Raw genomic sequence first — 53,922 nt, 5'->3', positions numbered from 1 at the left:
GCTGTGGCTGCTCGGACAGGTCGCCGTACTGGGCCCCGCCCTGCGCGCGGCAAACGTGCCGCCGGTGGTGGCGACGCGGTCGGTGTGAGAACCATGCTATCTGGCACGGGATGACTGGACCCGTGGCAGGCACAATCGTGATTCATAACTCGGGAGGGTTTGTTTGATGAAAACGTTGCCATTGCTTATCTGTGCGAGCCTGCTGGGCTCAGTGACCGTTGTCTCATCCGTGCACGCGGTGCCGGCCGCAGAAGCCGCCCAGACGGATGTGGCATCCCGTGTAAAGGCACTCAATGCATTGCTGGCCGAGCAGTGGCAACACACGCTGCAGAGCCAGCCGGAGTTCGCGACGACGATCGGCGATCTGCGTTACAACGATCGCTGGAGCGATGCTTCGCTGGCTCATGTGGCGGCTGAGCACAAGGTGGCCGAGGATTTTCTCAAGCGCTTCGAGGCGATTGACACCAGTGGCTTTTCCGACAATGACAAGCTCAACCAGCAGCTGATGGTGCGCCAGTTGAAGGAAGGCCTGCGCTCCGATGACCTCAAGCTTTACGAGATGCCGCTGGATCAGATGAGCGGCGTGCACCTGGCGCTGGCCGGATTTGTCAGTTCGATTCCGTTCGACAACACCAAGGAATACGAAGACTATCTCGCGCGCCTGAAGGCGGTGCCGAAGCTGTTCGACCAGGTGACCGCAGTGGCACAGCAGGGCATGCAGGACAAGATGATGCCGCCGAAGTATCTGCTGGAGAAGGTGGTCACGCAGATCGACAACATCGACAAGTCGGCCGGCATGGACAGCGTGTTTGCCGAGCCGCTGAAGCATTTCCCGAAGTCGGTCTCGGCTGCTGACCAGAAGCGACTGCATGATGCGATCCTTGCGGCGATCGAAGATGACGTGCGCCCGGCTTACCGCAAGCTCGGCGAGTTCGTGGCCAAGGATTACGCACCGCACGGGCGCGCCGAACCGGGTATCTGGAATCTGCCGAACGGCGATGAGATCTACCGTTTCGACATCAAGCTGATGACGACCACCGACGAGACACCGGACGAAATCCATGCGCTGGGTCTGTCCGAGGTCAAGCGGATCGAGGGCTTGATGACGCAGATCGCCAAGTCGCAGGGCTTTGCCGATCTGGCCAGCTTCCGCGCTTCGCTGAAAACCAATCCGAAAACGCACGCCACCTCGCGCGAGGATATCCTCAACCGCTATCGAGGCTATCTCGCGCAGATGCAGCCGGAGCTGCCGAAGTTCTTTGGCTTGCTGCCGAAGACCAAGGTGGTGGTGGTGCCCGTCGAGGCGTTCCGCGAGAAGGAAGCGCCGGCGGCCGAATACCACCAGGGCACACCGGACGGTTCACGGCCCGGGCAGATCTTCGTCAATACCGGCGATTTCGCCAATCGCAGCGTGCTGACCATCGAGACGACGGCCTACCACGAAGGCATTCCGGGCCATCACCTGCAGATTTCGATCGCGCAGACGCTGCCGGCGTTGCCACCGTTCCGCCAGCAGGGCGGCTACACCGCCTACATCGAGGGCTGGGCACTGTACGCCGAACAGTTGGGCAAGGAGCTCGGCTTCTACAAGGATCCGCTGTCCTACTACGGTCACCTCAGCGACGAGCTGCTGCGTGCGGACCGCCTGGTGCTCGACACCGGCGTGCATGACAAGCACTGGACGCGCCAGCAGATGGTGGATTTCTTCCACGCTCATTCCAGCGAGGACGAGCCGGATGTGCAGGCCGAGACGGACCGCTACATCACCTGGCCAGGCCAGGCACTGGCCTACAAGACGGGCGAGCTGAAGATCCTCGAACTGCGTACGCGGGCGAAACAGGCACTGGGCGACCAGTTCGACATTCGCGCATTCCACGACGAGATCCTCAATGGTGGCGCGCTGCCGCTGGACGTGCTGGAAAGCCGTGTCAACGACTGGATCGCCGCGGTAAAGGCCGGCAAGGCGCCGGCACACCCTGTGGCGGAGTAGATCAAGCACGCTCTCCGGGATCGTCCCGGAGAGCGTGTTCGCTAGATGCGACGATGCTTTCGAAGGGTTTAGTTGCTATCAGCTGTTGAATATCCCAATAGTCATGGCAACCTTTGTGACTGGAGCTGCATCTATGCCCGCATGTGTAGAAGAAAAATGCGAACAGTCCTGATCATTGACGACAACCCCGCGGTGGGCGAGGCGCTGTCGCTGGCGTTGTCCCTGCACGAAATCCGTCCCCTCACCGCGTTGACGCAGAATGAGGGCCTCGCCCTGCTGGAGCGAGAAGCGGTCGACGTGGTGATCCAGGACATGAACTTCACCGCCGACACCACCTCGGGCGAGGAAGGCGTGGCACTGTTCCGCGCGATCCGTGAACGCCATCCGGACTTGCCCGTCATCCTGCTTACGGCGTGGACGCATCTGGAAACCGCGGTGGAGTTGGTCAAGGCCGGCGCGTCTGATTACCTGGCCAAGCCGTGGGATGACAACAAGCTGCTGACCACGGTGGAGAACCTGCTGGAGCTGTCCGAGTCGACCCGCGAGATGAGCCGCAGCCGGCGCGAACGTCGCCAGCGAAGGGAGCAGCTGCAAAACAAGTACGACCTGGACGGTCTGGTGTTCGCTTCCGAGGCGATGGCTCGCACGCTGGACCTGGCCTGCCAGATCGCCCGCTCGGACGTGCCAGTGCTGATCACCGGCCCCAACGGCACCGGCAAGGAGCGCATCGCGGCGATCGTGCATGCGAACTCGGCGGTGAAGCGTGGTGCATTCATTGCGGTGAACTGCGGTGCGTTGCCCGGTGAGCTGATCGAGGCCGAGCTGTTCGGCGCCGATGCCGGCGCTTACACCGGTGCGAACAAGGCGCGCGAGGGTCGTTTCGAACTGGCCGATGGCGGCACACTGTTCCTGGACGAGATCGGCAACCTGCCGCTGCCCGGCCAGATGAAACTGCTGCGCGTGCTGGAAACCGGCCAGTTCGAGCGCCTCGGTTCCGGTCGCACGCGCCAGGTCAAGGTGCGCGTGCTGTCGGCGACCAATGCCGACCTAAAGGCGATGATCCGCGCAGGCACGTTCCGCGAGGATCTGTACTACCGGCTCAACGTGATCGAAGTGAACCTGCCACCGCTGTCCGAGCGCAACGACGACATCCTGCCATTGGCAGAATTCTTCCTGGATGGTCGTGCCGAACTCGGCGATGCCGCACGCGAGGCACTGCTGGGCTATCCGTGGCCAGGCAACGTGCGTGAATTGAAAAACGCGATCGAACGCGCTGCGTTGTTGACCGGCAGCAATCCGATCACGCCCGAGCTGCTCAACCTGCCGCAGCATGTGGCAGGGGTGCAGCGCAATCTCGACGAACCAAGCCGCGAGGCGGTGGAAGCGGCCCTGCACAAGACCGACGGTGTGGTCAGCCGTGCCGCGCAGAACCTCGGCCTGTCGCGACAGGCGTTGTATCGGCGGATGGAACGCTACGGTCTGGTGGCGTCTGCTTGAGCCGGATCGGGCTGCGATGCTTGCCCTTGCCCCACTGGCGTAGAAAGATGGCCGCATCCATAGACACCAACGGACATCAGGTGCCATTGAGGCGAGTTTCCCCCAGCGTGGAGTGCGGCCGATGTGGCGTCGTATGAATTCCCTGCAGGGGCGGTTGACCGTGTTGCTGACCGTCGCCGCCCTGGCCGGCGCGCTGGTCTATGCCGGCATCACCCAGTGGCCACTGCCGCAATTGCTGGTGTGGATGCACACGGATCTCGCGCTGGCGATACGCGCGCCGATGCAGCTAGGCATCTACGGTGGCCTGCTGGCCAGCGTGATCGTGCTGCTGCCGCTGGCATTCTGGCTGGCTGGTCTGGTGATGGCGCCGGTAAGCCGCCTGCTGCGCGCGCTGGAAGGTGCGGTGGCCAGTTATCGCGACGGTGATTTCAGTTTCTCTATCGCGATCAACCGGCGGGACGAACTGGGTGAATTGATCCGCATGCACAACGCGCTTGGCCAGACCCTGCGTGAGCAGCGCCAGCACCTGGTGCAGCGCGAGCTGCTGCTGGACACGGTGGTGCAGAACACACCAGTGGCGTTAGTGCTGACTGACGCGAATGGCCGGGTGGCGTACGCCAACATTGCCTCGCGGCATCTGTTCAACGAGGGGCGCAGTTTGCATGGACTGGATTTCGCCGCGCTGCTGGCTGACGCGCCGGAGGCGCTGCGCCGTGCGGTGGAAAGTGGCGAGGATGCCTTGCTCAGCGTGGAGATGGATGGCAGCGAGGAAACCTTCCACCTGTCGCAGCGTGCGTTCCGACTGCAGGGCAAGCCGCACCGGCTGCAGTTGTTCCGGCGCATGACGCGTGAGCTGTCACGGCAGGAAGTGGCGACCTGGAAGCGGGTGATCCGGGTGATCAGCCACGAGCTCAACAATTCGTTGGCGCCGATTTCCTCGCTGGCGCATTCCGGCGCGGAGCTGGCCCGGCGCGGCAGCATCGAGCGGCTGCCCGGCGTGTTCGCCACCATCGGCGAACGTGCGCTGCACCTGCACAGTTTCATCGCCGGTTACGCCAGCTTCGCCAAGCTGCCCACGCCACAGCTGGTGGCGGTGCCATGGGCGCCGTTCCTGGATGGGCTGGCGCTGCATTGCCGTTATCAGCTGACGACACCGGTGCCGACCCATGCCGGTCATTTCGATGCGGCGCAGATCGAGCAGGTGCTGATCAACCTGATCAAGAACGCGCACGAGTCCGGTGGTGCGGATGACGAAGTCTCACTGTCCATCCTGGAAACCGGCCGCGAGCTGCGCATCGAGGTGGCCGACCGTGGCCCCGGCATGAGCGAGACCGTGCTTGCGCAGGCGCTGCTGCCGTTCTATTCGACCAAGCGTTCAGGCACCGGGCTGGGTCTGGCGCTGGCGCGCGAGATCACCGAGGCACATGGTGGCCGGATCCTGCTGGCCAATCGCGAGGGTGGCGGCCTGCGGGTGAGCCTGCTGTTGCCGCAGACAACGCCGAGATAACTGCCAGCTCGCCTATACTTCTGGCTTCTTCAGGGATTTGGAGTGAGTCATGGGACAGCTTGTTGCGTTGGTCATCGTATTCCTCGTGGTCGTTGTGCTGGTGAAGCTGGTACGCATCGTGCCGCAGGGTTTCGAGTGGACGGTGGAGACGTTCGGCAAGTACACCCGCACGCTCAGTCCCGGGCTGCATTTCCTGATTCCGATGTATCAGGCGGTCGGGCGCAAGATCAACATGATGGAGCAGGTGCTCGACGTACCTTCGCAGGACGTGATCACCAAGGACAACGCGGTGGTGCGTGTCGACGGCGTGGTGTTCTACCAGGTGCTTGATGCATCGAAGGCCGCCTACGAGGTATCCAACCTCGAACAGGCCTCGCTGGCGTTGATCATGACCAATATCCGTACCGTGCTTGGCTCGATGGATCTGGACGAATCGCTGAGCCAGCGCGATGCGATCAACGCCAAGCTGTTGCGTGTGGTGGATGAGGCGACCCATCCGTGGGGTGTCAAGGTCAACCGCATCGAGATCAAGGACATTGCGCCGCCGCGCGACCTGATCGACGCGATGGCGCGGCAGATGAAGGCCGAGCGCGAGAAGCGCGCCAACATCCTCGATGCCGAGGGCTTCCGCCAGGCAGCGATCCTCAAGGCCGAGGGCGAGAAGCAGTCGGTGATCCTGGCTGCCGAAGGCGAGAAGGAAGCCGCATTCCGCGCCGCCGAGGCGCGCGAGCGTTCCGCTGAAGCCGAGGCCAAGGCGACCACGATGGTCTCCAACGCGATCGCCGGTGGCAACGTCAATGCGCTGAATTACTTTGTCGCCAATAATTACGTCGAGGCGCTGAAGGAAATGGCCAAGTCGCCTAACCAGAAGATGCTGCTGCTGCCAATCGAGGCCACCGGTATCCTGGGTTCGCTGGCCGGTATTGCCGAGTTGGCCAAGGAGTCGTTGAGCCAGCAGCAGAAGGCGGTGGCGATCCAGCCGCCGCTGCGCTGAGGTGGCCACCATGTGGGAGCTTTCCGCGCACTATCTGTGGTGGATCCTCGCCTTGCTGCTGATTGCCGGCGAAGTCCTGTTGCCGGGTTATTTCATGCTGTGGGTCGGCGTGGCCGCCGCGGCGATGGGTGTGCTGCTGTGGCTGGTGCCGTCGCTGGGGCTGCTGACGCAAGCCGTCCTGTTTGCACTGCTGGCCTTCGGTGCCTGCGCGCTCTATGCCCGCCTGCTGCGGCCAAAGCTGGAACGGCGTGATCCGGGCAGCGAACAGTTGAACCGCCGTGGTGAGCAGATGATCGGCCAGCGCTATGAGTTGATCGAGCCGATCGTCAACGGTCGCGGCAAGGCCCGCGTGGGCGACGGCCAGTGGCTGGTCAGCGGGCCGGATCTGCCGTTGGGCAGCACGGTGGAAGTGGTTGCCGTCGACGGCACCACGCTGAAGGTACGTGCTGCGCTATGAGCGCAGGTGATCCGATCAACGGGCAGCAGTTCGCCACCACGGCGCTGAATACCCGCATTGCGTTCCTGCTGGAGCTAGCGCGCCGACTGCACCAGTACGGCACCTCGGCGCCTCGACTCGAAATGGCGATCGCGCGCGCCGCGAAGCGCATGGGGCTGGTCGCGGATGTGTGGTCCAGTCCCACCGCGATCATCATTTCCTTTGCCGACCTGGGCCAGGGCGAGGAGGGTGTGGCGCAGAGCACCCAGGTGATGCGACTGGCGCCAGGTGACGTGAACCTGGCGAGGTTGTGCGAGGCTGATGAAATCGCCGATCGTGCGATAGCTGGCGAGCTGGACCTGCGCGAGGGGTTCCATCGGCTGCGTGCGCTCGGTCTGCCTGATACGCGCCGCGACAAGATCGGCCTGATCGCGAGCTATGGATTGTCCGCTGGCAGCATTGCGGCGCTGTTCCTGCACAGCTCGTGGGTGGATGTGCTGGTCGCCGGCATGATCGGCGTGATCATCGGCGGGATTACCGTGCTGGCGGGTAGCCGGCCGCGGCTGGCAGTGGCCAGCGACGCGATCTGCGCCATGGTGGCCACGGCGGTGACGATCGTGGTGAGCGCGTTCGTGGTGCCCTTGGCGATCAAGTCAGTGGTGCTGGCCAGCCTGATCGTGCTGATTCCGGGCATGTCGCTGACCACCGCAGTGCGCGAAATCTCCAGCCAGCACCTGGTGTCCGGCATGGCGCGCATGGGTGGCGCCATGGCGACCCTGCTCAAGCTCACCTTCGGCACGATCGCAGCCACGCAGTTGTGCGCGGCGTTCGGCATCCATGCACGTGATTTCGCGTTGCCGCCACTGCCGGCGTGGACCGACTATCCGGCCCTGTTGGTGGCGGCGATCGCGTTCGCGATCCTGTTCCGTGCAGCTCGGCGCGACTGGCCGGTGGTGATCGTAGCGGTGATCGTGGGTTATCTGGCCACGCGCTGGGGTGGCGAAATTTCCGGTTCGTTGCCGGCGGCGCCGTTTGGCGTGTTCCTCGGCGGCTTACTGCTTAGCGCGTTCGCCAACACCTATGCGCGATTTGCGCATCGGCCGGGTGCGGTGATTCGCGAGCCGGGTATTCTGCTACTGGTGCCGGGCAGCGTCGGTTTTCGCAGCATGTCCTTTCTGCTCGAACGCGATACGTCCTTGGGTATGGATACCGGAATGCTGCTGCTGACCCTGCTGGTGTCGCTGGTGGCCGGATTGATGTTCGGTGACCTGCTGGTTTCCCCGCGGCGATCCTTATAAACGAGCCCGCAAGCGAAATTCGCGACTCCCGGTTGCGCAGATTATCAAGATAGCGAAACCGCGCGGTGCATTTGCCCCCCTGGGGAAGGGGACGCCACATCGCCTCAAACCAAAAAAGCGCCGGCACTAGGCCGGCGCTTTTTATTGAAGCGGTAGAGGGAACGGCAATCAGATCGCCAAGTCCTTTTCCTTCTTGCCAGCCTTCAGCGCGTCGCTGAACCAGTGCGGACGCTTGCCACGGCCGGACCAGGTCTGTGCAGGATTGGCCGGATTGCGGTATTTCGGCGCGACCGTACCGGTGCTGCGTTTGGCCTTGCCGCGAGTGGTGCCGAAAATGTCCTCGAAGGTATAACCCTCGGCCTTGATCAGCGCGTGTACTTTCTCACGCAGCTTGACGACCTTTTCCTTGCGCAATTCATTCTGGCGAACCTGCGCCTTGCTGATCAGGTCATTGAGCTGGGTATGATTGAGATTCTTGATATCGACGGCCATGATTGACTCCCGGGGTGAGTGTCGGTAATTGAATTGAGTGGTCTGACCAAGGTCTGGCTATTATTGGGGAATTGAGCCTGACGCCGTGTTGTGGCGCCGATTCTCGCCTTTTTTCGGAATATTTGCAAAGCGCCGATCACCAAGCGAAGTGGTTTTTGTATTAAATGAAATTAATAATTGTCCGGTAATGTTAATAACATTGTCATGGATTACATCGTGCAAGGTTGTCGAATACTGAAACGGCCGCTCCAGGCGGCCGTTTCAGTGAGTAAACCGGATGCGTCAGCTATTCAACCGAGCAGCGCAAACAGTTCGTCCTGACTGACCGCCCGATTTTCGCTTTCGCCGCGGGCGCGATATTCCAGCGTGCCGGCAGCCACGCTGCGCTCACTCACCACCACGCGATGCGGAATGCCGATCAGCTCCATGTCGGCAAACATGCCACCCGGACGCAGGCCGCGATCATCCAGTACGGTCTCGATGCCGTGCTGGTTGAGTCGCTGGTACAACGCCTCGGCAGCCGCGCTCACCTCCGGCACGTTCCGCTGGTTGATTACGCACACGACCACGCGCCAGGGCGCCATCGCCTCGGGCCAGATGATGCCGGCCTCGTCATGGCGCTGCTCGATCGCGGCGGCGACGATGCGACTGACGCCGATGCCGTAGCAGCCCATGGTCATCAGCTGTGCCTTGCCTTGGTCGTCGATCACCGTTGCGCCGAGCGCTTCGGCATATTTCCGGCCAAGCTGGAACACATGACCCACCTCGATGCCGCGTGCGATGCGCAGCGCGCCGTGGCCATCGGGTGACAGATCACCTTCGACCACGTTGCGCAGGTCGGCAACCCGGGTGACCCGTGCATCACGATCCCAGTTCGCACCGCTGTAATGGCTGCCATCGGCATTGCCACCGCAGACAAAGTCGGCGAGTACGGCGGCATCGCGATCGACGATCACCGGGATGGAGTCCGGCATGCCAACCGGCCCGATGAAACCGGGACGGGTACCGGTAGCGGCGAGGATTTCCTCTTCGCTAGCCAGTACCGATTCGTCCGGCAGTTCGGCCAGCTTGCCGGCCTTCACCTCATTGATCTCGTGATCGCCGCGCAGGCACAGCGCGACCAGTCCGTCGCGGCCGCGTACCAGCAGGGTTTTCACGCATTGCTGTGGCGATACCTTGAGGAAACCGGCGACTTCGCCGATGGTTTTCTGGGTGGGTGTATCAACCCGCTGCAGCGATGCGGCGGGAGCAGGGCGCGCCACGGTCGGTGCCAGTGCCTCGGCTTTCTCGATATTCGCGGCGTATTCGGAGCCATCGGAAAAAATGATGGCGTCCTCGCCCGAATCGGCGAGCACCTGGAACTCGTGGCTGGCATTGCCGCCGATCGCACCGGTATCGGCCTGCACCGCGCGGAAGGTCAGCCCGAGCCGGGTGAAAATGCGCGTGTAGGCCTGATACATCGCCGCGTAGGTTTCCGCCAGCGATGCATCGGTGAGATGGAAGGAGTACGCATCCTTCATCAGGAATTCGCGCGCGCGCATCACGCCGAAACGCGGGCGGATCTCATCACGGAACTTGGTCTGGATCTGGTAAAAATTGACCGGCAGCTGTTTGTAGCTTTTCAGCTCGTTGCGGGCGAAGTCGGTAATGACTTCCTCATGGGTCGGGCCGTAGCAGAACTCCTGCTGCTTGCGATCCTTGATCTTCAGCAACTGGCCACCGAATTTCTGCCAGCGGCCGGTTTCCTCCCACAATTCCTTCGGCTGGATCGACGGCATCAGCATTTCGATCGCGCCGGCGTGGTTCATTTCCTCGCGCACGATGGCTTCCACCTTGCGCAGTACGCGCAGGCCCAGCGGCGACCAGGTGTACAGGCCGGAGGCAAGCTTGCGGATCATGCCGGCGCGCAGCATCAGCCGATGGCTGGCGATTTCGGCGTCGGCAGGGACTTCCTTGACGGTGGCCAAGTGGAATTGGCTGAGGCGCATGCGGGCAGTTCCGGCGTGGTAAAGACGCCCATTGTAGCGGGCTGTCGAGACCGTGGCTGGATAAGCTCATTGGGTACCAGCACCGCGCAGCGGTGCTGGTACCCAATGAGCTTGCTGACACCGTGAAGCAGATGGTTATTGACTTTGGCAATACTGGTTGTATTGCGTCTGCGCCGTACTGGCCTGCTGCTTGCGCTGATCGTCGTCGAGCGCGGTGGTTTTGCCGTCCTGCTGCATGACCACTGGGCCGCTGCCCTGCAGTGCGGTGAGATTGGCTTTCAGCGTCACGCAGTATTTGCTGCTGTTCACCGTCGCACCAGCCGCCGCGGAGGTGGCGGCGCTGGCTGGCTGGCTGGCGCTGGCAGTATTTGACGCGGTTGCTGACGAAGCTGGCGCCGCCACCGTACCGGTGGTGGTCACCTGCTTGTATTTCGTACCCTGGGGCGGCGCATCCTGCGAGTAGTGCACGGTGCCGCTGGCATCCGTCCATTTATAGACCTGGGCAATGGCCAGTGGGGCCAGCAACAGCAGCGCCAAGGCGATCAGCAAACGGTGCATGGTGTTCTCCATATCAGAGTTAGTGCCTGCCGGCGGTTCCAAGTGTGTCTTGTTATCACTCCGGCTGCCCGGACTCAAGCAGCCGATGGTTTACACTGCGCGCATCCTGTCACGGATTGATACATGAGCGAGCCCATCCCAGTGCCCCCCCCCCGTCATCGGGGTATTTACCTGCTGCCAAACCTGTTTACCACCGGTGCGATGTTCGCGGGTTTCTACGCGATTATCGCCAGTATCGGAGGGCGTTACAGCGAGGCAGCGGTGGCGGTGTTCTTTGCCGCGATCCTGGATGGCATGGATGGCCGGGTAGCGCGGATGACGGGCACCCAGACCGAATTTGGCGTGCAGTATGACTCGTTGTCCGATCTGGTCAGTTTCGGCTTGGCACCGGCGCTGGTGATGTACACATGGTCGTTGTCGTCGCTGCGGGACTTCGGCCCGTTGTGGGGCAAGCTGGGCTGGGCCGCGGCCTTCGTCTATGCCGCCTGCGCGGCACTGAGGCTCGCGCGCTTCAACACCCAGGTCGGCGTGGCCGACAAGCGCTATTTCCAGGGGCTGGCCAGCCCGGCCGCGGCGGCCGTGTGCATGTCGTTCGTGTGGAGCGTGGAGAAATCGGGCCTTTCCGGCAGTGAGCTTTGCTTTGTCACGCCGGTGATCGCCGTGACCGTCGGCCTGCTGATGGTCAGCCGGTTCCGATATTTCAGCTTCAAATCACTGCCGATGGGCGATCGCCAGCGCGTGCCCTTCGTCTGGATGGTCGGCGCAGTGTTGCTGCTGGCTTTGCTGGTCCTGGATACGGCACGAGTGCTGTTCGTCGGCTTCACGATCTATCTTTTGTCCGGGCCGGTATGGACGATCTGGGGGCTGGCCACCCATCGACGCCGTGCACGGCGCAACGTCGAATGAATCGGTCCATGCGCCAGCCGGTCAAGGCTAGTCATCGCGCTCGTGTTCTGCGAGCGCTGGGCATGACGCCATGGGTGCGGCGTGTGATGCCAGCGGTGGCGGCCGGTACCGTCGGGCCGATGACGATCACCAATGCTGCGACCAATAAGGCCGCAGGAGTTGTCTGCGTGGTGGTGTTGCCCGAGGGCTGCAGCACGCGTGAGCTCGATCTGTTGGGGCGCGCACTCAGCGCGTGCGGGGCAACATGGGCGCGTGCTGCCCGAGTCACCGTGAGCGGCGGACAGCTTGCGGCGAATGTGCCTGAGGCGAGGGCTTACCTGGTGCTCGGCGAGGCACAGGCACATGCGCTGGGCCGCACCTTGCCTGCCGCGGTGATGCAGGCCGCACAGATTGTGCTGGCCGATGAACCTGCGTTGGTGCTGACCAGCGCCGGTGCCAAGCGACGGTTGTGGAGCGCACTGCGCAGTTTGCGCCGTGCGCTGGCCACAGCGGGCGGCTAACCGCGATGGCCGCGGTCGTCAAACCGGTTATCCAGGTACGCGGCATGCGTATCGAGGATGTGGCCACGGTCAGTACGCTGGAAAATGCCTCCTACGAATTCCCATGGTCGGCCGGCATCTTCAGCGACTGCGTGAAGGCAGGACATCCGTGCTGGGTACTGTCCGTGGATTCGGTGATCGCCGGCTACGGCATCCTGTCGATGGGCGCGGGCGAGGCGCACTTGCTGAATATCTGCGTCGATTCGGCGTATCGCGGGCAGGGGCTAGGTCGGCACCTGCTAGGCCGCTTGCTGGATATCGCCCGCTGGAATGGTGCCGAGCGGCTGTTCCTTGAGGTACGGCCGTCGAATCCGCTGGCGAAGGCACTGTACGAGTCAGTGGGGTTCACTGAGATCGGTCGACGGCCACGTTATTACCCCGCGCGCAACGGGCGTGAGGATGCGATCGTGATGGCGCTGGATTTGTTGCCTGCGTAGCGCATTGCGCTACGCAGTATGAGTACATGTTCTTCGCATTCGCCTCCTCTCCCCTGCGGGCAGTAGTCTCCTTTTGGGGAGAGGGGATTGAGGTGAGGGGCGGGTGCTCGCGGTGGAGCGTTTTGTTTTAGGGGGGTGGCAAAAAGCTTTCACCCTCTTGCGGAGGGCGAGTCACTTTTCTCTTGCGTGGCCAAGAGAAAAGTAACCAAAAGAGAAGGCCACCCCGCTTGGCGCTCTCCGGGCATCCTGCCCTGCGAGTCCGTGAGTGTCGGCCGGGTTTTTCGACAGGACTCCTGTCCTGGCGAAAAATGATTGGCATCCCTGCCAATCACCCTACGGGCCTGTCGACCGCTACTCACCGCCGCATAGGGCCCCCGGTAGAGCGGCGCACTTCCTGTGCTCACTATTCAGAAGAGCGGCAAGCAAAGGCCCGAGCGAAAAGACTGACTACCAGCTCAACCCAGCTTCTGCGCCTGCTCACGCAATGCAGTCAGGGTGGTGTTCCAGTCAGTGATGCGTTGGCGTTCCTGGGTGACGACTTCGGCGGGTGCATTGGCGACGAAGTTGGCGTTGCCGAGTTTGCCCTCGCACTTCTTGATCTCGACTTCGATGCGGGTGATTTCCTTGGCCAGGCGCGCCTTCTCAGCGCCGAGGTCGATCAGGCCGGCGAGCGGGATCATCACGCGCAGCGTGCCGACCACGGCCGCGGCGGCAGCTGGTTCGTCGGCTCCACTATTGATCCACTGCGGTGCTTCAGTGCGGCCAAGGAAGGCGATTTGTGCAGCGAACTTCGCCACGCGGGCGCGATCACTGGCGTCGCCGTCGGCGAGCAACAGCGGGATCGCCTTGGCGGGGGAGATGTTCATTTCCGAGCGTATCCGGCGGATGCCGCTCAGCACGTTCTTGAACCATTCGATCTCGGCGGTTGCCGCGTCGTCCGCGACGATCTCGTCGGCGCGTGGCCACGGGCGCTGCATCAGGCTTCCTTCACTGAGACCGAGCTTCAGTGCGACCGACTGCCAGATTTCCTCGGTGATGAATGGAATGATCGGGTGCAGGGCGCGCAACACACTTTCCAGCACCACCAGCAGGGTATGGCGAGTCGAGGCGGCAGCGATGGCATCATCGCCATTCAGTGCTGGCTTGGACAGTTCAAGGAACCAGTCGCACAACTCGTTCCAGGTGAACTCGTACAATGCCTGTGCGAGGTGATCGAAGCGGTACGTGACGAAATGTTGTTCGACTTCGCCCAAGGTTTGCTTGAGACGAGTGATGATCCAGCGCTCAGCCTCGGTCACCGGTGAACCTGCCGGCGCAGCGATCTCGCCTTCCGGCAGGTTCATCAATACAAACCGCGCCGCATTCCACAGCTTGTTGCAGAATGCCTTGTAGCCTTCGGCGCGCTTGATGTCGAAGTTGATAGTGCGGCTGTAACTGGCCAGCGCGGCGAAGGTGAAGCGCAGCGCGTCGGTGCCGATCGCCGGGATGCCGTCGGGGTAATCCTTGCGGACACGCTTCTCGACCTTCTCGCGTACCTGCGGTATCAGCAAGGATTTGGTGGACTTCGCCACCAGCGGCTCCAGCTCGATGCCGTCGATCAGGTCCAGCGGGTCCAGCGTGTTGCCCTTGGACTTGGACATCTTCTGGCCTTCCGCATCACGCACGATGGCGTTGATGTAGACCTCGCGGAACGGCACCTGGCCGGTGAAGTACTTGGTCGCCATCACCATGCGCGCGACCCAGAAGAAGATGATGTCGAAGCCGGTGACCAGCACCGCGCTGGGCAGGAAAATCTTGTCCTGCTCCCAGTTCGCGACGACTTCACCGCGCTCGTTCTTCACCGGTCCGTTCGCCGGCCAGCCCAGGGTGGAGAACGGCCACAGCGCCGAGCTGAACCAGGTATCGAGTACGTCGTCGTCCTGACGCAATGCGCCGACTGGCGCGATGGTGGCGGACTTGCGTGCATCCGCCTCGTCCTCGCCCACGAAGATATTGCCGGCCTCGTCGTACCACGCCGGGATGCGATGGCCCCACCACAGCTGGCGGCTGATGCACCAGTCCTGGATGTTGTCCAGCCACTGCGTATACGTGGTCGTCCAGTTCTCCGGCACGAACTTGATCTCGCCCGAACGCACCGTATCCAGCGCCGGCTGGGTGATCGCCTGGCGACCGCCCGGACGTCCATCGGCCAGCATGTCGGAGGTGAGGTCGACGAACCACTGGTCGGTCAGCATTGGTTCGATCACCGCGTCCGAGCGATCACTCACCGGCACCTGCAACTTGTGCGGCTTGGTTTCGACTAGCCGGTCGAGCTCTTTCAGGTCAGCCAAAACGATTTTGCGTGCGTCGTAGCGGTCCAGACCCTGATATTTTGCGGGAATGCCAATGTCGGTGGCTGTGTCGAAATACTTGCTCCGAACTCTTCCGGAACCACCGGGTTTAGAAGCATTAACAGCCCAATCCTTGTCGCTGACTATCTTCGCGTCCAGAGTGAAAATGTTGTACTGCGCCAGACCGTGACGTTGTCCCATCGCATAGTCATTGAAATCGTGTGCTGGCGTGATCTTCACGCAGCCGGTGCCGAAATCCTTGTCGACATAGTCATCTTCAATCACAGGGATGGAGCGACCAGTCAGCGGCAGACGCAGTTGCTTGCCGACGAGCTTTTTGTAGCGCTCATCCTCTGGATGCACTGCCACAGCGGCGTCACCTAGCATCGTCTCTGGCCGGGTAGTGGCAACGACCAGATGGTCGAGTTCTCCTGGTTGCGGATCGACCACGTCATAGCGGATCGACCACATGTGGCCGTCGCGCTCGACGTTGTTCACTTCCAGATCGGACACCGCGGTGCCCAGCACCGGGTCCCAATTCACCAGCCGGTTGCCACGGTAGATCAGGCCCGCGCGATACCAGTCGATGAAGACCTTTTGCACCGCGGCGGACAGGCCCGGATCCATGGTGAAGCGCTCGCGTGACCAGTCCGCGGCGGCGCCGATGCGGCGCATCTGGTTGGTGATGGTGGAGCCGGACTCCTCCTTCCACTTCCACACCCGCTCGACGAACGCATCGCGGCCCAGGTCATGCCGCGTCTTGTCCTCGACCGCCAGCTGGTTCTCCACGATCTTCTGCGTGGCGATACCCGCATGGTCGGTGCCCACCTGCCACAGCGTGTTCATGCCGCGCATGCGCTGGTAGCGCACCAGCATGTCCATCACCGTCTGCTGGAACGCATGGCCCATGTGCAGCGTGCCGGTGACATTCGGCGGCGGCAGCAGGATGCAATACGGATCGCCCTTGCCCGAAGGCTTGAACGCACCACTGGCTTCCCATCGTGCATACCACGTCGACTCGATCTGGGCGGGCTCGAAACTCTTTTCCATCGGGATTGGGCTCGGTGGCGCGCGACGGCGCGCTTTGTCGTGGGGATAGCGGGCCATTGTACGGGGAGGGGGCTGGGCTGCCAAAAACGGGCGGTCACAGCTGTTGCCTGTCATCCCGGCGAAGGCCGGGATCGCTTTTCAACGGTGACGCTGCTCATCCAGCCCTTTTATGCCGTTTGGGCAGCATCGAAACCTCTGCTCGCTGCCGGTTTTTCGACAAAACCTCCGTCCAGACCAAACGCCATGCCGGTTCTCTCGCAAGCAGCAGTTCAGGCGCACTCCGGAGCGCGGCCATGCGCTCACTGGGAAGGTATCGGACGTATTGCCTGATCTAACGGCCGCCGTTCCTTCTTAATTGCTTAATTGTGCTTCGGCAAGACTGCTGCGCGCCTGTCCATTCAAGTCCGGCTGATGACGTGTGATTGGGATAGCGGCAGGTAGAAAGAGGATTCGTGGCAACCGCCAGATCAGCTTGTCACGACGGAAGGCAACTTCGCCATGATGTTCAGTGGAGGCGGAGTCGCAGCGCGCTCATGCTGCTCGATCTGCATGCGCGTGAGGCGAATGACCACAACAAGGAAGCAGAGCCTCGCAATAATTTCAAGGGCCTGGCCGAGCATCAGTGTGGATTCGCTGCTGATCATCTCCGGAACGGTGTGGTGCGAGCCAAAGGTACGCATGACGAACGCCCCGTGAAAGCACATGACCAGCCAGGATCCCCACCAGAGACGCAACAGCAATGGCGCTGCCAGCTTCTGCCAGCCCAATGGCGACTGGCTAGCCAGCCATATCTGCTCCATTGCCCGGAATGGTCGTTGCAGGTTCATGAAGGGAATGGCGTACCAGCCGACGGCCCAGCCCGGAGTATCGTCAAGTCCCCTGGCGCCGAACGCACGGACATTGCAGGCGACCCGGTAAATCCACATGCCGCTGGCGACATAGGTGGCGACAATAAGAAGCAGCTGCAAGCCGGAAAGCGCAGCCTGCATCCGTCCGCGGCTGGTCAATACGCTGCGAATTGCCTGTGCTGACTCGAACTGGTGACTCTCGAATTGTTGCAGGGACTGCTGCAGCAAGGCCATGGTGACGATTGTGAGGACTGACACGACCGACATGACAACCAGCAGGGAGATCACCGCGGTACGCAGTGCCTGCGGCGAACGGAACTCCTGGCGCTGTTCGGTCGTACGCACATCTACCAGCGCACTCAGCGGTGCGCTGTATGGATTCTCTGAACTCATCGACTCATGCCCCCTGTTGGCCCAGTCAAGCCGGAATACATTCCGGTCAGCCGATCATGCGGGACATGCAGAAGCCCGGCAAGTAGCCGGAGAACGCGTCAGCGGCTTGTCGTGCGCAGCTTGCGCCCATAAGCGTGCACTTCGTCCACCAATACCTTTACATGCTCGGGTTCGACTTCCGGCGTGATGCCGTGGCCGAGATTGAACACGTGCCCGGGGTGGTTGCCGTAGCTGTCGAGCACGGCGCGGGCTTCGCGGCGGATCACATCGGGGCTGGCGCGCAGGATCGCGGGGTCGAGGTTGCCTTGCAGGGCGACTTTGCCGGCGACGGCGCGTCGTGCGTCAGCCAGATCCATGGTCCAGTCGACGCCCAGCGCGGCACAGCCGGTGTCGGCCATTTCGGCGAGGTGCTGGCCGGCGCCCTTGGAGAACAGGATCACCGACAGCTCGCGGGCGTGCGGGTCAGCCTTCAGCGTGGCGACGATCTGCGTCATGTAGCGCAGCGAGAATTCGCGGAACGGCGCGGGGCCGAGCAGGCCACCCCAGGTGTCGAAGATCATCAGCGCCTGCGCGCCAGCGGCGGCCTGGGCGATCAGATAGTGCGCGACGGCTTGTGCCAGCGTGTCGAGCAGCTGGTGGGCGAGCTTGGGTTCGTTCCAGCACATCGCTTTGAGCGTGGCGAAATCCTTCGAACCGTGGCCCTCGACCATATAGCAGGCCAGCGTCCACGGGCTGCCGGAGAAGCCGATCAGCGGCACGCGGCCGTGCAGCTCCTGACGGATCAGTCGCACCGCATCCATCACGTAACGCAGTTCACCGTCCATGTCGGGCACGGCGAGTTTCGCGATATCGGCCGTCGTACGTACCGGGTGCGCGAATTGCGGGCCTTCGCCCTGCGCGAACGACAGGCCCAGGCCCATCGCGTCGGGGATGGTGAGGATGTCGGAAAACAGGATCGCGGCGTCGAGCTCGAAGCGCTCCAGCGGCTGCAGGGTGACTGCGCAGGCGAATTCGGGGTTCTGCGCCAGGCCCATGAAGCTGCCAGCGCGCTCGCGGGTGGCGCGATACTCGGGCAGGTAACGGCCGGCCTGGCGCATCACCCAGATCGGGGTCGTGTCGGTGGGTTCCCGGCGCAGGGCGCGCAGGAAGCGGTCGTTCTTCAGCGGGGTATTCATCAAATCAACGTCCGTACGGGCCTTCCAGCCCCTGGGCAAACATCAGGCGGAAGCCACGCTTGAGCTGGGCGTCACGGGCTTTCTCGAACGCGCTGACCGCCTCGTCGCGTTCCAGGTACTGCTCGCGCTTCATGGTCGCGCGGCCGCCCTGGGTACCGGATTCGCGATACAGCGTCCAGCCGCCCAGCAGATCCTGCTCCAGCGTGATCTGGACGTAGCGAGGTGCGTCGGAGCTACCGGGCACGGTTTGCAGATAGAGGCGCATGGGTTCCGGATGGACTGTGCGGCACGCCGCAAACGTGAGCATTCTAGAAGGCTGGCGGCCGGGTAGCGAGCGCGCCGGTGACGCAGGTGATCGGTTATGCCGGTATGGCAGCCTGCAACACGGCCAGTACATCGGCTTCGGCGACGCCCGCGACGATCTCGGCGCGGCCAATGCCGCGCCACAGGATCAGCCGCAACACGCCGGCGGTGTTCTTCTTGTCCAGCCGCATCAGCGCCAGCAGTTGCTGCGCTTCCATGCCGGGAGGGATCGCCGTGGGCAGGCCAAGCTTTTCCAGCAATTGCCTTAACTGCGAGGTATCGCTGGGGGTGCTCATGCCCAGGCGCTCGGACAGCTGCGCCGCCAGCAGCATGCCGATCGCCACACCTTCGCCGTGCAACAGGGTGGTGTAGTGGCCGGCAGTTTCCAGCGCGTGACCGAAGGTATGGCCGAGGTTGAGCAGGGCGCGTTCGCCCTGTTCGGTTTCGTCGCGGGCGACCACCCCGGCCTTGTAGCGCACCTTGCGTGCAATCGCATCCATCACGGTGGCGGGATCGCGTGCTGCCAGCGCGTCGGCATGCTGTTCCAGCCAGGTGAAGAACGGCTCGTCACCGATCGCCGCGCCCTTGACCACTTCGGCGAGTCCGGCGCGGTATTCGCGCACGGGCAGGGTGGCCAGCGTGTCGATGTCGGCGATCACTGCGCGCGGCTGGTGGAACGCGCCGGCGAGGTTCTTGCCGACCGGCAGGTTGACGCCGGTCTTGCCGCCGACCGAGGAGTCGACCATCGCCAACAGGGTGGTCGGCATCTGGATGAAGTCGATGCCGCGCATCCAGCACGCGGCGCTGAAGCCGGCCAGATCGCCGACCACGCCGCCGCCCAGCGCGATCACGCAGGCATCGCGGGTGGCGCCGAGCTGGCCCAGCGCTTCCAGGGCGCGGCCGACATTGGCGAAGCTCTTGTGCGCCTCGCCGTCGTCGAGCAGGAACGACGACCAGTGCAGGCCTTCCAGCCCTTGGGCGATGCGATCGAGATACAGCGGTGCCACCGTGCTATTGCTGATCACCAGCGCATGCCGGCCGCGCAGCATGGTGCGCCAGCGGGCGTGGTCGGTGAGCAGGCCGGCGCCGATCCATACCGGATAGCTGCGCTGGCCGAGGGCGACGGTGATGGTCTGGATTGCCGGCTGGTTCATGCGCTCTGTTGCTGCCATGGATGGGGTGGACGCTGCCAATGATGATCGATCAGCGCAATGCAACGGTCAGTGGCAGCGGCGACGCTGCCGTGTTCGCCGGGGACGGCCAGGTCGGCCAGCTCGCGGTACAGCGGCTCGCGGATCTGCGCCATCGCCTGCAGCCGCTCGCGCCGGTTCGGCACGGCCAAGAGCGGACGGCGATGGTCGCGTTCCAGCCGTTCCAGCTGCTGCTCGATGCTGGTTTGCAGCCACACCACGTAGCCGCGTTCGCGCAGCAGATCGCGATTGTGTTCGGCCAGCACGACGCCGGCACCGGTGGCGAGCAGCACGCCGCCGCGCTGGCTGCATTCGTCCAGCAACGTGCTTTCGCGCTGGCGGAAACCGGTTTCGCCCTCGATCTCGAAAACGGTGTTCACGTCAACGCCGCAGTGCTGTTCGATCTCCTGGTCGAGATCGACGAACGGCAGGCCATAATGCGTGGCGAGTCGCCGTCCGATCGAGGTCTTGCCGGCGCCGGTCGGGCCGATGATGAAAAGGTTGTGCGACGGATTCATGCGCAGATGCTAACAGGGCGGATTCAAGGGCCGTGGTGAACGAACAGGTATTGCTGGCTGGCTGTGGCGACCTGGGCATGCGCGTGGCGCAGGGTTTGCGGGCGCGCGGCGACGAGGTGTGGGCGTTGCGGCGCGAGCCACCGCTGCCTGACGACAGCGGTATCCGTTGGCTGCGCGGCGACCTGACCCGGCCGGAAACCCTGCGCGAACTGCCTGTCGGCATCACCCGGGTGGTCTATCTGCCGACGCCGGATCGGCGTGACCCAGCAGCCTATCGCAGCACGTTTGTGGACGGCTTGCGGCACCTGCATGGCGCCCTCGATCACGCGCACTTGCAACGCATGCTGCTGGTTTCCTCGAGCGCGGTGTATGGCGAGCACGCTGGCGGCTGGGTCGATGAAGGCACACCGCCGGCGCCGCCGGGATTCAATGGCAGCGTGCTGCTGGAGGCGGAGCAGTGGCTAGCCACGCAGCCGGTGCCTTCGATCGTGTTGCGGCTGGCTGGCTTGTACGGGCCGGGCCGATTGCAGTTGATCGAACGCCTGCGCGCCGGCCAGCTCAAGGTGCCGCGCGCGCAGGCGCATTGGGCCAACCGGATCCATGCTGACGATGCCGCTGCGGCGATCGTGCATCTGCTGCAATTGGCCGATCCGTTGCCGCTTTATGTTGGCGTGGATAGCACTCCGCTGCTGCTCGATGTGCTGTACGACCATCTGTCTGCATTGATCGGCGCGCCGCTGGCCGAAGATGGTCCGGCCCCGGTCGGTATCGGTAGCAAGCGGCTTAGCAATGCGCGGTTGCGAGCCAGCGGCTTTATGCCGCGCTGGCCGGATTCGCGTGACGGTTATACGGCGCTGCTCAACCGTGGCTGAGCCCGGTCACATGCCGCTCGTCATCGTATTCCACGCAGCTGTCGGCCAGTGCCGGCAGGGTGGCGAGCGCGTGTCGGCTCAGGCGTTCGAAGTGCGCCAGGAACTGCTTCATCGCTGCGGCATCCATGGCCAAGGGGGCATGGCGCGCCAACAGCTCCTGCTCCTGTTCGCCGCGCCAGTCGCGCACGATCTCCCAACTCGGTGCCTGCAGCACGATCAGCGCGTCGAACTTGCGCCATAGCGGCTGGTAGCCACGCAACTGCTTGTTGACCCAATGCCGCCAGCTGCCGTCGGCATCTTCCGTGCGCTCCAGCTCATTGACCGGGACGTCCAGGGTGGCCTGCAGCTGCGGTCGGATACCCAAGGCCCAGCCTTCCACGATTACCAGCTTCGGTGGCCGCGTGACGCGCGGCCACCGCGACGGTGGAATGCGCGTGTCGCGGCCCTTGTCGAAACGCGGATGTGTTACCGGCAGTTTGTCCGAGGCTTGCGGCAGCGCGGCCAGCACCGACAGCAGCAGCTCGATCTCATGGGTGCCCGGCACGCCGCGCGAGCGCAGCAACGGGTGTATCTGGTGCGCTAGCGCTTCACGGTCACTGCGGGAGTAATAGAAATCATCCAGCGAGAGTACTTCGGTGGCCCATCCGCGTGCTTCGGCCTGCAGCTTCATCACGCGTGCCAGGGTGCTCTTGCCGCTACCCTGCAGGCCGGACAGGCCGATGATGTACGGCCGCCGTGAACGGGCAATCCGCCCGGCATACTGGTCGAGCAGGTGGCCGGCAAGGGCCTCGTTCTGCATGCTGGCGTGAGACTTCATCCGCAACATACCAAGGTGCACCAATGCCATTCTACGGCCGGCAAGCGTTGATGGCAGGGCTTCCCGCCAGCAGATCCGTCGCCGGTACATGCCATGGCAGGAAATCGGCCTGACACCCGATTCGTCATGGATGTACTGGATGACTGAGGCGTTGCACTATCATCGGTCATGTTCATTCGCGCCATGATGGCGCGTGTCGGCCACGATGCAAAAGGAAAGTTTCAGACGCCATGCTCAACCCCGAGATTCTGGATACCTTCACTCGGCTGCTGGACGAAGCCAAAGCCAGTGGTGAGCGCGAGCCGACCGCGATGAACCTGGCCACCGTCGACGGCTCCGGCCGGGTGTCTTCACGCATTGTGCTGCTCAAGGGCGTCGACGAGCGCGGCTTCCGCTTCCACACGAATTACCAGAGCGACAAGGGCAGCCAGCTCGAGACGCATCCGCAGCTCGCGCTGTGCTTCCACTGGAAGCAGTTGCGCGATGGTGTGCAGGTCCGCGTGGAAGGTGCCGCGCGCAAGCTGCAGGATGAGGAATCGGATGCCTACTTCGCCAGTCGCTCGCGCGGCAGCCAGATCGGCGCCTGGGCCTCCCTGCAGTCGCAGACGTTGCCGGATCGCGACACGTTCGAGCAGCGGGTGGCGCGCTACGAGCATGAGTTCGACGGACGCGATGTGACGCGACCACCGCATTGGGGCGGCTATCTGGTGGAGCCGGATATGCTGGAGTTCTGGTACGGCGCCGAATTTCGCCTGCACGAACGGGTGCGCTGGAGCCGCCATGGCCAGACCTGGACGAGCCGGCTGCTGTACCCGTAATGGTTGACGCGTATCCGCAGCGCATTGTCTGCCTTACCGAAGAGCCGACTGAAGTGCTCTACGCACTCGGCGAACAGGATCGCATCGTCGGTATCTCCGGCTTCACCGTGCGGCCGCCACGGGCGCGCAAGGAAAAGCCCAAGATCTCGGCGTTCACCAGCGCGAAGATTGGCGAAATCCTGAAGCTCGAACCCGATCTCGCAATCGGCTTCTCCGATATCCAGGCCGATATTGCGCGCGAGCTGATCAAGTGCGGCGTCGAGGTGTGGATCAGCAACCATCGCAGCGTGGACGGCATCCTGGCCTATATCCGCCGGCTTGGCGCGATGGTCGGTGCGCACGAAAAGGCTGAAGCCTACGCGCAGGAGGCCGAGCGACATATCGCCGAAATTCGGGCCTCTGCAGCGCAGCTGCCGCGCCGGCCCAAGGTGTATTTCGAGGAATGGGACGAGCCGATCATCACCGGCATCCGTTGGGTCGCCGAGATCATTGGCATTGCAGGCGGCGACGACTGCTTTCCCGAACTTGCCCGCGAGCCGCTGGCGAAGCAGCGGATCCTTCCGAATGGCGAGGAAGTGGTGCGGCGCGCGCCGGACATTATCCTCGGCTCGTGGTGCGGCAAGCGCTTCCGGCCGGAGAAAGTGGCGGCACGGCCGGGTTGGGAAACCATTTCGGCGGTGCGCAACGGCGACCTTTACGAAATCAAGTCACCGATCATCCTGCAGCCGGGACCGGCGGCGTTGTTCGATGGACTGGATGCGATCCATCGCATCATCGTCGAGTGGGCGCGCCACTGATTTTTGGCGTGGCTCAGCCGCCAAAGGCCAGTCCAGTGCCAAGGTCCATCAGGGGCTTGGCTACCAGCAGACGCATAAGCAACAGCACGATCATCACCACCATCGGCGCGAAGTCGATAGTGCCGGCGATAAGCTTGCCCTGCAGTGGCCGTAGCAGCGGGGCGACGATGGTGCCGGCCAGGCGCAGCAGCGGCTGCCGGCGATCCACCGCGAACATGCTCAGCAGCGACCACCCAAACAGAAGCACGATGTAGAACAGCAGGGTGAAGTCGAGCAGCTCCGCGAGCGCCAACAGCAGCAGGCCGGCTACATGCGGCATGATGCCGATCAACGCAAACAGCAGCAGACGCTTCAACACCATCGCCAGCCACGCCAACACTAGCGCGGCCAGGTTGATCCGGCGCCAGTTCGGCAGCACGCGACGGATCGGTGCCAGTACTGGGTTGGTGTAGCGGTAGATGAACTGGCTCAACGGGTTGTTGAAGTCCGCGCGGCAGGCCTCGGCAGCCACCCGCAGCAGCAGCAGCGTGACGGCGGCCTCGAAGGCCAGCTCGATCAGTATGGACAGGGCATTCAGCAGGTAGCTCACGACAGTTTGTCCAGTTGGGCAGCCAGTTCCACGCCACGCCGGGTGGCAGCGGCGACGGCGTGGGCGACGATACGCGGCAGGCCATCGGCAGCGAAGCTTTCCAGCGCAGCCTGGGTGGTGCCGTTCGGCGAGGTGACACGCTGGCGCAGCAGGGCGGGGTCCTCGCCACCCTCGACCAGCATGCGGCCGGCGCCGAGGCAGGTCTGTGCGGCCAGCGCACGGGCAGTGTCGCGTGGCAGGCCCTGCGCCACGGCAGCGGCTTCCAGCGCTTCGACCAGGGCGAAGAAATACGCGGGACCGGAACCGGACAGCGCGGTGACGGTGTCCATCAGCGCCTCGTCGTCGATCCAGCGGGTTATCCCGGCGGTATCGAGGATGTGTTGTGCCTGCGCCTTCTGCGCTGGGCTGACCCGGCTGTTTGCGCACAGGCCGGTGGCACCGGCGCCAATCAGCGCTGGCGTGTTCGGCATGCAGCGCACGATGGGCAGGCCGGTGCCAAACCAGCGTTCAAGCTGGTCTAGGCGCACGCCGGCGGCGATCGAGATCAGCAGTGGCCGATTGCGTTGCAGGGTGTCGCGCAGTTCGGTATGTATCGCCGGCATGATCTGCGGCTTGACCGCCAGCAGGATGACCTCGGCCTGTGCCGCAGCCAGCCGGTTCTCGGCATAGCAGGGAACCCCGAATTCGCGACCAAGCGCCTGGCGCGCTTCGGCCAGGGGTTCGGCCACGCTGATGGTGGCGGCGGCCACGCCGGTCTTCAGCAGGCCGCCAATCAGGCTGCGGGCCATGTTGCCGCCACCGATGAAGGCAAGTTGGGTCATGCAGGGGTTCCTCACTCATCCAGACCGCGTACCTTACCGGAGCGGGTGCGCTCGCGATGCAGTTTTGTAGATGTGCGCGCTGTGGGTCAGGCCTGTCCGCAGTTTGGGGCGGTACTTGGACGACCGCTTTTCCGGCGACTGTGCAAACCAGATCGACAGTTTGCGCATCCACGACGGGAAAGACTGGCCGCACAGGCGGTTGCACGAGTAGTATCGACGCGGCTGCAAGGGGAATCGGTGTTTGGTTCGGATGGCTTGGTGGCGGTTGCGCCATGCGCTGCGACGCAGCATGCCTGCGAACTGCATACGTCCCCTGATGCGGCATCCAATTCATGCCATCCAGACGATCGGTTGAGGGGAACGACAGATGGACATTGCCGAACTGCTTGCCTTCTCGGTGAAGAACAAGGCCTCGGACTTGCACCTGTCCGCCGGGCTGCCACCGATGATCCGCGTTGACGGCGACGTACGCCGCATCAACATTCCTGCGCTTGAGCACAAGCAGGTGCATTCGCTGATCTACGACATCATGTCGGACAAGCAGCGGCGCGATTACGAGGAATTCTACGAGACCGATTTCTCCTTCGAGATTCCCGGCCTGGCGCGCTTCCGCGTCAACGCGTTCAACCAGAACCGCGGCGCCGGTGCGGTGTTCCGCACCATTCCGTCCGAGGTGCTGACGCTTGAGGATCTCGGTGCGCCGCGCATCTTCAAGGAGCTGATCGAGCAGCCGCAAGGTCTGATCCTGGTGACCGGTCCGACCGGCTCGGGCAAGTCGACCACGCTGGCGGCGATGGTCGACCACGTCAACAAGAACGAATACGGCCACATGCTCACGATCGAGGACCCGATCGAGTTCGTGCATACCTCGCAGAAGTGCCTGGTTAACCAGCGCGAGGTCCATCGCGACACATTGGGCTTCAACGAGGCGCTGCGCTCGGCGCTGCGCGAGGATCCGGATTACATCCTTGTTGGCGAGTTGCGCGATCTGGAAACCATCCGCCTCGCACTCACTGCAGCGGAAACCGGCCACTTGGTGTTCGCCACCGTGCATACCAGTTCGGCGGCCAAGACGATCGACCGCATCATCGACGTGTTCCCCGCCGGCGAGAAGCCGATGGTGCGCTCGATGTTGTCCGAGTCGTTGCGCGCGGTGGTCTCGCAGTCGCTGCTGAAGAAGGTCGGAGGTGGGCGTATTGCCGCGCATGAAATCATGGTCGGCATCCCGGCGATTCGCAACCTGATCCGCGAGGACAAGGTAGCGCAGATGTATTCGTCGATCCAGACCGGCACGCAGTTCGGCATGCAGACACTGGACCAGTGCCTGCAGGATCTGGTCAAGCGCGGCTTGGTGACGCGCCAGCAGGCTGCCAGCTACGCCAAGAACAAGGAAAGCTTCAAGTAATCGTGAAACGGGAATCGGTCTGAGGCACTGTCGAGCAATCATGCAGCACTGCCTCATCACCAAAAATCGACCGACAGGCCACGTGATGGCATCGGCATCCGGTCAGGCAGATTTTCGATTCCCCGGTTTTCGTATCTCATTTTCGGGAGTTAAGCCATGAGCGATTTCGATTTCACCTCGTTCCTGAAACTGATGGTGCACAAGAAGGCATCGGATCTGTTCATTACGGCCGGCGTGGCGCCTTCGATGAAAGTGCAGGGCCGGATCGTGCCGATCACCCAGAGTCCGCTCAGCGTGCAGCAGTCGCGCGACATGGTGCTCAACGTGATGACGCCGGGACAGCGCGAGGAGTTCGAGAAAACCCACGAGTGCCAGTTTGCGATTTCCGCGCAGGGCGTCGGCCGCTTCCGCGTGTCGTGCTTCTACCAGCGCAACTGCGTCGGCATGGTGCTGCGCCGGATCGAGTCGAAGATTCCGACCCCGGAGGAGCTGAATCTGCCGCCGGTGATCAAGCAGCTGGCCATGACTAAGCGCGGCATCATCGTTTTCGTTGGCGCCACCGGCTCGGGTAAATCGACTTCGCTGGCGGCGATGGTTGGCTATCGCAACTTGAATTCGACCGGCCACATCATCACGATCGAGGATCCGATCGAGTACGTGCACAAGCACGAGGGCTGCATCATTACCCAGCGCGAAGTTGGCATCGACACCGATAGCTGGGAAAACGCGCTGAAGAACACGCTGCGCCAGGCGCCTGACGTGATCATGATCGGCGAGGTGCGTACTCGCGAGGGCATGGATCATGCGATCGCCTTCGCCGAAACCGGCCACCTGGTGTTGTGCACACTGCATGCGAACAACGCGAACCAGGCGATGGATCGCATCCTGCACTTTTTCACCGAGGATCGTCGCCAGCAACTGCTGATGGACCTGTCGCTGAACCTGAAGGGCATCGTGGCGCAGATGCTGATCCCTACGCCCGACGGCAAGGCGCGCCGTGTCGCGGTGGAAGTGCTGTTGGGTACGCCGCTGGCGCAGGATTACATCCGCCAGGGCGAGATCCACAAACTCAAGGAATTAATGAAGGAATCCACCCTGCTCGGCATGAAGACGTTCGATCAGAGCCTGGTCGAGCTGTACCACGCTGGCGAAATCTCCTACGAGGATGCGCTTCGCTACGCCGATAGTTCCAACGAGGTGCGCCTGCGTATCAAGCTGGCGCAGGGCGGCGACGCGCATACGCTGTCACAGGGTCTGGACGGCGTGGAGCTGGAGGAAACGCGCGATTCGCAGAACTTCAGCGGCGGCAACAGTCTGCTGAATCGCTGAAGGCGGCGACGCGAATGGGATATCGATCCTGACAATGACAAGGAGCGGGGATGCAGTCGTTCAATCCGTATGCGCCACCCAAGGCTGAGCTTGATGCAACAGGTACGGAAGGTGGGTGCTGGCGTGATGGCAAGGTATTGGTGGTCAGCAGCAGTGGGCGTCTGCCGTATCGCTGCGTGAAATGTAACGGTGCGGCCATGGCGCCGATGAAGGAGCGCAAGTTCTACTGGCATCACCCCGGGCTGTATCTGTTGCTGCTCCTCAATATCCTTGTCTACGCCCTGGTAGCCCTGCTCGCGAGAAAGAAGACCGAGCTGGCTGTCGGTCTATGCGAGGAGCACGCACGGCGCCGGCAATTGAGCATTGGGGTATGTGTCGCGGGCCTGTTGCTCGGTCTGGTGGGCATTGCCATCGGCATTCAGCGCAATACGGGTGCGCTGACCCTGGCTGGCGTGTTGCTGCTGCTGGGGGCCATGATCATCGGTGTGGCAGGAGGGCGGCTCCTGGTTCCCGTGCGCATCGAGACTGCGCTCTCGCGTTTCAAGGGCTGCAATCGCAGTTTCCTGGACAGCTTGCCTGACTTTCGTAGCAGCATCCGTTACTGAGCCGTGACTGCGCGGGCAGGCAATGAAAAGGGGCCTGTGGCGGCCCCTTTTCGACTGCACCGAACGGGTAGTTACTTGCTGGACGTGCTGTCCGATGTCGACGCTGGCGTCGCGCTGACCGTCAGGCCGCTGGCATCGACGCTCTTGACACCCTTTACCTTCTTGGCCACGCGCATGGCGTGGTTCTTTTCCTTTGTTGTGGCGACATTGCCAGTGAGCGTGACTACGCCATCACTGGTTGAGACCGAGATGTCGGTGGCATGGATGCCCTTGGTGGTTCCGAATTCGGATTTCACTTTGGTGGTGATCCATCCATCGGCAGCCTTGTCCGGCACGGTCTGGTTGTCGGCCGGCTTCTGCATCTGTGCACCGGCATCTTGCGCGGCGACCGAGCCAAACGGTACCGCGGCGAAGGCGAGCATCAGTCCAGTGGCAAACACGCTGTTGCGGATCATCGAATGGTTGCGCATGGCAATCTCCTGACAGTGGGAAGGTTGGTCGGCGACGACGGCTGTTCGGTTGTTGCCGACTTCCGTTTCCTATGGCAACAGCCGTCACGTGAATATCGTGTGGCTGCGCCCGGGGAGTGTTCAGCTGGCGATTACGGATGCGAAGAGCAGGTCATGACGATGTTTGCTTGATGTTCGGTGTGAAGCGCTCACCCATGAAAAAACCGGGGTGCCGAAGCGCCCCGGTTTCCAGTGCGTGTCGCTGAGGCGGGTTACTTCAGGACGGTCTGGGTGGTGAATACCATACCGTCATTGTCGACATGTATTTCGGCATCAATACTGTCGACCCGCTCGGCCTGGGCCTTCATGGCCGCAAATTCAGCCTTCGAACGGGCCGCATTGGCGGCTGTCTGCGCGGCGTCATCGGCGCTGTCGCTGTCGCTGTCGATCGAGAGCTCGTCGCTCTTGCTGGGTTGGGCGTTGGCGGCGGACTGGCTGTCGACCCATTTTTCCATCAGCTGCAGCATATCCAGATACATCGCGCCACTGAGATGCATGCGGGTGACGCGACCGGCATCGCCAATGGGGTCCTTCAGCGTGTCGGCGAGTTTGGCGTCTTCGCCGGCACCGATACCCAACGCAAGTGCCTTGTCGCTCATGGCGAACCACGCTGGCTGCCCGAGCATGCTGGTCATGTCCTTCGGCAGTGGCAGCGGCTTGCCGTCGTTGGTGGGCTTTAGTTGCGCCAGCACAGGCACCATCATCTGGCTTGTGGCGAGAAGGCCGGCGGGGTTGCTGCTGCCGAGCACGATGCGGCCGCTGAAGGTCGGCAGGCTGGCGTTCTGGCCAGGCACCAGGGTATCCAGTGCGATGCGCAGGCCGAGCATGTCGCCAAACGGCGGGATCGCCGCTTTCTGCATGGCCGGACCGAGCTTGGCAAAGCTGTCGTTGAGATCACTCAGTGCAGGGCAGGTGAACGGCTTGGCGGTCACGGCATCGGCCTGGGCGGACCAGAACGTGCGCAATTGTGCGATCGGCAGCGCGAGAGTCAGGTCGAACGGCGCAGTACCTGCGCTGCCCAACCCGGGCAATTCCACCTTGAGGCCGGCAAAGGCCTTGCTGATGTCATCGGCCAGCGCCATGTCGAAACGCACATCCTGCTGTTTCGCCTCAAGCCGGGTATAGCCGAAGCTGAGCGCGGGCACGCGGGCGGCGATGCGGGCAGCGTCGCTCGCGCAGCTCGGTGACGTCTGCAGCTGGTTGGCGACCGGTTCGCCGGTCTTGGCGGATTCGGCTTCGGCGCGCGCCTTGCGGATCGCGCTGAGCAGCGGATCCTTGCCGCTGATCACCAGTGGCAGGGCGCGCGTCACATCCAGATCACCGACCACCCACAGCCGGTAGCCCTTGGCCTTGGCCAGTGCGGTCAGGCGACCGTCGTCCTGCAAGCTTTTCTGCGGACGATCCAGTCCCAGCGCCTGGCGCAGCATGGCGGGTGCTGCATCAGCCGGCAGCAGTGCGGCCACGGCCTGCTTGCCGACCGTGGCCAGAATGACCTCGGTGCCCGAGGCGGCAAAGACATATTTGCGGTAGCTCTGTGCCCCGAGGCTGGCGACATCGAGCTTCTTGCCGTAGGCAGTTTCCAGCCGGCCGATGAAGCCCTCGAATGCCTTCGGATCGCTCAGTTCGAAACGCATGACCGGCGCCAGGCCGAGTCCGTAGAACGCCGAGAGACCCTTGAGGTTGATGCCGGCGCCGTCGGCGAAGCTCTCGATCGTCTTGCCGTTGAATTCGGCACTCAGCGCGCGCAGCAGATGTGCGCCATCGGGATCCTTTGCCGCCAGGCGATCGGCCGTGGCATTGATCTGGGCCAGTTGCGAGGGCAACTGCGCGTCGGCCTGGGCGAGCAGGGCGGTACGGGTGGCGTCGTCCAGCACGTCCAGGTTGGCCACGACATACGGCGTATCGGCCGGTACGAAAGCCAATGGAACATCCTTGTCCTTGTGCCCGCAGGCCGCCAGCATGACGCCAGCAAGGCCCAGCGCGATGAAGCGCGTCGTCGATCGCATATGATCCCCGTCGTGTGAATGTTGCGTTTGCACATTATGCCTGCTTTACCGGTAGCCGCGGCGTGACAATCGCCGGCTGGCATGGGCTCCCGCGATTGCGCTGGACTCAGCGGGCCAGCACTTCGTTGAGCACGGCCATGCGCACGAACACGCCATTGCCGACCTGTTCGAGGATGCGCGACTGCGCGCCGTCGGCCACCTCCGTGGCGATCTCGATGCCACGGTTGATCGGCCCCGGATGCATTACCAGGCAGCCCTTGGCGGCGAGCGCCAGCCGGCGCTGGTCCAGCCCGTAGCGGGTGAAGTAGGCCGCTTCGTCTGGCAGGTCGGTCGAGGCCATGCGCTCTTTCTGCAGGCGCAGCGTGATCACCGCATCAGCACCTTCGATCGCGGCATCGAAGTCGTCGTAGTGCTGGCAATGCGGAAATTCCTCGACTGCCGGCATCAGGGTGGCTGGGCCGCACAGGCGGATACGCTTCACGCCCAGCGCGGAGAATGCGTGGATGTCCGAACGCGCCACGCGCGAATGCTTGATATCGCCGCAGATCACCACGGTGAGATTCTCGAAATCCGGCCGGTGCTGGCGGATCGTCAGTGCGTCGAGCAGGCCCTGGGTCGGGTGCGCACGGTTGCCGTCGCCAGCGTTGATCACAGACACGCCACTCATCGCGTGGTGAACCAGCTCGTCCGGCGTACCCGAGTGCTTGTGGCGCACGATGATCGCATCCAGATGCATCGCTTCGAGCGTGTGCAGCGTGTCGAAGAGTTCCTCGCCCTTGCTGGTGGAGGAAAAGCCGATGTCGAAGTTGATCACATCCGCGCCGAGCCGGCGCGCGGCCAGTTCGAACGATGTGCGGGTGCGCGTGGATGGCTCGAAGAACAGATTCAGCACGGTGCGCCCGGCCAGTACGTTGAGCTTGCGGGTGCCGTGCGCGCAGGCGTCACGCAGCGCCTCGGCGCGGTCGAGCAGGCGCTCGATCGTTTCGCGCGGGAGGTTTTCCAGGGTGGTCAGGTGGCGCAGGCGAGGGCTCATGGCGGCAGGTCTGAGGATGGCGAGGGAATGGGGCAGTGGTCGGTGGCGTCAGCAGACAACGATTCTGCACCGCCCAGCCAGCGCTCCACGATGATCGCGGCAGCTTCGGCGTCGATCGTGGCGGCATCGCGTCGTCGCTTGAGCCCGGCGGCGCGGGCAGCGGCAAAGCGCTCGGCGGCTTCCTGTGAGCTGTGCCGCTCATCGACGAGCACGACCGGCAGGCCGTAACGCTGCTGCAGTTGGGCAGCAAAACGACGGGCATTGCGGCTGGCGGCCTGCTCGCCACCATCGAGTGCCAACGGCAACCCGACGACGAGGGTATCCGGCAACCATTCCTTGCGCAGGCCATCGAGCTGTTGCCAGTCCGGTTCGCCATCACGCACGGGAATCGTGGTCAACCCGCGGGCGCTGGTAGTGAATGCATTGCCGATGGCCACGCCGGTCAGACGGCTGCCGACATCGAAGCCGAGTACACAACTCATGCGTGGCCCGCATAGCCGGACAGCTGGCGCGGGTCGACCCCGACCAGTCCGGCGGCGGCGCTCCAGCGTTCCTCCAGTGGCGTGTCGAACACCACCCGGCCGCAGGCTTCGGCGGTGAGCCACGCGTTGGCCATCAGCTCCTGCTCCAGCTGGCCAGCATCCCAGCCGGCGTAGCCGAGCACCATGACGGCCTGGCGCGGGCCTTCGCCAGCGGCCATCGCGACCAGGATGTCGCGCGAGGTAGTGACCGACCATGCGGTGTTGACGCGATAACTGGACTCCCAGTCGCCGGGTTCGCGATGCAGCACAAAGCCGCGCTCCTGCTGCACCGGGCCGCCGATCAGCACCGGCGCATCGGCCAGTTCGCTGTCTGCACATTCCAGCCGCATCTGCGCCAGCACATCGCCGAAGCGATATTCGGACAACTGGTTCACCAGCAGGCCGATGGCGCCGTCCTCGTCATGCTGGCAAAGCAGGGCTACGCCATGCGAGAACGGCGGCTCGGCCAGGTTCGGCATGGCGATCAGGAAGTGCCCGGTGAGGGTGCTCGACGTGGTGATACTCATGCGGTCATTGTAAGCCCGACAAGCCGCGAGTCGCGCGCTTGGCAGGTGAGGGCGGGACTTATTTGTTGCGTAGCACATCGCCCGGCAGGAACTGCCAGGTACGGGTGATGTAGAGCTCGTCCACACTGGCGTCTTTCGGCAAAGGTGGAAACGGCGCGGCCAGCCGCACGATGCGTTCGGCGGCGGCGTCCAGCAGGGGTTGTCCGGAACTCTTGATGATCGTGATGTTCTTGATGTCGCCGTTGCGGCCGAGCCCGACGGTGAGGAGCAGGTCGCCGTACAGCTTGCGCTGGCGCGCTTCGTCCGGGTAATTGAGATTGCCGATACGCTCCACCCGATCGGACCAGCCGCGCATGTAACTCGCGTAGACGTATTCCTTGGTATTGGCCGAGATGAATTTCTTCTTGGGTCGCTTGGCCAGCGCCTCGGTCTGCTGGCGCAGCTCGGCGGCCAGCTGGGCAATCGCCTGCTGGCGCTTGAGTTCGGCCGCGGTCGGGGTCTGCTCCTCGGGGTCGACCTGGGTCTGTGCACTATCGCTGGCGACAGTGAAGTCGGCCGCACCGCTGGTGGTGACCATGCGGGTCGGCGTGGCCTCGCGCGGCTGGGGTGTGGTGGCCTCGACCGGTTGCGCGGCGATACCCGGGTCCGGCTTGGGCAGTTCACCGGAAAACAACTGCGACGGCCGCGTCGCGCGATCGTTCTGGCCGCCACCGCTGTTATTGGCCTGAGCCAGGAAATCGGCCTTGTCCGGCGCTTCCTGATTGGCCACATTGACCAGGGTCACGTCCAGCGTCGGCAGGCTGGGGCTCGGTTTCACGAAATGGAACGTGATGCCCAGCAACAGCACACCGTGCAAAAGCAGCGAAAACAGCATGGTGGCGCCGATGGGATTCGGCGTAGTGGCGACAGTTGCAGGGGTGCTCACGCGGTACGCTTTCCAATGACGTGCTGCTCGATGACGTCGAACAACTGACCGGCAATGTTAAGCCCGAACTGGGCATCCAGTTCACGCATGCAGGTCGGGGATGTGACGTTGATCTCGGTCAGGTAGTCGCCGATCACGTCCAGCCCGACAAACAGCAGGCCGCGCCGGCGCAGCTCCGGCGCCACCTGCGCCACTATCCAGCGGTCGCGGTCGGACAGCGGCACGCCGACGCCGCGGCCGCCGGCGGCGAGGTTGCCGCGGAATTCGTTGCCCTGCGGGATGCGCGCCAGTGCGTACGGCACCGGTTCGCCATCGACTATAAGGATGCGCTTGTCGCCGGCGGTGATTTCCGGGATGTATTTCTGCGCGATTGTCAGCTGCCGTCCTTCGCCATGGGCACCGCCGCCGAGCAGGGTTTCCAGCATCGAGTTGAGGTTGCTGTCGCCGGCCTTGACCCGGAAGATGCCGCGGCCGCCCATGCCGTCCAGTGGCTTCAGCACCACCTCACCGTGTTCGGCAGCGAAGCGGCGCAATTCGCCGGCGTCTCGCGAGACCATGGTGGGCGCAATGCACTGCGGAAAAGCCAGTGCGAACAGCTTCTCGTTGCAGTCGCGCAGTGAACGCGGGTCATTGATGACGCTGACACCACCGCGCTGGGCGACTTCCAGCACCATCGTGTCGTAAATGAACTGGGCATCGACCGGCGGATCCTTGCGCATCAGCACCACGTCGAGCTCACGCAGGTCGCGCCACTGCGATTGCCCAAGCGTGTACCAGTGCTGCGGATCCTCACGCACGCTGAGCGGCGCGAGTCGCGCCCATGGCGCGCCGTCGCGAAGTGCCAGGTCGCCCTGTTCGAGATAGTGCAACGTGTGGCCGCGGCGCTGGGTCTCCAGAAGCATCGCGAAGGTGGTGTCCTTGGCAATCTTGATCGCGCCGATGGGATCCATCAGCACACCGACCGAAAGGGTCATTGAGTTCTCCGTTGGTGGCTTGGTACGGGCAGGCATGGATCGTCTGGCGGCTATACTAAAGGTAGACGGCCGCCGAGGCAGTTGGTGAGTGAAAGGCTGCCACGCACGATGCTGTCGCAGGTGGCCAGATGGTGCCACTATGGGTCACCTGCGGCAGCTCGAAAGACGCGCCGGTGATTATTGCTTGACAGTCTCGGCGGGCAGGCAGTAAACAACAAAGCCTCGGATGCACCGCCGCAGAGCGGGTATCGGGTGATTTGGTTCGAAATTTTTTGCATGTACGCCGCGCGGCATGGCTGTTGCATGTCTTGGTGTCTATCCTGAGCTCGGGGCGGGCCGCAGGGGGAGTAGTGAATTTGAACGTGAGTGCAAATGACTTGGCTGGCCTGAAGGTCATGGTGATCGATGACTCCAAGACCATCCGCCGCACGGCGGAGACCCTGCTGAAGAAAGAGGGTTGCGAGGTATTGACCGCGGTCGACGGATTCGAGGCGCTAGCCAAGATCTCCGACCAGAAACCCGCGATCATCTTCGTCGACATCATGATGCCGCGGTTGGATGGATATCAGACTTGCGCGCTGATCAAGAACAACCCGCTTTTCCGTGCCACACCGGTGATCATGCTGAGCTCGAAGGATGGCCTGTTCGACAAGGCACGCGGGCGCATCGTGGGTGCCGAACAGTATCTGACCAAGCCGTTCACGCGAGACGAACTGCTTGGTGCCATCCATCGCCATGTCAGCACGGTGCCGAGCCGCTGACTGCAGATTCTGAGGGGGACCTGTGGCCACCATTCTAATCATCGACGATTCGCCGACCGACGTGCGCGTGTTCACCACGCTGCTTGAGCGTGCCGGCCATCAGGTCGTCGCTGTCGGTTCTGCCGAGGAGGGCATCGAGCGCGCACGCGCCGAACTGCCCCACCTGATCATCATGGACGTGATCATGCCCGGCATGAACGGTTTCCAGGCAACGCGCACCTTGACCCGCGATCCGATCACCTCGGGGGTGCCGATCGTAATGATCACCACCAAGTCGATGGAAACCGACCGGGTATGGGGTTTGCGTCAGGGCGCCCGTGCGTTCATTACCAAGCCGGTGAACGAGAAAGAACTGCTGGGCTGTATCAACGATCTGTTGTCGAGTGCGACATGAACCAATCCGTCAACCGCACCCCGTTCGAAATCCTGGCCCGCTACGAGCGGCTGTCGCTGGCACATGCCTCCGACACGCAGGACAAGCTGGAGGCGCCCGGATTGTGGCGTGGCATCGGTTTCCGCGTTGGCTCGAGGCTGCTGGTCAGTGGCATCGACGAGATCAACGAATTGCTGGCGGTACCCACGTTGACACCGGTGCCTGGGACGCAGCCATGGCTGCTCGGGGTGGCCAATGTGCGCGGTAATCTGGTGCCGGTGGTCGATTTCAGCCGCTTCCTGTTTGGCGAACGCACGCAGCATTCCGAGCGCACCCGTTTGCTGGTGGTGCGCCAGGGCAGCGGTAGCGTGGCGCTGCTGGTCGACGAGGTGTTCGGTCAGCGCACGGTGGACGAGCAACAGCGACGCGAGGCCGAGCGCGAAGATGATCCGCGGCTGGCCCGCTTCGTCGAAAACCGGGTGGGTGAACAGCAACTGGCGATTTTCAGCATGAATCGGCTGGTGCGCGCACCGGATTTCCGGCAAGCCGCGGCCTGATCTGGCGCAGCTGTAGTTATTGAAGCGCCGGCGCCGATCGTGGCCGGAAACTTGGGACAACATTCCCTGGCCAGTCCCCGCGCGATGATGCGGAGCCGGCAACGTATAAGTTAGACGGATGAGGTGAACATGAGCACTACAGGGGGCGTCAGCAGGGAACGGGGTTACACCGCACTCATTGTCCTGCTGTTGATCGCGATTGGTCTGGCAGCGTTTGACTTCTGGCGGCTGAACATCAAGAACGATGAGGATCGCCAGGCCATCGCGCTGACCACGCAGATCCAGGTGCTGTCACAGCAGACGGCCAAGTTCGCGTTGGAATCGGCGGGTGGCAATACCGATTCCTTCAAAGAACTTGAGGGCACCCGTAACTCGATCGATTCGGCCGTACAGCGGCTGGACAAGGGCGATCCGACCAGCGGCATGCAGGCATACGGCGACAATAACGCCACGCCCGCCGGGCGCGCCGTGAGTGCACTTGACGCCTCGTGGAAGCAGCTTGACGCCGACATCGGCAAGATCCTTTCCAACAAGGCGGTCGTGCTCGATTCCGGACAACGCGCCGACACACTGTCGCAGCAGATGCCGTTGCTCAACTCGAGCATGGATCAGGTGGTCAACATTCTGCAGCAGCGCAACGGCAGTCCCGAACAGATGCTGGGCACGTCCCGCCAGATGCTGTCGGCTGACCGTATCATCCGCCGCGTGCAGGAGGTGCTGCAGGGTGGCGACAATGCCCAATCGGCAGCCGATGGCCTGTCCCGCGATGCGCAGTTGTACGGCAGCGTGCTGAAAGGCCTGCTGGTAGGTAATGCCGACAGTGGCGTGAAGCCGATCGGCGATGCCAATGCGCACAAAATCCTCACTGACATGGATGCCAGCTGGACCACGCTGGCTGATCCAGTCGCCAAGCTGGTTGCCGCGGCGGGCAACCTTGCCGACGTGAAGCATGCAGGCAACCAGGCCTCACTGGATTCGCAGACCGTGCTGCTGCGCGCCAACGACCTGTCCGAACAGATCGGCAAGCTGCCGCTGCGCCGGCTGTTCCCGAACGTCTGGTGGGGCCTGTTCGGCGCGATCGCCGCGGTGGCGTTCGCCCTGTTGCTGGTTATCACCCTGGTAAGCGATCAGCGTCGCCGGTTTGCCAGCAGTACCGAACTGAACCAGCGCAACCAGGAGGCGATCATGCGCCTGCTGGACGAAATGGGTTCGCTCGCCGAAGGTGACCTCACGGTCAAGACCACGGTGTCGGAAGACATCACCGGCGCGATCGCCGACTCTGTGAACTACGCCATCGATGAGCTGCGTTCACTGGTAACCACCATCAACGAGACCTCCGAGCAGGTGTCGTCGTCGGCGCAGGAAACCCAGACCACCGCACGCCACCTGGCCGACGCGGCCGAACAGCAGGCGCAGCAGATCAGCTCGGCGACCTCGGCGATCAACCAGATCGTGAGCTCGATGGATATCGTGTCGAAGGACTCCGCCGAATCGGCCGACGTGGCCGAGCGCTCGGTGAAGATCGCTTCGCATGGTGCCGAAGTGGTGCGCGAGACGATCTCCGGGATGGACTCGATTCGCGATCAGATCCAGGAAACCTCCAAGCGCATCAAGCGCCTGGGTGAATCCTCGCAGGAGATCGGCTCGATCGTGGAACTGATCAACGACATTGCTGAGCAGACCAACATCCTGGCACTCAACGCGGCGATCCAGGCGGCTTCGGCCGGCGAGGCGGGCCGAGGTTTCGCGGTGGTGGCGGACGAAGTGCAGCGACTGGCCGAACGTTCGACCAGTGCGACCAAGCGTATCGAAACGCTGGTACAGACGATTCAGTCCGATACCAACGAAGCAGTGAACTCGATGGAGCAGACCACCGCCGAGGTTGTCGCCGGTGCACGCAAGGCGGAGGACGCCGGCAGTGCACTGGGTGACATCGAGCGCGTGTCGCACGATCTGTCGGCGCTGATTCAGAACATCTCCAGCGCGGCGCGTCAGCAGTCCGCGGCGGCGACCGACATTTCGCATTCGATGAACGCGATTCAGGAAATTACTTCGCAGACCTCGCAGGGCGCGAGCCAGACTGCCGACTCGATCGGTACGCTGGCACAGCTGGCGAGCGATCTGCGGCGCTCAGTGGCGCATTTCAAGCTGCCGGGTTGACATCGTTCTGGCTGGTATTGGCATTTTTCGGGGGGCAGTCTCGTTGGTTGCGTGATGCGTGCGAAATGCGACATTGGGCAACCGTTGAGAGAGGCGCATGAGACTTCAAGACCACATCGATTTCACCACACTGCAGTGGGTCAAGCCGGAGCTCGACGATACCTTGTCGATCGCCCGCGAGGCGCTGGAGTCCTACGTCGACAACCCGGGCAAGCGCGACTTCATGCGCACGTGTTCGGATCACCTGCATCAGGTGCTTGGCACCTTGCGGATGGTCGAGCTGTATGGCGCGGCGATGGTGACCGCGGAGATGGAGACGCTCTCCATCGCGCTGCTCGAGGAGCATGTCACTCATCGTGAGGAAGCCTATGCCGCGCTGATGCGTGGCCTGATGCAGCTGCCGGACTACCTCGAACGCCTGTCCAGTGGCCATCGCGACGTACCAGTGGTACTGCTGCCACTGCTCAATGATCTGCGCGCCAGCCGTGAGCAACCGCCGCTGACCGAATCGGCAATGTTCCACCCCAATCTCGACGCGTTCCTGCCGGAACAGGCACCAGCTGCCATGAGTGAGGCGTATGCCGAAGCTCATCGTGGCGAGCTGGTGGATCTGCGTCTGCGCTTCCAGCAGCAGTTGCTGGGCTGGTTCCGCGGGCAGAACGCGGCACAACAGCTGATCGGCATGCGCAAGACCCTGCTGGCGATCACCGCGCGCTGCCACCACGTGCATGGCCGGCGCCTGTGGTGGATTGCTGCCGGCGTGCTGGAGGGGCTGGAGCAAGGTGCGCTCAAGAGCCATGCGGGCGAAGTGCGCCAGTTGATCGGCAAGGTCGACCGCAATATCCGTCTGCTGATCGAACAGGGTGAAGACAGCCTGCGCGGCGGCGAAGCCGACGAGGTGGCCTGCAAGCTGCTCTACATCGTGGCCCAGGCCAAGCAGCGCAGCCCGCAGATGGAGTTGCTGCGCACGACCTATGCGTTGGACAGCCTGCTGCCTGATGTCGGGGAGCTGGAACACGCCCGTGGTTCGATGGCAGGGCACAACCGCGCGCTGCTCGATTCCGTATCGCGCGCATTGAAGGACGATCTGTTGCGCGTCAAGGAAGCGCTGGACCTGTTCCTGCGTCAACAAGACGGTGACCCGGCGCAACTGGCTGCGCAGGGTGAAGTGCTCGAACGCGTTGGCGATACACTCGGCATGTTGGCGTTGGCGGTACCGCGCCGGGTAATCAACGAACAGCGGCGCGTGCTGGACGAGATCGCCAATCGCCTGCGTGCGGCTGATGAGGATACGTTGCTTGATGTGGCCGGGGCCCTGCTATATGTCGAGGCCTCGTTGGACGATCACATCGAGAGTCTGGGCTCCGCCGAGGGCGAGCCGGCTACCGGCGACGCCATGCAGGGTCTGCCGCGCAGCGAAGCGCTGGGTGTCGTCACGACCCTGATGCAGGAAGCGATCAGCAATACCGGCAAGGTGAAGGACGCGATCGTTGCCTTCGTCGAATCTGGCTGGGAGCACGACCGCCTGACCGGTACTCCGGCCTTGATGGACGAGGTTGCCGGCGCGATGCGCATGCTGTCGGCAACGCGTCCAGCCGAACTGGCTGAAGGCGTGGGCCGCTTCGTCGGCTATGAACTGCTGGGTGACCGGCGTGTGCCCAGTGGGGCGCAGATGGATCATCTGGCCGATGCACTCGCCGCGCTGGAGTACTACCTCGAGGCTGCGCGTGAACATCGTGGCGGCCTGGAGCATATCCTCGACGTGGCCGAACACAGCCTTGGCCTGCTCGGTTACTGGCCGTTGCCAGCCGCGCGTGCGGTGCCCACGGTCGCGGCAGCCGTAACCGAAGTGCGGGCGGATGCATACACCGGTCACGGTCTCGAGGATGAGGAGCACCCGGAACTTTCTGAATCTGTCACCTTGCTTCCCGGTGATGACCTGGGGCATCTGTTTATTGGCGGAACTGAGCCGCATGCAGCACCTGTCCACAATCTGGATGGGTTGCGGCTGGCACAGACCGAGGCGACGACGCCACCTGTCCCGGTGGAGAGCGCGTCGGATCATCAGGACGGTGACTGGACCGAAATCGAGGAAGAGGTTTACGAGCAGGTGCCGGTTCGCGACGCATTGGCGTCCAACACCCACTTCAATGCCAACGCGGAAGGTATCGATGACGATATCCGCGAAATCTTCCTGGAGGAAATGCAGGAAGAAATCGACAGTCTGCGCAGTGCCGAGAAAGTCTGGCTCGCTGATCCGACCCAGCATTCGTCAATGATCAGCATCCGCCGTTCGTTCCATACGCTCAAGGGCTCCGGCCGATTGGTCGGTGCCGGCGTGCTCGGCGAATTCGCGTGGAAAGTGGAAGACATGCTCAACCGGGTGCTGGACAACACCATCCAGCCGCACGAGGGTGTGCAGGCGGTGGTGCGGCACGCGATCGATGCGCTGCCCCAGCTGCTGGCAGCGCTCAAGGGTGACGGCGCACCGGCCGTGCCGCTCAGCGCCATCATGCAGGCCGCCGAGCAAGTCGCGGCGGGCAATCAGACAGCGCGTGTCGAGGACTACACGTCGGCTGCGACCGAAACAGTACGGCGCGTGGTGCGCCGGCGCGTGCCACGTCTCGATCTGGCAGCGCAGGCTGTTCCGGAAGCAGGTGTGACCGATGCCCGCAGCGTTGCCGCCGACCACGAGGCCGTCGAACCGGCGTCGATGGTAGCGGTATCAGTGATGCCGCCGGTTGATCCGGTATTGCTGGAGATCCTGCGCAGTGAGGTCGCGCAATACCTTCAGACCATTCGTGCCGCAATCCAGCGCAGCCGCAACGAGTTGCCGATCGGCGAAGAGCTGCTGCGTGCCGTGCACACACTGCATGGCGCCATCGCAATGGTCGATATCCCGTTGTTGACGCAACTGCTTTCGCCGCTGGAAGGGCTGCTCAAGCGCGTGCGTGCATCCAATCTGCCGTTGCCGGCGGATGGCGTTCACCTGCTCGGCCAAGCGGTCGAGGTGGTCGACCACGTCATGCGCCAGTTTGATGTCGCTGAGCCGCAACTGCCCAGCACAGATGCGCTTGCCGCGCAGCTCATCGAGATGCGTGATCGCTATCCCGAGTCGCAGGTGGCGCATGTGGTATTTGAGCCACGTCCGGACGAAGAGGCGCCGGCCGCGGAAGTCGCCGCTCCGGAGCATGCCGGCACCGACGAAACGGCCATGGCCGCTTCGCTGGATGCCAGCATGGATAGGATCACCGCTGCACAGCCGGATGAGCCTGGTGCCGAGGTGCCATCGGTGCCGGAAATTCATCCGGACGATGCACACCATGCCGAGCTTGCCGCCGAACTTGTAGCCGCATTAGGTGCGTTCGAACCAGGAGTTGCCGCTGCCGAGCGCGCTGCCGCCGAGAAGGCTGCGGCGGAACAACAGGCTGCCGAGCAAGCCGCTGCCGAGAAACTTGCTGCGGAGCAGGCTGCTGCCGAGAAGCTCGCGGTGGAACAGGCCGCTGCCGAGAAATTTGCGGCGGAGCAAGTTGCTGCCGAGAAGCTTGCGGCCGAGCAGGCTGCCGCCGAGAAGCTGGCCGCTGAAGAAGCTGCGGCTGAGCAGGCCGCGATCGCACAAGCTGCGGCTGAGAAAGCGGCAGCCGAACAAGTCGCTGCCGAGAAGCTGGCCGCAGAACAAGCTGCGACTGAGCAGGCTGCTTCCGAGAAAGCTGCCGCCGAACGGGTCGCCGCCGAGAAAGTGGCGGCGGACCAGGCTGCAGTTGCCGAGAAACTTGCGGCAGAACGGGTGGCTACCGAAAAGCTGGCTGCCGAGCACGTGGCAGCCAAGGCCGACGCCGAGCCGCCGCAAGAGCATGCTTATGCGTTGGCGGGGTCCGGCTTCATCGACGCCGATCTGCTTGAAGTGTTCATCGACGAGGCGCGCGAAATCCTCGACCACGCTGATGGCGTGCTGGCGCAGTGGCATGACGCTCCGACCGAGCTGGTACATGTGTCCGAACTGCAGCGCGACCTGCATACGCTCAAGGGCGGTGCACGCATTGCCGGGTTGATACCGGTAGGCGATCTCACCCATGCGATTGAAACGCTGCTCGAAAAACCGATACGCGATCAGGCCAAGGTCGGTCCGCTGATTGCGGCGCTGGAGGCGAGCTTCGATCAGCTGCACTCGCTAGTGCAGCAGGTTTCGCAGGGCCAGACGCCCGAGTATCCGCAGGCCACGATCGATCACCTGCTTGGTCTGGCCGGCGAACATATGCTGGCCGACGACGCGGTGCTGGCCGCCGCCGTCATGCCGGCGCCGGTGTCGAAGCCGGTGCGGACGACCCCACTGCCGACGCTGCCGATTGCGCTGGATGGGCTGGAGTTGCCCGAACTGCTGCCGGAGGAGGAAGAGGAAGTACGCTCCTCGCAGGAACAGATCCGCGTCCGTGCCGACCTGCTCGACAACTTGGTCAACCACGCTGGTGAGGTGGCGATTTATCGTTCGCGCCTCGAGCAGCAGGTGGCAGGCTATCGCTTCAACCTGGTCGAGCTGGAGCAGACCGTGGCACGCTTGCGCAGCCAGCTGCGCATGCTTGAGATCGAGACCGAGGCGCAGATCATCGCGCGCTTCCAGCGCGAGCATCGCGAAGCGGGCCTGGCGGCGTTCGATCCGCTCGAGCTCGATCGTTATTCACAACTGCAGCAGTATTCGCGTGCACTGGCCGAGTCGGTATCCGATCTGGTGTCGATCCAGAGCATGCTCGATGAACTGACCCGCCAGGCCGAAACCCTGCTGATCCAACAGTCGCGCGTCAGTACCGAGCTGCAAGACGGTCTGCTGCGTACGCGCATGCTGCCGTTCGACACGATGGTGCCGAACCTGCGTCGCACGTTGCGACAGGCGGCCCAGGAGCAGGGCAAGAGCGCCCAGCTGTACGTCGACGGTGCGCACGGCGAAATGGACCGCAACCTGCTCGACCGGATCAAGGCGCCGTTCGAGCACATGCTGCGCAACGCGATCGCGCATGGTATCGAAACCCCGGCTGAGCGCCGCAAGGCGGGCAAACCGGCTGAAGGCTCGGTGCATATCCAGGTTGCGCGTGAAGCCACCGAGGTGGTGATCCGGGTCAGCGATGATGGTCGCGGACTGGATCGTGCGGCGATCCGCAAGCGCGGCATCGAGCGCGGGCTGCTGCGTGCCGACACCAAGCCCACCGACAACCAGCTGCTTTCGCTAATCACCCAGCCGGGCTTCTCCACCGCCAGCAAGGTCACCCAGCTGGCCGGTCGCGGTGTCGGCATGGACGTGGTAGCGAATGAGATCAAGCAGCTCGGTGGTTCGCTGTCGATCGAATCGGACCAGGGCAAGGGCAGCACCTTCGTGTTGCGTCTGCCATTCACGCTCGCGGTGACCCAGGCCATCCTGGTGCGCATCGGCGAGGCGACGTTCGCGATTCCGATGACATCCGTGCAGGGTGTGGCACGGGTCAATCCGGACGATCTGGCGACCTTGCTGACCGAGGAGGAACCGTCGTTCCAGTATGGCCACGAGGCCTACGGCATCCACGACCTGGCAGAGTTGTTGGGCCTGCCGCCGGGGCTGCCGGCCGAAGGCGAACAGCAGCCGTTGCTGTTGACCCGCGCGGGCGACCTGCGTGCGGCGATCCGCATCGATGCCGTACTCGGCTCGCGCGAGATCGTGGTCAAGTCGGTGGGTCCGCAGATCAGTTCCGTACCGGGTCTGCTCGGTGCAACCATCATGGGCGACGGTTCGGTGCTGATCATTCTGGATCTGGCGCCGCTGGTTCGCCATGGCATCACCCGTCGCATACAGCGCCTTTCCGATGGCCTCAGTGCGGTACAGGCACCGGTCATCGAGGAAGTGCGGGTACGTCCACTGGTGATGGTGGTGGACGATTCGATCACCATGCGCAAGGTCACCAGCCGCGTGCTGGAACGTCACGAATACGAAGTCAGCACGGCCAAGGACGGTGTCGATGCGGTGGAGAAACTGCACGAGCGCGTGCCGGACCTGATGCTGCTCGACATCGAGATGCCGCGTATGGACGGCTATGAGCTGGCGACCCACATGAAGGCCGATCCGCGGTTGCGCAACGTGCCGATCATCATGATCACCTCGCGCAGCGGTGACAAGCATCGCCAACGCGCGTTCGACATTGGCGTGGATCGTTATCTCGGCAAGCCGTATCAGGAGGCTGAGCTGCTGGTGCAGATCAACGAGGTGCTGGAGCAGCGTGCGGCGGAGCCTGTTCATGAGTGAGACGAGTCCGGCGGTTGCCCTGTTGTTCGATGACACCGAGCTGGGCGGCCAGTTGCGCGAGGCGCTGCATGAGCGCGGCGCGCGGATTGTCCATGAGGGCGGGGTTTCCAGCCTCAATCGGGAATTGCTGCACCAGGTGGGCGCCGATGTGCTGGTGGTCAATCTGGACGACAGCGCCGACGACGCGCTTGATCACCTGTACGAGTTGATCGATGGTGACCGCCCGCGGGTGGTTTTCAATGATGCGCAGGCCAGTCGCAAGTTGATCGGCTGGGATCGCGCGCGCTGGGCGCGGCATCTGGCAGTCAAGGTATTGGCTGTGGGCGATATCGATCCTCCTCGCCCGGAAGATGCACGCGTTATCGACGCGCCGCAGATCGAGCCGGAGGTAGCAACTGGCGTTGAGGCTGCTTATGCCGAAGCTCCGATGGAAGTTGCAGCAGAACCGGCAAAACTTTTCGCGGAAAATATTGAGGAACACGCGTCCCCGGTGGAGCCGGAGTCCATGCAGCAGGAGCCGGACTTCCTGTTGCACGATGACCACGAAGGTCAGCACGAGATGATCGCCAGCGCCGAATCGGAAAGTCTGGCGGCGGAACTGGAGGCGTTGCTGGCTTCTGGTGAATTGCCGGCTGACGATGAGGGCGAATTCGGCTCCGGGCCGAACTTCGACAGTGAAGCGGAATTCCCCCCGCTGCATGACGGCAACTTCGGTGCACACGTGCATGCTTCTCCAGCTGATCACGGTGCATTACATGCTGCCGTCGCGACGGGTAGCGCGCATTCGGATGTGGCGGCGGTGCAGTTCGATCAGTTGCAGCTAGTGTCATCGGACGATCCTTTGATCGCGACGATACCGACCTCGGCAATCGATCCTATTCCCACCAAAAGGGCGGTTGAATCCGTCAGTGCGCCGGTTGGCTGGGCCTTGCTGGATGACGATGCACTGATAGCCGAGCCTGCCAAAAACGATGCCAGAGCATTCGGCATCGAAAAGTTGAGTGCTGCCGATTTTCTCGCCCCGGATGTCGAACAGACTGCGCCTGGGATCGAGCCGGTGATGAGTCTCGAGCTGGTGTCGATGGAAGAGGCGATCGCTCCGAAGCCATATGTGCATACGCCTGATCACGAGATGATGCTTGACGAGCTGGGCAGCGCCTTGAGCCGGATCGTTCTGCTGGGAGCGGCCGTCAGTGGCGTGGACTCCGTTTGCACCTTTCTTGCCGCTTTGCCCGCGAGTTCACGAATGACCTTTCTGCATACGCAGCATTTAGGAGAACAGCAATCGGATGTGGCGCTGGTGGAGCGATTGGCCGCACATAGCCAGCTGCCGGTTCGGCTGGCCTTGCAAGGCGGCCGCGCCGCGCCTGGTGAGGTGCTGGTGGTGCCGGCAGGAAAGCAGGTGCTGCTGCGCCGGGACGGCAAGATCGAACTTCAGGCCATTGCTTCGGATCAGACACAAGACTCGTCGATCGACGCCAGCCTCACGATGGCGGCGAATGCCTTCGGTCGTGACGCGGTGGCGATCGTATTCGCTGGGCGGGCCAATGATGCCGTTGCGGGTTCGCAAGCGATCTATGATCGCGGTGGCCAGGTTTGGGTAGAGTCGTCGTCCGGTGAGCATTTTGCCGATATGGTCAGCGGCATTTTCGCCGAACGACTGGTCAGTTTTTCCGGTACGCCGCCTGAGTTGGCGGCGCACCTGATCGAGGTGTTTTCATGAGTGATCCGCTGCCGCGTGAAATTCGCTGCGTACTGGTGCCGGTGGGCAACCAGCGCCTGCTGTTGCCCAATGCCACCATCGCCGAAGTGGTTACCCAGAGCAAACCTGAGCCGGTAGCTGATGCGCCGGAGTGGCTGCTCGGGCGTATCGCCTGGCGTGGCTGGCGCGTACCGCTGGTGTCGTTCACGCAACTGGCCGGTACCGAAGAGGGTGATGCCGAGTTGAGCGTGCGCGTGGCCGTGCTGAAAGCGCTCGGCGGCAATCCAAAGCTGCCGTTCATCGCCGTGCTGACGCAGGGCTTTCCGCGCCTGACCACGTTGAACGCCGAGCTGATCATTCCTACCCATGATGGCAGCCCGCTGCCGGCGGGTGTGCGCGCCCAGGTGCTGGTTCGCGACGACGTCGCGCTGATCCCCGACCTGGAATGGATCGAGACGGAACTGCTCGGTCTGCTCGATCATGCAGATGCCCCAGAGCCGGTGGAGCCGGGCGAATTGTCCGAGTGATCTGAGTCGTCCGATACGTTAAGACTGAATCCGGTTTGAGCAGGCGATGACTTAGCCGTCGCCGTGCAATGCCTGCAGTGCAGCCAGAGCGGCCAGTCCGGCCGTCTCTGTTCGCAGAATGCGCGGGCCAAGCTGCAGCCCGGCGAAACCGGTGGCCGTCAACGCGCTGATATCGCGCTCACCGAGCCCACCTTCCGGCCCCACCACCAGCAAGCCGCCAGCTGAAGTAAAACGCAGCTCGCGGGACGAGCGTGTGGCTTCCGGCAGCAACGCCAGGCGCAACGCAGCATCCTCGGTCAAGCCATCCAACCACACCGATAGTGGTAGAGCCGGGGCGATCTCAGGCAACCGCGCGCGGCCGCTCTGCTCGCAAGCGCTGGCGGCCACCGCGCGCCAATGCGCCAGCCGCTTCTCGGTACGGGCAGGATCCAGCTTCACTTCCGATCGTTCGGTCAGCAACGGCACGATGCGCACCACGCCAAGCTCGGTCGCTTTCTGCACGATCAGATCCATCTTCTCGCCGCGTGCCACGCCCTGCGCCAAGGTCAACGGCAGCGGCGATTCGTTGGCGAGCTCATGCCGTGCATCCACCCGCACGATAACTTCACGTTTACCGACAGTCTGGATGGTGGCCGGATAGTCGCTACCGTCGCCATTGAACAGGGTCAGTGGATCGCCTGCAGCGAGGCGCAGTACGCGTGACACGTGCTCGCCAGCCTGTGCTGGCAACGCCAGTTCGGTATCAACGGCAAGCGGCAGGGCGACATGGATACGGATGGTGCGCATGCGGACGTCGCGATCATGCAAAACACAAGCATAGCGGAGGCGACGTGGCGCAGGCGCTCGAAGCGCAGCGGCTAGCCGGGTTAGCTGAATGCCAGCGAGATGCCCGTATGGCATGTCTTGCTTGTCGGCTGCGTTGGGGGCAGGATTAAGTAGCAGGTTATGCAGGCATCAACGAGGTGTACGTCATGCTCAAGACAACGGTCATTTCGCTCGCGCTGGTTGTCAGCTTGGGCGTCAGCGCACTGGCTGTCGCGCAGAGCGCGTCTGCGCAGGTAGCCAGCCCGAGTGACAACACGCCCTCCAGTCAAGCCGATGCTATGCAGGGTCATCAGGTTATCAAGCCGGGTGATCGCAATTGCATTCGCGATACCGGTAGCCTGATTCCAGCGAAGAAAGGGCAATGTCTGCAGGCGGCAACCGGCCGCAGCTATAGCCGGCAGGATCTGCAGAACACCGGTGCGATCAACAATGCGCAGGCCCTGCGCATGCTCGACCCATCCATTCACTGAAGCCGTGCTTCAGTGAGGCTGTGATAGGTGAGGCTGCAGTTCAGTCCTCTGTTGCGCGTTCGATGCCGGCAACCGCGACGTCCACCAGCAGGTCGATTTCGGCCTCGCTGACCACGTAGGGCGGCATGAAGTACACCACATCACCAAGTGGACGCAGCAGCGCGCCATGTTGCAGGCCATGCAGATAAACCTGCAGGCCACGCCGCTCCGCTGCTGGAAACGGGCGCCGTTTGGCCTTGTCGGCAACCAGCTCGATCGCCGCGATCATGCCGGTCTGGCGTACATCAGCGACATGCGGATGCTCGCGTAATGGCTCCAGGCGACGCGCCAGATGCGCGGCGAGCTGTCGATTGCGTTCGAGTACTGGTTCGTCGCAGAAAATTGCCAGTGTTTCCAGTGCCACCCGGCAAGCCAGCGGGTTTCCGGTGTAGCTGTGCGAATGCAGGAAGGCCTTGCCGGCGCTGTATTCCGCGTAGAACGCCTCATAGATCTGAGTGGTGGTGAGCACCGCCGACAGTGGCAGGAAGCCACCGGTCAGCCCCTTTGACAGGCACATGAAATCCGGTGATACGCCGGCCTGCTCGCAGGCGAACAGTGTGCCGGTACGGCCGAAGCCGACCGCGATCTCATCTGCGATGAAATGCACCGCGAACTCATCACAGAGCATGCGCAGGCCAGTCAGGTAACTGGGGTGATACATACGCATGCCGCCGGCGCATTGCACAAGCGGCTCGATGATCACGGCACAGGTCTCGTGGGCGTGACGCTCCAGTAGCGCGCGCATCTCGCCTAGACGACGCGTTGCCGTCTGCTCGGGCGATTCGCCCGGTTCACCCTCGTACGCATCCGGCGATGGTGCGAGGAATGGCGTCAGCAGCAGCGGTGCATAAGTCTTGCGGTACAGCGCTACGTCGCTCACCGACAGCGCACCCAGCGTTTCACCATGGTAACTGCCGCTGAGCGCGATGAAACGGGTCTTCTCACCATGCCCCTGATTGAGCCAGTAATGGAAGCTCATTTTTAGCGCCACTTCGATCGCCGCCGAGCCATTGTCGGCGTAGAACACGCGATCCAGCCCGGGCGGTGTGATGCGCACCAGCTCCTCGGCCAGCTCGATCGCTGGCTCATGGGTGAAGCCGGCAAAGATCACGTGCTCCAGCGTGCTCGCTTGTGCGGCCAGCGCGGCGGCGATGCGCGGATTGGCGTGGCCGAACAGGTTGGTCCACCACGAGCTGATGCCATCCAGATAGCGGCGGCCATCGGCGTCGATCAGCCACGCGCCTTCGCCACGTACGATTGGTACCATCGGGACGCTTTCGTGGTCATGCATCTGCGTGCAGGGATGCCAAAGGTGTTTCAGGTCGCGCACGGCGAGCGCGGCATTGCTGCTTGTGGGTATGGTCATCCGGCTATCATCGGCGCTCCACGAGGGGCACTCAAGCCCGAACACGGCTCATCCCGGAAATCGACATTTGAAGTACCTGCGAAAATGCCTGGTCGGCCTCGGTGTGCTGGTGCTGGCTGCAGCCCTGCTGCTGTGGTTTCTGCCGGTACGTTGGGTACTGCCGTGGATCGGGCCGCAACTGCACGGGTTGCGCCTGCAACAAGTGCAGGGCTTGCTGTGGGATGGCCAGGCCGGGCAGGTGATGACACCCACTGGTCGTCCGCTAGGACAGCTGCAATGGAAACTGTCGCGACGCGCGTTGTTCGGGGAAGTGCAAACGCAGTTGAACTTGCACGGAGCACCACTCGATTTTTCGGGCGAAATGCAGGGGCTTCCGGACCACCGGATTGAATGGCGTGGTGTGAACATTCGCGCCGAACTCGCGGCATTGCTGCCTCCAACAAACCTGCCGCTGGGCCAGCCGCGCGGCAAACTGCTTCTGAGGGTCGATCATGCCTTGCTGCAAGGCGGCTGGCCGCTGCAGCTGCAGGCGCAGGCAGAATGGAAGGGCGCGACCATGCATACGCGAAACGGTGACGTGGTCCTGGGCAATCTGCACGGGCAGGCACAGGCGCAGGAAGGCGTGATCCAGGCGCAATGGCACGATGATGGGCACGGCCCGCTGCAGGTCGATGGCCAGCTGCAACTGAGCCCGCTCGGCTGGCGGCTGGACGCGACACTGCATGCCCGACACACTGACCCGGCGTTACATCATTGGCTGGCCGGGCTGGGGCAGCCGGATGCTAAGGGCGATGTACATATCCAACGCAGCGGCGGACTGGCGGGTGCTTTGCCTGATGCGGCTGCCACCAACCAGGGCACGAAACCACCATGAATTCCGAGATGGCCGTGTCGGCACTGACTGCCGCACGCGAAGCGGCCGCTGCGGCCGCCGACGTGATCCGGCACTACTGGCACCGCGGGGTCGAAGTGGAGCTGAAACCCGATGCAACGCCGGTGACGGTCGCCGATCGCGAGGCCGAGCGCGTGATCCGGCAGATCCTGCAGGCGGCGTTGCCGCAGGCGGCGATCTATGGCGAGGAGTTTGGACTCGAAGGCGAGCGCGGTGGCCTGTTGTGGCTGGTCGATCCGCTCGACGGCACCAAGAGCTTCGTGCGACGCACGCCGTTCTTCTCCACCCAGATTGCCTTGATGGATGGCAACGAGCTGGTGCTCGGCGTATCCAGTGCACCGATCTACGGCGAGACGATGTGGGCCACCGCCGGCGGCGGCGCATGGCTCGACGGCGAGCGTGTACGGGTAGCGGAGACCAACGCGATCAGCGAGGCATCGATTTCCACCGGCAACGTCAAGACGCTGACCGCCGATGCACGCTGGGATGCGCTCGGTGTGCTGATCCGCGACAGCAATCGCATCCGCGGCTACGGCGACTTCTGTCATTACCACCTGCTGGCCCGTGGCTCGCTGGATCTGGTGATCGAGTCGGACGTGAATATCCTCGACATCGCTGCGCTGGCGGTGATCGTGCGCGAGGCCGGTGGTGTGTTCACCGATCTGGAGGGCGCAGCATTGACGCTGGACACACGCAGCGTACTGGCCGGTACGCCGGCGATACACCCACAGGCGTTACAGCGGTTGCGCAGGGATGCCGGCACGGTGCCATGATCGCCTGCGTCGTGGCGGCCGCCGCGCTAGAATGGCCGGATGCGCAAGCCACCGATCATCCATGCCACGCGTGACGTCGACAACAGCCACTTCCTGCATGTCGAGCAGCTCGATCTGGAATTCTCCAACGGCGAACGCCGCACCTACGAGCGTCTGAAGGGCGGTGGCCTGGGTGCGGTGATCATCGTGCCGATGCTCGACGACGAGACCGTGCTGCTGGTGCGCGAATACGGTGCCGGCGTCGGCCGTTATGAGCTTGGCCTGCCGAAGGGCCGGCTGGATCAGGACGAGACAGCCGAGCAGGGCGCCGAGCGCGAGCTGAAGGAAGAGATCGGCTACGGCGCGCGTCGGCTGAAGATTCTGCACAACCTGTCGCTGTCGCCCTCGTACATGACGCATATGGCACATGTGGTGCTGGCACAGGATCTGTATCCCGAGCGACTGGTCGGTGATGAACCCGAGGAGCTTGACGTGGTGCCATGGAAAATGTCCGAACTGCATACCTTGCTTGGTCGCGATGACGTGACCGAAGGGCGCTCGATCGCCGCGTTGTTCATGGCCCGCGAGTACCTCGCCGGGCGCTTTCAGCGCGCATGAGCACGCCTCCTGCGTTTGCACGGCAGATTGGTGAGATTGCCCGCGCTGCCGGCGAAGCCATCCTGGCGATCTATCACAGCGACTTCGCGGTGCAGACCAAGGCGGACGCTTCGCCATTGACGGCGGCGGACCTGGCGGCGCAGCAGGTCATCATGACCGCGCTGGCCAAGCTTGAGCCGGTGCTGCCAGTGTTGTCGGAAGAGGCCAAGGCGCTGGCCTGGTCCGAGCGTCAGCACTGGTCGCGTTACTGGCTGGTCGATCCGCTCGATGGCACCCGCGAATTCGTGAAGCGCAACGGCGAGTTCACCGTCAACATCGCATTGATCGACGATCACCAGTCCGTGCTGGGCGTGGTGCTGGCGCCGGTGACTGGCGAGTTGTATATCGCCGAGCAAGGCCATGGTGCATGGCTGCAGGCCCAAGCTGGTGGCGACTGGCAACGTATCGAGGCGCGTGTGCTGGCGCAGCCGCCGGTAATGGCTGGCAGCCGCTCGCACGGCAGCCTGCAGGATTCAATGTTGCAGGCTTTGCTCGGCGCCGAGCATAAGCTGGTGCCGCTGGGTTCCTCGTTGAAGTTCTGTCTGATCGCACGTGGTGGCGCAGACGTCTATCTGCGCCTCGGCCCGACCAGCGAATGGGATACCGCTGCTGCGCAATGCGTGTTGCAGGAAGCTGGCGGTGCGGTGATGGACTTGCAAGGGCGCGTGTTCCGCTACAACCGCGGCGAATCGCTGCTCAATCCCGAGTTCATCGCCGTCGGCGACCCTTCGGTTGACTGGGCTGCGCGGTTGCGCGCGGCTGGTTGTGAATGATCCGGTGAGCGACGATCGCCGCTATAGCCTCGATGACCTGCTCGCCATCATGGCGCGCCTGCGCGATCCCGAGCGCGGTTGTCCGTGGGACGTGCAGCAGGATTTCGCTTCGATAGCACCGTACACGATCGAGGAGGCCTACGAGGTCGCCGATGCGATCGACCGCGGCGATTTCGATGACCTGCGCGACGAGCTGGGCGATCTGCTGCTGCAGGTGGTGTTCCATGCACAGATGGCGAAGGAGGCCGGATTGTTCGATTTTGCCGATGTCGCCGATGCGATCAGCAGCAAGATGCGCCGCCGCCATCCGCATGTGTTCGGTGACGTGCGCTATGCCGGCGTCGAGGCGCAGAAGCAGGCGTGGGAAGACATCAAGGCGGCCGAACGCGCCAGCAAGGGCGAGCCGGCCGATCCCAGCGCACTGGCCGGTATTTCATCGGGATTGCCGGAATGGAAGCGCGCGCTGAAATTGCAGCAGCGGGCGGCCAGCACGGGTTTCGACTGGACCGATCCGCAGCCGGTGCTGGCCAAGCTGGCCGAGGAAGTGGGAGAGGTACGCGCCGAGTTCGCAGACGGTGCCGATCCGGCGCGGCTGGAAGATGAAATCGGCGACGTGCTGTTCGTGATGGTGAACCTGGCGCGTCATGCCAAGGTCGATTTCTCGCGTGCGCTGCGCCATGCCAACGCGAAGTTCGAGCGGCGCTTCCGGCAGATGGAGCAACTGGCGACGGCCGAGGGCGGCGCGTTCAGCGAGCGTACGCTCGCCGAACAGGAGCAGTTGTGGCAATGCGCCAAGGCGATTGAGC

49 protein-coding genes (1 of these 49 only partly in view) are annotated in these 53,922 nt (G+C 63.3%); 28 read left to right on the top strand and 21 right to left on the bottom strand.

The features are described 5' to 3' along the window. The first annotated feature begins 166 nt into the window (after window positions 1–166). From GSQ75_RS01560 to GSQ75_RS01535, 6 genes are all read left to right on the top strand, one after another. Entirely contained in the window at window positions 167–1,990 is a 1,824-nt protein-coding gene (locus tag GSQ75_RS01560; protein ID WP_158752789.1) for a DUF885 family protein, read from the top strand. A gap of 156 nt (window positions 1,991–2,146) precedes the next feature. Then, window positions 2,147–3,487 (top strand): sigma-54 dependent transcriptional regulator, encoded by a 1,341-nt coding sequence (locus GSQ75_RS01555; RefSeq protein WP_158752788.1) that lies wholly within the window; start codon window positions 2,147–2,149, stop codon window positions 3,485–3,487. 121 nt (window positions 3,488–3,608) lie between these two features. After that, the gene (locus GSQ75_RS01550; protein WP_158752787.1) at window positions 3,609–4,994 is read left to right on the top strand and encodes an ATP-binding protein; all 1,386 of its coding nucleotides are present in this window, start codon (window positions 3,609–3,611) and stop codon (window positions 4,992–4,994) included. A 49-nt stretch (window positions 4,995–5,043) separates the two neighbouring features. Beyond that, a complete protein-coding gene (locus GSQ75_RS01545) occupies window positions 5,044–5,988 on the top strand; it encodes an SPFH domain-containing protein (RefSeq protein ID WP_158752786.1) in 945 nt (314 codons plus the stop codon). Between the two features lie 10 nt (window positions 5,989–5,998). After that, entirely contained in the window at window positions 5,999–6,445 is a 447-nt protein-coding gene (locus GSQ75_RS01540) for an NfeD family protein (RefSeq protein ID WP_158752785.1), read from the top strand. Continuing rightward, a complete protein-coding gene (locus tag GSQ75_RS01535; protein WP_158752784.1) occupies window positions 6,442–7,722 on the top strand; it encodes a threonine/serine exporter family protein in 1,281 nt (426 codons plus the stop codon). Before GSQ75_RS01540 ends, GSQ75_RS01535 begins: the two co-directional genes overlap by 4 nt. Window positions 7,723–7,890: 168 nt before the next feature. On the opposite strand, the gene GSQ75_RS01530 is transcribed toward GSQ75_RS01535, so the two are convergent. The 3 genes from GSQ75_RS01530 to GSQ75_RS01520 form a co-directional block, all read right to left on the bottom strand. Beyond that, entirely contained in the window at window positions 7,891–8,214 is a 324-nt protein-coding gene (locus GSQ75_RS01530) for an H-NS histone family protein (protein ID WP_158752783.1), read from the bottom strand. Window positions 8,215–8,504: 290 nt separating this feature from the next. Continuing rightward, window positions 8,505–10,202 carry a proline--tRNA ligase gene (locus GSQ75_RS01525; RefSeq protein WP_158752782.1) on the bottom strand — a complete coding sequence of 566 codons (1,698 nt, stop codon included), beginning with the start codon at window positions 10,200–10,202 and terminating at the stop codon, window positions 8,505–8,507. Window positions 10,203–10,337: 135 nt separating this feature from the next. Next, window positions 10,338–10,760 (bottom strand): DUF4124 domain-containing protein, encoded by a 423-nt coding sequence (locus tag GSQ75_RS01520; protein ID WP_254058399.1) that lies wholly within the window; start codon window positions 10,758–10,760, stop codon window positions 10,338–10,340. 123 nt (window positions 10,761–10,883) lie between these two features. Here GSQ75_RS01520 and GSQ75_RS01515 point away from each other — a divergent pair, with 123 nt between their 5' ends. Genes GSQ75_RS01515 through rimI form a run of 3 tightly spaced genes read left to right on the top strand, consistent with a single transcriptional unit; the run spans window position 10,884 to window position 12,642 of the window. Next, entirely contained in the window at window positions 10,884–11,666 is a 783-nt protein-coding gene (locus GSQ75_RS01515) for a phosphatidylcholine/phosphatidylserine synthase (protein ID WP_158752780.1), read from the top strand. After that, entirely contained in the window at window positions 11,663–12,166 is a 504-nt protein-coding gene (locus GSQ75_RS01510; RefSeq protein ID WP_158752779.1) for a hypothetical protein, read from the top strand. The genes GSQ75_RS01515 and GSQ75_RS01510 overlap by 4 nt, the downstream gene beginning before the upstream one ends. A gap of 5 nt (window positions 12,167–12,171) precedes the next feature. Beyond that, window positions 12,172–12,642 (top strand): ribosomal protein S18-alanine N-acetyltransferase, encoded by a 471-nt coding sequence (rimI, locus tag GSQ75_RS01505; protein WP_158752778.1) that lies wholly within the window; start codon window positions 12,172–12,174, stop codon window positions 12,640–12,642. 455 nt (window positions 12,643–13,097) lie between these two features. On the opposite strand, the gene GSQ75_RS01500 is transcribed toward rimI, so the two are convergent. From GSQ75_RS01500 to GSQ75_RS01475, 6 genes are all read right to left on the bottom strand, one after another. Continuing rightward, window positions 13,098–16,022: a valine--tRNA ligase gene (locus tag GSQ75_RS01500; RefSeq protein ID WP_158752777.1), complete on the bottom strand. Its 2,925-nt coding sequence runs from the start codon at window positions 16,020–16,022 to the stop codon at window positions 13,098–13,100. A gap of 467 nt (window positions 16,023–16,489) precedes the next feature. Next, complete coding sequence (locus GSQ75_RS01495) at window positions 16,490–17,215, bottom strand: DUF4328 domain-containing protein (protein WP_158752776.1); 726 nt, start codon at window positions 17,213–17,215, stop codon at window positions 16,490–16,492. 146 nt (window positions 17,216–17,361) lie between these two features. Then, entirely contained in the window at window positions 17,362–18,438 is a 1,077-nt protein-coding gene (gene hemE, locus GSQ75_RS01490) for a uroporphyrinogen decarboxylase (RefSeq protein ID WP_158752775.1), read from the bottom strand. A 4-nt stretch (window positions 18,439–18,442) separates the two neighbouring features. Beyond that, a complete protein-coding gene (locus GSQ75_RS01485) occupies window positions 18,443–18,703 on the bottom strand; it encodes a WGR domain-containing protein (protein ID WP_077446326.1) in 261 nt (86 codons plus the stop codon). Between the two features lie 94 nt (window positions 18,704–18,797). Beyond that, window positions 18,798–19,895, bottom strand: a complete 1,098-nt coding sequence (aroB, locus tag GSQ75_RS01480; protein ID WP_158752774.1) for a 3-dehydroquinate synthase — start codon at window positions 19,893–19,895, stop codon at window positions 18,798–18,800. Continuing rightward, on the bottom strand, window positions 19,892–20,449 hold the full coding sequence (locus GSQ75_RS01475) for a shikimate kinase (RefSeq protein WP_158752773.1): 558 nt from the start codon (window positions 20,447–20,449) through the stop codon (window positions 19,892–19,894). Before GSQ75_RS01475 ends, aroB begins: the two co-directional genes overlap by 4 nt. A gap of 35 nt (window positions 20,450–20,484) precedes the next feature. Here GSQ75_RS01475 and GSQ75_RS01470 point away from each other — a divergent pair, with 35 nt between their 5' ends. Beyond that, a complete protein-coding gene (locus tag GSQ75_RS01470; RefSeq protein WP_158753851.1) occupies window positions 20,485–21,321 on the top strand; it encodes an NAD-dependent epimerase/dehydratase family protein in 837 nt (278 codons plus the stop codon). Here GSQ75_RS01470 and GSQ75_RS01465 read toward each other — a convergent pair. After that, window positions 21,308–22,138 (bottom strand): kinase, encoded by an 831-nt coding sequence (locus tag GSQ75_RS01465; protein WP_158752772.1) that lies wholly within the window; start codon window positions 22,136–22,138, stop codon window positions 21,308–21,310. The two genes, GSQ75_RS01470 and GSQ75_RS01465, sit on opposite strands and share 14 nt — an antisense overlap. 230 nt (window positions 22,139–22,368) lie before the next feature. On the opposite strand from GSQ75_RS01465, the gene pdxH reads away from it, so the two are divergent. Both pdxH and GSQ75_RS01455 read left to right on the top strand, forming a co-directional pair. Then, on the top strand, window positions 22,369–22,956 hold the full coding sequence (gene pdxH / locus GSQ75_RS01460) for a pyridoxamine 5'-phosphate oxidase (protein WP_158752771.1): 588 nt from the start codon (window positions 22,369–22,371) through the stop codon (window positions 22,954–22,956). Next, window positions 22,956–23,753, top strand: coding sequence for a cobalamin-binding protein (locus GSQ75_RS01455; protein ID WP_158752770.1), 798 nt, complete (start codon window positions 22,956–22,958; stop codon window positions 23,751–23,753). The genes pdxH and GSQ75_RS01455 overlap by 1 nt, the downstream gene beginning before the upstream one ends. A 13-nt stretch (window positions 23,754–23,766) precedes the next feature. On the opposite strand, the gene GSQ75_RS01450 is transcribed toward GSQ75_RS01455, so the two are convergent. Continuing rightward, window positions 23,767–24,342, bottom strand: a complete 576-nt coding sequence (locus GSQ75_RS01450; protein ID WP_158752769.1) for a YggT family protein — start codon at window positions 24,340–24,342, stop codon at window positions 23,767–23,769. Continuing rightward, the gene (proC, locus tag GSQ75_RS01445) at window positions 24,339–25,163 is read right to left on the bottom strand and encodes a pyrroline-5-carboxylate reductase (RefSeq protein WP_158752768.1); all 825 of its coding nucleotides are present in this window, start codon (window positions 25,161–25,163) and stop codon (window positions 24,339–24,341) included. The genes GSQ75_RS01450 and proC overlap by 4 nt, the downstream gene beginning before the upstream one ends. Before the next feature lie 367 nt (window positions 25,164–25,530). Here proC and GSQ75_RS01440 point away from each other — a divergent pair, with 367 nt between their 5' ends. From GSQ75_RS01440 to GSQ75_RS01430, 3 genes are all read left to right on the top strand, one after another. Further along, window positions 25,531–26,568: a type IV pilus twitching motility protein PilT gene (locus GSQ75_RS01440; RefSeq protein ID WP_158752767.1), complete on the top strand. Its 1,038-nt coding sequence runs from the start codon at window positions 25,531–25,533 to the stop codon at window positions 26,566–26,568. 156 nt (window positions 26,569–26,724) lie between these two features. Next, on the top strand, window positions 26,725–27,897 hold the full coding sequence (locus GSQ75_RS01435; protein ID WP_158752766.1) for a PilT/PilU family type 4a pilus ATPase: 1,173 nt from the start codon (window positions 26,725–26,727) through the stop codon (window positions 27,895–27,897). 50 nt (window positions 27,898–27,947) lie between these two features. Beyond that, on the top strand, window positions 27,948–28,502 hold the full coding sequence (locus GSQ75_RS01430) for a hypothetical protein (RefSeq protein ID WP_158752765.1): 555 nt from the start codon (window positions 27,948–27,950) through the stop codon (window positions 28,500–28,502). Window positions 28,503–28,573: 71 nt separating this feature from the next. Here the strand turns inward: GSQ75_RS01430 and GSQ75_RS01425 are convergent, their stop codons facing one another. The 7 genes from GSQ75_RS01425 to gshB all read right to left on the bottom strand — a co-directional run bounded on the left by GSQ75_RS01425 (window position 28,574) and on the right by gshB (window position 34,997). Next, on the bottom strand, window positions 28,574–28,972 hold the full coding sequence (locus tag GSQ75_RS01425; protein WP_158752764.1) for a BON domain-containing protein: 399 nt from the start codon (window positions 28,970–28,972) through the stop codon (window positions 28,574–28,576). A 251-nt stretch (window positions 28,973–29,223) separates the two neighbouring features. After that, on the bottom strand, window positions 29,224–31,017 hold the full coding sequence (locus GSQ75_RS01420) for a hypothetical protein (protein ID WP_158752763.1): 1,794 nt from the start codon (window positions 31,015–31,017) through the stop codon (window positions 29,224–29,226). Window positions 31,018–31,123: 106 nt separating this feature from the next. After that, the gene (locus GSQ75_RS01415) at window positions 31,124–32,050 is read right to left on the bottom strand and encodes an aspartate carbamoyltransferase catalytic subunit (RefSeq protein WP_158752762.1); all 927 of its coding nucleotides are present in this window, start codon (window positions 32,048–32,050) and stop codon (window positions 31,124–31,126) included. Next, on the bottom strand, window positions 32,047–32,532 hold the full coding sequence (gene ruvX, locus GSQ75_RS01410) for a Holliday junction resolvase RuvX (protein WP_158752761.1): 486 nt from the start codon (window positions 32,530–32,532) through the stop codon (window positions 32,047–32,049). Before ruvX ends, GSQ75_RS01415 begins: the two co-directional genes overlap by 4 nt. Then, on the bottom strand, window positions 32,529–33,098 hold the full coding sequence (locus GSQ75_RS01405) for a YqgE/AlgH family protein (protein ID WP_158752760.1): 570 nt from the start codon (window positions 33,096–33,098) through the stop codon (window positions 32,529–32,531). Before GSQ75_RS01405 ends, ruvX begins: the two co-directional genes overlap by 4 nt. A 58-nt stretch (window positions 33,099–33,156) precedes the next feature. Beyond that, window positions 33,157–34,023, bottom strand: coding sequence for an energy transducer TonB (locus tag GSQ75_RS01400; protein WP_158752759.1), 867 nt, complete (start codon window positions 34,021–34,023; stop codon window positions 33,157–33,159). Continuing rightward, window positions 34,020–34,997, bottom strand: coding sequence for a glutathione synthase (gene gshB / locus GSQ75_RS01395; RefSeq protein ID WP_158752758.1), 978 nt, complete (start codon window positions 34,995–34,997; stop codon window positions 34,020–34,022). The genes GSQ75_RS01400 and gshB overlap by 4 nt, the downstream gene beginning before the upstream one ends. A gap of 395 nt (window positions 34,998–35,392) precedes the next feature. On the opposite strand from gshB, the gene pilG reads away from it, so the two are divergent. The 7 genes from pilG to GSQ75_RS01360 all read left to right on the top strand — a co-directional run bounded on the left by pilG (window position 35,393) and on the right by GSQ75_RS01360 (window position 47,342). Next, window positions 35,393–35,758: a twitching motility response regulator PilG gene (pilG, locus tag GSQ75_RS01390; protein WP_158753850.1), complete on the top strand. Its 366-nt coding sequence runs from the start codon at window positions 35,393–35,395 to the stop codon at window positions 35,756–35,758. A gap of 22 nt (window positions 35,759–35,780) precedes the next feature. Continuing rightward, a complete protein-coding gene (locus GSQ75_RS01385; protein WP_158752757.1) occupies window positions 35,781–36,152 on the top strand; it encodes a response regulator in 372 nt (123 codons plus the stop codon). Further along, complete coding sequence (locus GSQ75_RS01380) at window positions 36,149–36,688, top strand: chemotaxis protein CheW (RefSeq protein WP_158752756.1); 540 nt, start codon at window positions 36,149–36,151, stop codon at window positions 36,686–36,688. The genes GSQ75_RS01385 and GSQ75_RS01380 overlap by 4 nt, the downstream gene beginning before the upstream one ends. 129 nt (window positions 36,689–36,817) lie before the next feature. Further along, window positions 36,818–38,848, top strand: coding sequence for a methyl-accepting chemotaxis protein (locus tag GSQ75_RS01375; protein WP_158752755.1), 2,031 nt, complete (start codon window positions 36,818–36,820; stop codon window positions 38,846–38,848). 97 nt (window positions 38,849–38,945) lie between these two features. After that, window positions 38,946–45,113, top strand: coding sequence for an Hpt domain-containing protein (locus GSQ75_RS01370; RefSeq protein WP_158752754.1), 6,168 nt, complete (start codon window positions 38,946–38,948; stop codon window positions 45,111–45,113). 52 nt (window positions 45,114–45,165) lie between these two features. Then, a complete protein-coding gene (locus GSQ75_RS01365; RefSeq protein WP_254058398.1) occupies window positions 45,166–46,836 on the top strand; it encodes a chemotaxis protein CheB in 1,671 nt (556 codons plus the stop codon). Further along, window positions 46,833–47,342 carry a chemotaxis protein CheW gene (locus GSQ75_RS01360; protein WP_158752752.1) on the top strand — a complete coding sequence of 170 codons (510 nt, stop codon included), beginning with the start codon at window positions 46,833–46,835 and terminating at the stop codon, window positions 47,340–47,342. The genes GSQ75_RS01365 and GSQ75_RS01360 overlap by 4 nt, the downstream gene beginning before the upstream one ends. 51 nt (window positions 47,343–47,393) lie before the next feature. Here GSQ75_RS01360 and GSQ75_RS01355 read toward each other — a convergent pair whose 3' ends face one another. Then, on the bottom strand, window positions 47,394–48,128 hold the full coding sequence (locus tag GSQ75_RS01355; protein WP_158752751.1) for a 16S rRNA (uracil(1498)-N(3))-methyltransferase: 735 nt from the start codon (window positions 48,126–48,128) through the stop codon (window positions 47,394–47,396). Window positions 48,129–48,313: 185 nt separating this feature from the next. On the opposite strand from GSQ75_RS01355, the gene GSQ75_RS01350 reads away from it, so the two are divergent. After that, window positions 48,314–48,637: a hypothetical protein gene (locus tag GSQ75_RS01350; RefSeq protein WP_158752750.1), complete on the top strand. Its 324-nt coding sequence runs from the start codon at window positions 48,314–48,316 to the stop codon at window positions 48,635–48,637. A gap of 40 nt (window positions 48,638–48,677) precedes the next feature. On the opposite strand, the gene GSQ75_RS01345 is transcribed toward GSQ75_RS01350, so the two are convergent. Beyond that, window positions 48,678–50,042 (bottom strand): adenosylmethionine--8-amino-7-oxononanoate transaminase, encoded by a 1,365-nt coding sequence (locus GSQ75_RS01345; RefSeq protein WP_158752749.1) that lies wholly within the window; start codon window positions 50,040–50,042, stop codon window positions 48,678–48,680. A gap of 67 nt (window positions 50,043–50,109) precedes the next feature. Between GSQ75_RS01345 and GSQ75_RS01340 the strand changes: the two genes are divergently transcribed. The 5 genes in view from GSQ75_RS01340 to mazG are tightly spaced (at most 39 nt apart) and all read left to right on the top strand, a layout consistent with a single transcriptional unit that may run on beyond the window. Further along, window positions 50,110–50,916: a type II secretion system protein N gene (locus tag GSQ75_RS01340; RefSeq protein ID WP_158752748.1), complete on the top strand. Its 807-nt coding sequence runs from the start codon at window positions 50,110–50,112 to the stop codon at window positions 50,914–50,916. Continuing rightward, window positions 50,913–51,707, top strand: a complete 795-nt coding sequence (locus tag GSQ75_RS01335) for an inositol monophosphatase family protein (RefSeq protein WP_158752747.1) — start codon at window positions 50,913–50,915, stop codon at window positions 51,705–51,707. Before GSQ75_RS01340 ends, GSQ75_RS01335 begins: the two co-directional genes overlap by 4 nt. 39 nt (window positions 51,708–51,746) lie before the next feature. Then, on the top strand, window positions 51,747–52,304 hold the full coding sequence (gene nudE, locus GSQ75_RS01330) for an ADP compounds hydrolase NudE (protein WP_158752746.1): 558 nt from the start codon (window positions 51,747–51,749) through the stop codon (window positions 52,302–52,304). Then, complete coding sequence (cysQ, locus tag GSQ75_RS01325) at window positions 52,301–53,116, top strand: 3'(2'),5'-bisphosphate nucleotidase CysQ (protein WP_158752745.1); 816 nt, start codon at window positions 52,301–52,303, stop codon at window positions 53,114–53,116. Before nudE ends, cysQ begins: the two co-directional genes overlap by 4 nt. 4 nt (window positions 53,117–53,120) lie before the next feature. After that, window positions 53,121–53,922, top strand: the 5' portion of a protein-coding gene (gene mazG, locus GSQ75_RS01320; protein ID WP_158752744.1) for a nucleoside triphosphate pyrophosphohydrolase. Its footprint extends 11 nt past the window's final position; the window shows 802 of its 813 coding nt (coding positions 1–802); the start codon lies at window positions 53,121–53,123; the stop codon falls past the right edge of the window.

Origin of the sequence: Dyella sp. S184 (assembly GCF_009766065.1) — a bacterium.
In the GTDB taxonomy this organism is placed as follows: Bacteria; Pseudomonadota; Gammaproteobacteria; order Xanthomonadales; family Rhodanobacteraceae; genus Rhodanobacter.
The sequence above is the reverse complement of the archived record's forward strand: the minus strand, read 5'-3'. Positions and strand labels throughout refer to the sequence as shown.

What these genes read in the sequence shown, in the direction of transcription:
- GSQ75_RS01560 (WP_158752789.1), top strand. Translation starts at nt 167, where the DNA reads ATGAAAACGTTGCCATTGCTTATCTGTGCGAGCCTGCTGGGCTCAGTG.
- GSQ75_RS01555 (WP_158752788.1), top strand. Translation starts at nt 2,147, where the DNA reads ATGCGAACAGTCCTGATCATTGACGACAACCCCGCGGTGGGCGAGGCG.
- GSQ75_RS01550 (WP_158752787.1), top strand. Translation starts at nt 3,609, where the DNA reads ATGTGGCGTCGTATGAATTCCCTGCAGGGGCGGTTGACCGTGTTGCTG.
- GSQ75_RS01545 (WP_158752786.1), top strand. Translation starts at nt 5,044, where the DNA reads ATGGGACAGCTTGTTGCGTTGGTCATCGTATTCCTCGTGGTCGTTGTG.
- GSQ75_RS01540 (WP_158752785.1), top strand. Translation starts at nt 5,999, where the DNA reads ATGTGGGAGCTTTCCGCGCACTATCTGTGGTGGATCCTCGCCTTGCTG.
- GSQ75_RS01535 (WP_158752784.1), top strand. Translation starts at nt 6,442, where the DNA reads ATGAGCGCAGGTGATCCGATCAACGGGCAGCAGTTCGCCACCACGGCG.
- GSQ75_RS01530 (WP_158752783.1), bottom strand. Translation starts at nt 8,214, where the DNA reads ATGGCCGTCGATATCAAGAATCTCAATCATACCCAGCTCAATGACCTG.
- GSQ75_RS01525 (WP_158752782.1), bottom strand. Translation starts at nt 10,202, where the DNA reads ATGCGCCTCAGCCAATTCCACTTGGCCACCGTCAAGGAAGTCCCTGCC.
- GSQ75_RS01520 (WP_254058399.1), bottom strand. Translation starts at nt 10,760, where the DNA reads ATGCACCGTTTGCTGATCGCCTTGGCGCTGCTGTTGCTGGCCCCACTG.
- GSQ75_RS01515 (WP_158752780.1), top strand. Translation starts at nt 10,884, where the DNA reads ATGAGCGAGCCCATCCCAGTGCCCCCCCCCCGTCATCGGGGTATTTAC.
- GSQ75_RS01510 (WP_158752779.1), top strand. Translation starts at nt 11,663, where the DNA reads ATGAATCGGTCCATGCGCCAGCCGGTCAAGGCTAGTCATCGCGCTCGT.
- rimI (WP_158752778.1), top strand. Translation starts at nt 12,172, where the DNA reads ATGGCCGCGGTCGTCAAACCGGTTATCCAGGTACGCGGCATGCGTATC.
- GSQ75_RS01500 (WP_158752777.1), bottom strand. Translation starts at nt 16,022, where the DNA reads ATGGAAAAGAGTTTCGAGCCCGCCCAGATCGAGTCGACGTGGTATGCA.
- hemE (WP_158752775.1), bottom strand. Translation starts at nt 18,438, where the DNA reads ATGAATACCCCGCTGAAGAACGACCGCTTCCTGCGCGCCCTGCGCCGG.
- GSQ75_RS01485 (WP_077446326.1), bottom strand. Translation starts at nt 18,703, where the DNA reads ATGCGCCTCTATCTGCAAACCGTGCCCGGTAGCTCCGACGCACCTCGC.
- aroB (WP_158752774.1), bottom strand. Translation starts at nt 19,895, where the DNA reads ATGAACCAGCCGGCAATCCAGACCATCACCGTCGCCCTCGGCCAGCGC.
- GSQ75_RS01475 (WP_158752773.1), bottom strand. Translation starts at nt 20,449, where the DNA reads ATGAATCCGTCGCACAACCTTTTCATCATCGGCCCGACCGGCGCCGGC.
- GSQ75_RS01465 (WP_158752772.1), bottom strand. Translation starts at nt 22,138, where the DNA reads ATGAAGTCTCACGCCAGCATGCAGAACGAGGCCCTTGCCGGCCACCTG.
- pdxH (WP_158752771.1), top strand. Translation starts at nt 22,369, where the DNA reads ATGCTCAACCCCGAGATTCTGGATACCTTCACTCGGCTGCTGGACGAA.
- GSQ75_RS01455 (WP_158752770.1), top strand. Translation starts at nt 22,956, where the DNA reads ATGGTTGACGCGTATCCGCAGCGCATTGTCTGCCTTACCGAAGAGCCG.
- proC (WP_158752768.1), bottom strand. Translation starts at nt 25,163, where the DNA reads ATGACCCAACTTGCCTTCATCGGTGGCGGCAACATGGCCCGCAGCCTG.
- GSQ75_RS01440 (WP_158752767.1), top strand. Translation starts at nt 25,531, where the DNA reads ATGGACATTGCCGAACTGCTTGCCTTCTCGGTGAAGAACAAGGCCTCG.
- GSQ75_RS01435 (WP_158752766.1), top strand. Translation starts at nt 26,725, where the DNA reads ATGAGCGATTTCGATTTCACCTCGTTCCTGAAACTGATGGTGCACAAG.
- GSQ75_RS01430 (WP_158752765.1), top strand. Translation starts at nt 27,948, where the DNA reads ATGCAGTCGTTCAATCCGTATGCGCCACCCAAGGCTGAGCTTGATGCA.
- GSQ75_RS01425 (WP_158752764.1), bottom strand. Translation starts at nt 28,972, where the DNA reads ATGCGCAACCATTCGATGATCCGCAACAGCGTGTTTGCCACTGGACTG.
- GSQ75_RS01420 (WP_158752763.1), bottom strand. Translation starts at nt 31,017, where the DNA reads ATGCGATCGACGACGCGCTTCATCGCGCTGGGCCTTGCTGGCGTCATG.
- GSQ75_RS01415 (WP_158752762.1), bottom strand. Translation starts at nt 32,050, where the DNA reads ATGAGCCCTCGCCTGCGCCACCTGACCACCCTGGAAAACCTCCCGCGC.
- ruvX (WP_158752761.1), bottom strand. Translation starts at nt 32,532, where the DNA reads ATGAGTTGTGTACTCGGCTTCGATGTCGGCAGCCGTCTGACCGGCGTG.
- GSQ75_RS01405 (WP_158752760.1), bottom strand. Translation starts at nt 33,098, where the DNA reads ATGAGTATCACCACGTCGAGCACCCTCACCGGGCACTTCCTGATCGCC.
- gshB (WP_158752758.1), bottom strand. Translation starts at nt 34,997, where the DNA reads ATGACCCTTTCGGTCGGTGTGCTGATGGATCCCATCGGCGCGATCAAG.
- pilG (WP_158753850.1), top strand. Translation starts at nt 35,393, where the DNA reads ATGGTGATCGATGACTCCAAGACCATCCGCCGCACGGCGGAGACCCTG.
- GSQ75_RS01380 (WP_158752756.1), top strand. Translation starts at nt 36,149, where the DNA reads ATGAACCAATCCGTCAACCGCACCCCGTTCGAAATCCTGGCCCGCTAC.
- GSQ75_RS01375 (WP_158752755.1), top strand. Translation starts at nt 36,818, where the DNA reads ATGAGCACTACAGGGGGCGTCAGCAGGGAACGGGGTTACACCGCACTC.
- GSQ75_RS01370 (WP_158752754.1), top strand. Translation starts at nt 38,946, where the DNA reads ATGAGACTTCAAGACCACATCGATTTCACCACACTGCAGTGGGTCAAG.
- GSQ75_RS01360 (WP_158752752.1), top strand. Translation starts at nt 46,833, where the DNA reads ATGAGTGATCCGCTGCCGCGTGAAATTCGCTGCGTACTGGTGCCGGTG.
- GSQ75_RS01355 (WP_158752751.1), bottom strand. Translation starts at nt 48,128, where the DNA reads ATGCGCACCATCCGTATCCATGTCGCCCTGCCGCTTGCCGTTGATACC.
- GSQ75_RS01350 (WP_158752750.1), top strand. Translation starts at nt 48,314, where the DNA reads ATGCTCAAGACAACGGTCATTTCGCTCGCGCTGGTTGTCAGCTTGGGC.
- GSQ75_RS01345 (WP_158752749.1), bottom strand. Translation starts at nt 50,042, where the DNA reads ATGACCATACCCACAAGCAGCAATGCCGCGCTCGCCGTGCGCGACCTG.
- GSQ75_RS01335 (WP_158752747.1), top strand. Translation starts at nt 50,913, where the DNA reads ATGAATTCCGAGATGGCCGTGTCGGCACTGACTGCCGCACGCGAAGCG.
- nudE (WP_158752746.1), top strand. Translation starts at nt 51,747, where the DNA reads ATGCGCAAGCCACCGATCATCCATGCCACGCGTGACGTCGACAACAGC.
- cysQ (WP_158752745.1), top strand. Translation starts at nt 52,301, where the DNA reads ATGAGCACGCCTCCTGCGTTTGCACGGCAGATTGGTGAGATTGCCCGC.